60 protein-coding genes and 1 riboswitch (2 of these 61 running past the window's edge) are annotated in these 53,057 nt (G+C 73.0%); of the genes, 32 read left to right on the top strand and 28 right to left on the bottom strand.

Annotated elements, in window-relative coordinates; genetic code table 11:
• Positions 1–788 carry the 3' portion of an ABC transporter permease gene (locus ACFXMG_RS23080; RefSeq protein WP_383816086.1) on the top strand. The gene continues 451 nt to the left of window position 1, outside the view, so the window shows 788 of its 1,239 coding nt (coding positions 452–1,239); the start codon falls outside the window, past its left edge; its stop codon occupies positions 786–788.
• A 217-nt stretch (positions 789–1,005) separates the two neighbouring features.
• The gene (locus tag ACFXMG_RS23085) at positions 1,006–2,634 is read left to right on the top strand and encodes a sensor histidine kinase (protein WP_383815792.1); all 1,629 of its coding nucleotides are present in this window, start codon (positions 1,006–1,008) and stop codon (positions 2,632–2,634) included.
• Positions 2,635–2,680: 46 nt separating this feature from the next.
• On the opposite strand, the gene ACFXMG_RS23090 is transcribed toward ACFXMG_RS23085, so the two are convergent.
• Positions 2,681–3,376, bottom strand: a complete 696-nt coding sequence (locus tag ACFXMG_RS23090) for a response regulator transcription factor (RefSeq protein ID WP_383815790.1) — start codon at positions 3,374–3,376, stop codon at positions 2,681–2,683.
• 142 nt (positions 3,377–3,518) lie between these two features.
• Positions 3,519–3,734, bottom strand: a complete 216-nt coding sequence (locus ACFXMG_RS23095) for a DUF6243 family protein (RefSeq protein ID WP_383815788.1) — start codon at positions 3,732–3,734, stop codon at positions 3,519–3,521.
• A gap of 184 nt (positions 3,735–3,918) precedes the next feature.
• Between ACFXMG_RS23095 and ACFXMG_RS23100 the strand changes: the two genes are divergently transcribed.
• From ACFXMG_RS23100 to ACFXMG_RS23110, 3 genes are all read left to right on the top strand, one after another.
• Positions 3,919–4,572: a DUF6518 family protein gene (locus ACFXMG_RS23100; protein ID WP_383815785.1), complete on the top strand. Its 654-nt coding sequence runs from the start codon at positions 3,919–3,921 to the stop codon at positions 4,570–4,572.
• A 149-nt stretch (positions 4,573–4,721) separates the two neighbouring features.
• Positions 4,722–5,921 (top strand): PP2C family protein-serine/threonine phosphatase, encoded by a 1,200-nt coding sequence (locus ACFXMG_RS23105; protein ID WP_383815782.1) that lies wholly within the window; start codon positions 4,722–4,724, stop codon positions 5,919–5,921.
• Positions 5,922–6,070: 149 nt separating this feature from the next.
• Entirely contained in the window at positions 6,071–6,637 is a 567-nt protein-coding gene (locus tag ACFXMG_RS23110) for a DUF5994 family protein (RefSeq protein ID WP_383815781.1), read from the top strand.
• Between the two features lie 14 nt (positions 6,638–6,651).
• Here the strand turns inward: ACFXMG_RS23110 and ACFXMG_RS23115 are convergent, their stop codons facing one another.
• Entirely contained in the window at positions 6,652–8,424 is a 1,773-nt protein-coding gene (locus ACFXMG_RS23115) for a SulP family inorganic anion transporter (protein ID WP_383815778.1), read from the bottom strand.
• A 167-nt stretch (positions 8,425–8,591) separates the two neighbouring features.
• Here ACFXMG_RS23115 and ACFXMG_RS23120 point away from each other — a divergent pair, with 167 nt between their 5' ends.
• Positions 8,592–9,269 carry a GAP family protein gene (locus ACFXMG_RS23120; RefSeq protein WP_383815775.1) on the top strand — a complete coding sequence of 226 codons (678 nt, stop codon included), beginning with the start codon at positions 8,592–8,594 and terminating at the stop codon, positions 9,267–9,269.
• Between the two features lie 94 nt (positions 9,270–9,363).
• On the opposite strand, the gene ACFXMG_RS23125 is transcribed toward ACFXMG_RS23120, so the two are convergent.
• Positions 9,364–10,293 (bottom strand): aldo/keto reductase, encoded by a 930-nt coding sequence (locus ACFXMG_RS23125; protein WP_383815772.1) that lies wholly within the window; start codon positions 10,291–10,293, stop codon positions 9,364–9,366.
• 56 nt (positions 10,294–10,349) lie between these two features.
• Here ACFXMG_RS23125 and ACFXMG_RS23130 point away from each other — a divergent pair, with 56 nt between their 5' ends.
• The 3 genes from ACFXMG_RS23130 (at position 10,350) to ACFXMG_RS23140 (ending at position 12,802) form a co-directional block, all read left to right on the top strand.
• On the top strand, positions 10,350–11,033 hold the full coding sequence (locus tag ACFXMG_RS23130; RefSeq protein WP_383815769.1) for a DNA-binding response regulator: 684 nt from the start codon (positions 10,350–10,352) through the stop codon (positions 11,031–11,033).
• A 139-nt stretch (positions 11,034–11,172) separates the two neighbouring features.
• Positions 11,173–11,829, top strand: coding sequence for a glyoxalase (locus ACFXMG_RS23135; RefSeq protein WP_383815767.1), 657 nt, complete (start codon positions 11,173–11,175; stop codon positions 11,827–11,829).
• A gap of 76 nt (positions 11,830–11,905) precedes the next feature.
• On the top strand, positions 11,906–12,802 hold the full coding sequence (locus ACFXMG_RS23140; RefSeq protein ID WP_383816083.1) for an NAD-dependent epimerase/dehydratase family protein: 897 nt from the start codon (positions 11,906–11,908) through the stop codon (positions 12,800–12,802).
• A gap of 35 nt (positions 12,803–12,837) precedes the next feature.
• Here the strand turns inward: ACFXMG_RS23140 and ACFXMG_RS23145 are convergent, their stop codons facing one another.
• The 5 genes from ACFXMG_RS23145 to ACFXMG_RS23165 all read right to left on the bottom strand — a co-directional run bounded on the left by ACFXMG_RS23145 (position 12,838) and on the right by ACFXMG_RS23165 (position 15,233).
• A complete protein-coding gene (locus tag ACFXMG_RS23145) occupies positions 12,838–13,233 on the bottom strand; it encodes an iron chaperone (RefSeq protein ID WP_383816081.1) in 396 nt (131 codons plus the stop codon).
• Positions 13,234–13,470: 237 nt separating this feature from the next.
• Positions 13,471–13,953 carry a pyridoxamine 5'-phosphate oxidase family protein gene (locus ACFXMG_RS23150; protein ID WP_383815764.1) on the bottom strand — a complete coding sequence of 161 codons (483 nt, stop codon included), beginning with the start codon at positions 13,951–13,953 and terminating at the stop codon, positions 13,471–13,473.
• On the bottom strand, positions 13,950–14,192 hold the full coding sequence (locus ACFXMG_RS23155) for a hypothetical protein (RefSeq protein WP_383815762.1): 243 nt from the start codon (positions 14,190–14,192) through the stop codon (positions 13,950–13,952). The genes ACFXMG_RS23150 and ACFXMG_RS23155 overlap by 4 nt, the downstream gene beginning before the upstream one ends.
• Positions 14,193–14,213: 21 nt before the next feature.
• Complete coding sequence (locus tag ACFXMG_RS23160; protein ID WP_383815759.1) at positions 14,214–14,624, bottom strand: VOC family protein; 411 nt, start codon at positions 14,622–14,624, stop codon at positions 14,214–14,216.
• 81 nt (positions 14,625–14,705) lie between these two features.
• On the bottom strand, positions 14,706–15,233 hold the full coding sequence (locus ACFXMG_RS23165) for a hypothetical protein (RefSeq protein WP_383815756.1): 528 nt from the start codon (positions 15,231–15,233) through the stop codon (positions 14,706–14,708).
• A gap of 151 nt (positions 15,234–15,384) precedes the next feature.
• Between ACFXMG_RS23165 and ACFXMG_RS23170 the strand changes: the two genes are divergently transcribed.
• Complete coding sequence (locus ACFXMG_RS23170; protein WP_383815754.1) at positions 15,385–16,062, top strand: TetR/AcrR family transcriptional regulator; 678 nt, start codon at positions 15,385–15,387, stop codon at positions 16,060–16,062.
• Between the two features lie 2 nt (positions 16,063–16,064).
• Here the strand turns inward: ACFXMG_RS23170 and ACFXMG_RS23175 are convergent, their stop codons facing one another.
• Positions 16,065–17,384 (bottom strand): hypothetical protein, encoded by a 1,320-nt coding sequence (locus ACFXMG_RS23175; RefSeq protein ID WP_383815751.1) that lies wholly within the window; start codon positions 17,382–17,384, stop codon positions 16,065–16,067.
• Positions 17,385–17,534: 150 nt separating this feature from the next.
• Here ACFXMG_RS23175 and ACFXMG_RS23180 point away from each other — a divergent pair, with 150 nt between their 5' ends.
• Positions 17,535–18,512, top strand: coding sequence for a D-2-hydroxyacid dehydrogenase family protein (locus tag ACFXMG_RS23180; protein ID WP_383815749.1), 978 nt, complete (start codon positions 17,535–17,537; stop codon positions 18,510–18,512).
• 68 nt (positions 18,513–18,580) lie between these two features.
• Here ACFXMG_RS23180 and ACFXMG_RS23185 read toward each other — a convergent pair whose 3' ends face one another.
• Both ACFXMG_RS23185 and ACFXMG_RS23190 read right to left on the bottom strand, forming a co-directional pair.
• Positions 18,581–18,937 (bottom strand): GntR family transcriptional regulator, encoded by a 357-nt coding sequence (locus ACFXMG_RS23185; protein WP_383815747.1) that lies wholly within the window; start codon positions 18,935–18,937, stop codon positions 18,581–18,583.
• A 2-nt stretch (positions 18,938–18,939) separates the two neighbouring features.
• Entirely contained in the window at positions 18,940–19,914 is a 975-nt protein-coding gene (locus tag ACFXMG_RS23190; RefSeq protein ID WP_383815744.1) for a DUF1648 domain-containing protein, read from the bottom strand.
• A gap of 141 nt (positions 19,915–20,055) precedes the next feature.
• On the opposite strand from ACFXMG_RS23190, the gene ACFXMG_RS23195 reads away from it, so the two are divergent.
• Positions 20,056–21,030 carry a S8 family peptidase gene (locus tag ACFXMG_RS23195; protein ID WP_383815741.1) on the top strand — a complete coding sequence of 325 codons (975 nt, stop codon included), beginning with the start codon at positions 20,056–20,058 and terminating at the stop codon, positions 21,028–21,030.
• A gap of 436 nt (positions 21,031–21,466) precedes the next feature.
• Here ACFXMG_RS23195 and ACFXMG_RS23200 read toward each other — a convergent pair whose 3' ends face one another.
• A complete protein-coding gene (locus tag ACFXMG_RS23200) occupies positions 21,467–21,907 on the bottom strand; it encodes a MarR family winged helix-turn-helix transcriptional regulator (RefSeq protein ID WP_383815739.1) in 441 nt (146 codons plus the stop codon).
• Positions 21,908–21,999: 92 nt separating this feature from the next.
• Here ACFXMG_RS23200 and ACFXMG_RS23205 point away from each other — a divergent pair, with 92 nt between their 5' ends.
• Positions 22,000–22,347 carry a DoxX family protein gene (locus ACFXMG_RS23205; protein ID WP_383815737.1) on the top strand — a complete coding sequence of 116 codons (348 nt, stop codon included), beginning with the start codon at positions 22,000–22,002 and terminating at the stop codon, positions 22,345–22,347.
• Positions 22,348–22,456: 109 nt separating this feature from the next.
• Positions 22,457–24,058, top strand: coding sequence for a ribosomal protection-like ABC-F family protein (gene abc-f / locus ACFXMG_RS23210; protein WP_383815735.1), 1,602 nt, complete (start codon positions 22,457–22,459; stop codon positions 24,056–24,058).
• Positions 24,059–24,064: 6 nt separating this feature from the next.
• Here abc-f and cobN read toward each other — a convergent pair whose 3' ends face one another.
• Positions 24,065–27,709, bottom strand: coding sequence for a cobaltochelatase subunit CobN (cobN, locus tag ACFXMG_RS23215; RefSeq protein ID WP_383815732.1), 3,645 nt, complete (start codon positions 27,707–27,709; stop codon positions 24,065–24,067).
• 38 nt (positions 27,710–27,747) lie between these two features.
• Positions 27,748–27,884, bottom strand: a riboswitch (cobalamin riboswitch).
• Positions 27,885–27,963: 79 nt separating this feature from the next.
• Between cobN and ACFXMG_RS23220 the strand changes: the two genes are divergently transcribed.
• From ACFXMG_RS23220 to ACFXMG_RS23235, 4 genes are all read left to right on the top strand, one after another.
• On the top strand, positions 27,964–29,184 hold the full coding sequence (locus ACFXMG_RS23220) for a cobalamin biosynthesis protein CobG (RefSeq protein ID WP_383815731.1): 1,221 nt from the start codon (positions 27,964–27,966) through the stop codon (positions 29,182–29,184).
• Between the two features lie 13 nt (positions 29,185–29,197).
• Positions 29,198–29,833, top strand: coding sequence for a precorrin-8X methylmutase (locus ACFXMG_RS23225; RefSeq protein ID WP_383815729.1), 636 nt, complete (start codon positions 29,198–29,200; stop codon positions 29,831–29,833).
• Positions 29,830–31,326: a precorrin-2 C(20)-methyltransferase gene (locus tag ACFXMG_RS23230; RefSeq protein WP_383815727.1), complete on the top strand. Its 1,497-nt coding sequence runs from the start codon at positions 29,830–29,832 to the stop codon at positions 31,324–31,326. Before ACFXMG_RS23225 ends, ACFXMG_RS23230 begins: the two co-directional genes overlap by 4 nt.
• A gap of 127 nt (positions 31,327–31,453) precedes the next feature.
• Positions 31,454–32,899: a PA14 domain-containing protein gene (locus ACFXMG_RS23235; RefSeq protein ID WP_383815725.1), complete on the top strand. Its 1,446-nt coding sequence runs from the start codon at positions 31,454–31,456 to the stop codon at positions 32,897–32,899.
• A 39-nt stretch (positions 32,900–32,938) separates the two neighbouring features.
• Here ACFXMG_RS23235 and ACFXMG_RS23240 read toward each other — a convergent pair whose 3' ends face one another.
• Positions 32,939–34,543, bottom strand: coding sequence for a serine hydrolase (locus ACFXMG_RS23240; protein ID WP_383815723.1), 1,605 nt, complete (start codon positions 34,541–34,543; stop codon positions 32,939–32,941).
• 37 nt (positions 34,544–34,580) lie between these two features.
• Complete coding sequence (locus ACFXMG_RS23245) at positions 34,581–35,321, bottom strand: cobalt-precorrin-6A reductase (protein WP_383816078.1); 741 nt, start codon at positions 35,319–35,321, stop codon at positions 34,581–34,583.
• Positions 35,322–35,336: 15 nt separating this feature from the next.
• Between ACFXMG_RS23245 and ACFXMG_RS23250 the strand changes: the two genes are divergently transcribed.
• The gene (locus ACFXMG_RS23250; protein WP_383815720.1) at positions 35,337–36,467 is read left to right on the top strand and encodes a cobalt-precorrin-5B (C(1))-methyltransferase; all 1,131 of its coding nucleotides are present in this window, start codon (positions 35,337–35,339) and stop codon (positions 36,465–36,467) included.
• 25 nt (positions 36,468–36,492) lie between these two features.
• Here the strand turns inward: ACFXMG_RS23250 and ACFXMG_RS23255 are convergent, their stop codons facing one another.
• Positions 36,493–36,963 carry an NUDIX hydrolase gene (locus ACFXMG_RS23255; RefSeq protein ID WP_383815717.1) on the bottom strand — a complete coding sequence of 157 codons (471 nt, stop codon included), beginning with the start codon at positions 36,961–36,963 and terminating at the stop codon, positions 36,493–36,495.
• 2 nt (positions 36,964–36,965) lie between these two features.
• Complete coding sequence (locus tag ACFXMG_RS23260) at positions 36,966–37,712, bottom strand: helix-turn-helix domain-containing protein (protein WP_383815714.1); 747 nt, start codon at positions 37,710–37,712, stop codon at positions 36,966–36,968.
• A gap of 117 nt (positions 37,713–37,829) precedes the next feature.
• On the opposite strand from ACFXMG_RS23260, the gene ACFXMG_RS23265 reads away from it, so the two are divergent.
• The 6 genes from ACFXMG_RS23265 (at position 37,830) to ACFXMG_RS23290 (ending at position 41,281) form a co-directional block, all read left to right on the top strand.
• Positions 37,830–38,126, top strand: a complete 297-nt coding sequence (locus tag ACFXMG_RS23265) for a hypothetical protein (protein WP_383815712.1) — start codon at positions 37,830–37,832, stop codon at positions 38,124–38,126.
• Positions 38,126–38,455, top strand: a complete 330-nt coding sequence (locus ACFXMG_RS23270; RefSeq protein ID WP_383815710.1) for a hypothetical protein — start codon at positions 38,126–38,128, stop codon at positions 38,453–38,455. The genes ACFXMG_RS23265 and ACFXMG_RS23270 overlap by 1 nt, the downstream gene beginning before the upstream one ends.
• Positions 38,443–39,561 carry a radical SAM protein gene (locus tag ACFXMG_RS23275; RefSeq protein WP_383815707.1) on the top strand — a complete coding sequence of 373 codons (1,119 nt, stop codon included), beginning with the start codon at positions 38,443–38,445 and terminating at the stop codon, positions 39,559–39,561. Before ACFXMG_RS23270 ends, ACFXMG_RS23275 begins: the two co-directional genes overlap by 13 nt.
• Complete coding sequence (locus tag ACFXMG_RS23280; protein WP_383815705.1) at positions 39,558–39,695, top strand: hypothetical protein; 138 nt, start codon at positions 39,558–39,560, stop codon at positions 39,693–39,695. Before ACFXMG_RS23275 ends, ACFXMG_RS23280 begins: the two co-directional genes overlap by 4 nt.
• Before the next feature lie 88 nt (positions 39,696–39,783).
• On the top strand, positions 39,784–40,605 hold the full coding sequence (locus ACFXMG_RS23285; protein ID WP_383815702.1) for an aminoglycoside phosphotransferase: 822 nt from the start codon (positions 39,784–39,786) through the stop codon (positions 40,603–40,605).
• A gap of 121 nt (positions 40,606–40,726) precedes the next feature.
• Positions 40,727–41,281, top strand: a complete 555-nt coding sequence (locus tag ACFXMG_RS23290) for a GNAT family N-acetyltransferase (RefSeq protein WP_383815700.1) — start codon at positions 40,727–40,729, stop codon at positions 41,279–41,281.
• Between the two features lies 1 nt (position 41,282).
• Here ACFXMG_RS23290 and ACFXMG_RS23295 read toward each other — a convergent pair whose 3' ends face one another.
• From ACFXMG_RS23295 to ACFXMG_RS23310, 4 genes are all read right to left on the bottom strand, one after another.
• Positions 41,283–41,957 carry a nucleotidyl transferase AbiEii/AbiGii toxin family protein gene (locus ACFXMG_RS23295; protein WP_383815697.1) on the bottom strand — a complete coding sequence of 225 codons (675 nt, stop codon included), beginning with the start codon at positions 41,955–41,957 and terminating at the stop codon, positions 41,283–41,285.
• Positions 41,954–42,307 carry a transcriptional regulator gene (locus ACFXMG_RS23300; RefSeq protein WP_383815694.1) on the bottom strand — a complete coding sequence of 118 codons (354 nt, stop codon included), beginning with the start codon at positions 42,305–42,307 and terminating at the stop codon, positions 41,954–41,956. Before ACFXMG_RS23300 ends, ACFXMG_RS23295 begins: the two co-directional genes overlap by 4 nt.
• Positions 42,308–42,361: 54 nt before the next feature.
• On the bottom strand, positions 42,362–42,556 hold the full coding sequence (locus tag ACFXMG_RS23305; protein WP_383815692.1) for a hypothetical protein: 195 nt from the start codon (positions 42,554–42,556) through the stop codon (positions 42,362–42,364).
• Positions 42,557–42,636: 80 nt separating this feature from the next.
• The gene (locus ACFXMG_RS23310; RefSeq protein WP_383815690.1) at positions 42,637–42,915 is read right to left on the bottom strand and encodes a CopG family transcriptional regulator; all 279 of its coding nucleotides are present in this window, start codon (positions 42,913–42,915) and stop codon (positions 42,637–42,639) included.
• A 124-nt stretch (positions 42,916–43,039) separates the two neighbouring features.
• On the opposite strand from ACFXMG_RS23310, the gene ACFXMG_RS23315 reads away from it, so the two are divergent.
• Positions 43,040–43,114 (top strand): 50S ribosomal protein bL37, encoded by a 75-nt coding sequence (locus tag ACFXMG_RS23315; RefSeq protein ID WP_099895366.1) that lies wholly within the window; start codon positions 43,040–43,042, stop codon positions 43,112–43,114.
• Between the two features lie 96 nt (positions 43,115–43,210).
• Here the strand turns inward: ACFXMG_RS23315 and cobM are convergent, their stop codons facing one another.
• Both cobM and cbiE read right to left on the bottom strand, forming a co-directional pair.
• A complete protein-coding gene (cobM, locus tag ACFXMG_RS23320; protein ID WP_383815687.1) occupies positions 43,211–43,960 on the bottom strand; it encodes a precorrin-4 C(11)-methyltransferase in 750 nt (249 codons plus the stop codon).
• Positions 43,957–45,201 (bottom strand): precorrin-6y C5,15-methyltransferase (decarboxylating) subunit CbiE, encoded by a 1,245-nt coding sequence (gene cbiE, locus ACFXMG_RS23325; protein ID WP_383815685.1) that lies wholly within the window; start codon positions 45,199–45,201, stop codon positions 43,957–43,959. The genes cobM and cbiE overlap by 4 nt, the downstream gene beginning before the upstream one ends.
• 175 nt (positions 45,202–45,376) lie before the next feature.
• Between cbiE and ACFXMG_RS23330 the strand changes: the two genes are divergently transcribed.
• The 3 genes from ACFXMG_RS23330 (at position 45,377) to ACFXMG_RS23340 (ending at position 47,592) form a co-directional block, all read left to right on the top strand.
• Complete coding sequence (locus tag ACFXMG_RS23330) at positions 45,377–46,462, top strand: LLM class flavin-dependent oxidoreductase (protein WP_383815682.1); 1,086 nt, start codon at positions 45,377–45,379, stop codon at positions 46,460–46,462.
• A 5-nt stretch (positions 46,463–46,467) separates the two neighbouring features.
• The gene (locus tag ACFXMG_RS23335) at positions 46,468–47,091 is read left to right on the top strand and encodes an FMN reductase (protein WP_383815680.1); all 624 of its coding nucleotides are present in this window, start codon (positions 46,468–46,470) and stop codon (positions 47,089–47,091) included.
• Positions 47,092–47,154: 63 nt separating this feature from the next.
• Positions 47,155–47,592: a universal stress protein gene (locus ACFXMG_RS23340; protein ID WP_383815677.1), complete on the top strand. Its 438-nt coding sequence runs from the start codon at positions 47,155–47,157 to the stop codon at positions 47,590–47,592.
• A 741-nt stretch (positions 47,593–48,333) separates the two neighbouring features.
• Here the strand turns inward: ACFXMG_RS23340 and ACFXMG_RS23345 are convergent.
• The gene (locus tag ACFXMG_RS23345; protein WP_383814542.1) at positions 48,334–49,407 is read right to left on the bottom strand and encodes a MerR family transcriptional regulator; all 1,074 of its coding nucleotides are present in this window, start codon (positions 49,405–49,407) and stop codon (positions 48,334–48,336) included.
• 148 nt (positions 49,408–49,555) lie between these two features.
• On the opposite strand from ACFXMG_RS23345, the gene ACFXMG_RS23350 reads away from it, so the two are divergent.
• Complete coding sequence (locus ACFXMG_RS23350) at positions 49,556–49,927, top strand: VOC family protein (RefSeq protein WP_383814564.1); 372 nt, start codon at positions 49,556–49,558, stop codon at positions 49,925–49,927.
• Positions 49,928–49,945: 18 nt separating this feature from the next.
• Here ACFXMG_RS23350 and ACFXMG_RS23355 read toward each other — a convergent pair whose 3' ends face one another.
• The 3 genes from ACFXMG_RS23355 to ACFXMG_RS23365 form a co-directional block, all read right to left on the bottom strand.
• Positions 49,946–50,863, bottom strand: coding sequence for an ABC transporter permease (locus ACFXMG_RS23355; protein WP_383814540.1), 918 nt, complete (start codon positions 50,861–50,863; stop codon positions 49,946–49,948).
• Positions 50,860–51,828: an ATP-binding cassette domain-containing protein gene (locus ACFXMG_RS23360; RefSeq protein WP_383814539.1), complete on the bottom strand. Its 969-nt coding sequence runs from the start codon at positions 51,826–51,828 to the stop codon at positions 50,860–50,862. The genes ACFXMG_RS23355 and ACFXMG_RS23360 overlap by 4 nt, the downstream gene beginning before the upstream one ends.
• Before the next feature lie 170 nt (positions 51,829–51,998).
• Positions 51,999–52,403 (bottom strand): hypothetical protein, encoded by a 405-nt coding sequence (locus tag ACFXMG_RS23365; RefSeq protein ID WP_383814537.1) that lies wholly within the window; start codon positions 52,401–52,403, stop codon positions 51,999–52,001.
• A gap of 165 nt (positions 52,404–52,568) precedes the next feature.
• On the opposite strand from ACFXMG_RS23365, the gene ACFXMG_RS23370 reads away from it, so the two are divergent.
• Positions 52,569–53,048, top strand: a complete 480-nt coding sequence (locus ACFXMG_RS23370; protein ID WP_383814535.1) for a hypothetical protein — start codon at positions 52,569–52,571, stop codon at positions 53,046–53,048.
• 1 nt (position 53,049) lies between these two features.
• Positions 53,050–53,057, top strand: partial view of a hypothetical protein gene (locus ACFXMG_RS23375; protein WP_383814533.1) — the 5' end (the start) only. The gene runs 475 nt beyond the window's last position; only the first 8 of its 483 coding nucleotides appear in the window; it begins with the start codon at positions 53,050–53,052; its stop codon lies off the right edge, out of view.

Raw genomic sequence — 53,057 nt, forward strand, 5'->3', positions numbered from 1 at the left:
TCCCGGCCGTCGGCGGCCGCGTGCGCAAGGGCCGCTGGCTGGACGCCTCGACGGAGAAGTACCCGGCCGTCGTTCTCGGCGCGACCGCCGCCCAGCGGCTCGACGTCTACACCCCCGGCACCCGGGTCTGGCTCGGTGGCCGCTGGTTCTCGCTGGTGGGCGTCCTCGATCGGGTGCAGCTCGCGCCGGAGCTCGACAGCGCCGCGCTGGTCGGCTGGCCTGCGGCCAGGACGTACCTCCGCTTCGACGGGCATCCGTCGACCGTCTACGTCCGGGCGGAGGACAGCCAGGTCACGTCGGTACGGGCGGTGCTCCCGGCCACGGCCAACCCGGCGAAGCCCGGCGAGGTACAGATCTCCCGGCCCTCCGACGCGCTCGCCGCCCGGGAGGCGACCCGGTCGGCGCTCACCGGCCTGCTGCTCGGCCTCGGCGGCGTCGCGCTCCTGGTCGGCGGGGTCGGCGTCGGCAACACCATGGTCATCTCGGTCCTGGAACGCCGGCCGGAGATCGGCCTGCGCCGGGCCCTGGGAGCCACGAAGGGCCAGATCCGCTCCCAGTTCGTGACGGAATCCCTGCTGCTGTCACTGATCGGCGGCCTCGGCGGAACCGTGCTCGGGACACTGATCACCGCCGGGTACGCCTTCAGCCGGGACTGGCCGACAGTCGTCCCGGCCTGGGCAAGCGCGGCCGGCATCGGCTCGACCCTCCTCATCGGCATGATCGCCGGCCTCTACCCGGCGGTCCGCGCCAGCAGACTGTCCCCGACCGAGGCCCTGACCGGCACATGAACCGGCCGCGGTTTTCGGCGATCGTCCGATGAAAGTCCGGGATAAATCCTTCCCCTGTCGACGGGCAATTTCCCGCGCCCGGGAGACCGAAAGTGAGTTGAGGGAAAAGCAGCCACTTCAGAGGCGCAATTTCTGTTTCCGTATTTCGTCCGGGAAACCCGATCGAAGGAGTCCCGTTGAGTGCACGCCTCGCGAAGTCCGGGGTGGGAGGTACGTGATGAGCTTTCGGTTTCGGGTGCTCGGTCTGCTGATGCTGATCGCCTTGACCGCCACGGCCGCCACGGCCTGGCTGACCTTGAAAGAGGCCAACCGGCAAGTGCGGGAGACCGTCGCCGCCGGTCAGCAGGAGCTCTCTCTGGTCACCGGCGAGCTCCGCGCCTACGGCTTCGCGCATGGCACCTGGGACGAGGTCGGGCCGACCGTCATGGCGCTGTCGGAGGAGACCGGGCAGCGTGTCCGGGTCTCCACCGAGACCGGCGTCCTGCTCGCCGACTCCGACACCCTCGCGGGCCGTGAGCCGCGCCCCCAGGGCAGCCAGCCCCCGGTTCTGGTCGACCCGCGGCCGGTACTGCGCTTCGACGAGCGCCTGGTGCCGAGCGCCGCCGCGAAGCTGACCGTGGTGGCGATCGCCGACTACCGCGCGGCAGCGGCCGATGCGGCCTGTCTGACCCGGGCCGGGGAGAAGGTGACGGTCCGCACCGACACCCTGGGCATCCCCGTGGTCGTCGCCGACACCCGGCCCGCCCCGTGCACGAAGCCTGAACCCACCCGGGATCCGCAGCGAGCCCGGGATCTGGCCTCGGCCAAGGCGTGCGAGCCCCTCCGGTCGCTCGCCCCCTGCCTCCAGCAGGTCTTCAACGAGCGCACCGCCTCCGTCGCCCCGCCCCGCCTCGAAGTGCGCCTCGGGTACCAGGACGAGTCACCGCCCACGATCGCGGCCGCCCCCACCGTCGCCGTCGCCGTCGGGGTCGCGCTCGCCGCGATCCTCGGGGCGCTGCTGCTGAGCCGGGCCGTGCTGCGACCCGTGCGGGCCATGACGCTCGCCGCCGAGGGGCTCGGCGAGGGGGATCTGGAGCGGCGCGTTCCGGTCTCGGGGCGGGACGAGATCGCCCAGCTGGGCAGGGCGTTCAACCGCATGGCCGACTCCATCCAGGCCGGTGAGGATCGCCAGCGCCGCCTCACCGGTGACATCGCGCACGAGCTGCGTACCCCGCTCGCCAATCTCCGCGGCTATCTGGAGGCCCTGAGGGACGGGATCGTCGAGCCGACGCCCGAACTCCTCGACTCGCTCCACGAGGAGACGCTGCTCCAGCAGCGGATCGTGGACGACCTCCAGGACCTCGCGCTCGCCGAGGCCGGCGCCCTCACCTACCACCGCTCCGAGGTCGACCTGCGGGACCTCCTCGAAGCCGCCCGCACCGCGCACCGCGCCCAGGCCGGGACGGCGGGCGTGACGCTGGAGGTGGAGGCCCCGCACCCGGTGTACGTGACCGCCGACGCGGACCGGCTCCGCCAGGTCATCGGCAACCTCGTCGGCAACGCGCTGCGGGCCACCCCGGCCGGCGGGCGCGTGACGCTGGCCCTCGCCCCGCACGGCGAGCCGGCCGTCGTCGAAGTGCGGGACACCGGCAAGGGGATTCCGGCCGACCACCTGCCGCATCTCTTCGACCGCTTCTGGAGGGCGGACGCGTCACGGGGGCGGGCGACCGGCGGCAGTGGCCTCGGCCTGTCGATCGCCCGGCAGATCGTGACCGACCACCAGGGCACCATCGACGTGGCGAGCACGGTCGGGGTGGGCACGACGTTCACCATCGTCCTGGGCGCGCGCCCAGCCCCGGTCCTCTGAACGGCGGCGGCCCGAAGCCGCCCAGGCCCCGACGCTTCGAAGCCGCTCAGGTGCCGTCCGCGAGTCGGTAGCCCCGTCCGTACACCGTCTCCAGCAGCCTCCGGCTCCCCGGCACCTCCAGCTTCCGCCGCAGGTTCATCACGTGCGCGTCGACCGTCCGCTCCAGCACCTCCTGATCGAAACCGAAGACCCGCTCGATGATCTGGGCCCGGGTGAAGACCCGTCCGGGCTCGCGGGCCAGCGACTCCAGGATGGAGAATTCCTTCGAGGTCAGCGCCACCGGCCGGCCCGCGACCCGGACCTCGAACCGCGCGGTGTCCAGCTCCACCTCTCCGACCCGCAGCAGCGTCGCCCCGCCCGGCGCCGACTTCCTGGCCCGCCGCAGCAGCGCCCGTACCCGCGCGGTCAGCTCACGCGGGCTGTAGGGCTTGGTGAGGTAGTCGTCCGCGCCGAGGTCGAGCCCGAGGAGCATGTCCTCCTCGGTCGTGCGGGCAGTGAGCAGCAGGATGGGGACGTCCTCGGTACCCGGCTCGGTTCTCAGGATGCGGCACACGTCGAGTCCGTCGACGTACGGCAGCATCACGTCGAGCACGATCAGATCGGGCCGGATCGACCGCGCCTTCTCCAACGCGGCGCGGCCGTCGGCCACGACCTGAACCACATTGCCCTCTCGTTCCAGATAAATCCGGATCAGCCGAGACTGTTTCTCGTCATCCTCGGCGACCAGAATCCGAGCACTCAACTCTTCTCCCCCAGCGAGACCCTGTGAATTCCAGCACCGTAATACAGAACGGCCCGAGAATTCCCGCCATCCGCTCCACGACGAAGCCCCAGGTCGACGACCTGGGGCTTTGTCGTTGTCCGTGCGTCAGCTCTGGGGGGCGTCAGTTCTGGGAGGTGTCGTCGCCCGGCTGGGTGGTGCCCTCGGGGGTGGCGGTCTTCTCGCGCATCTTGCGGAGCAGTTCGGCCTTGCGGTCGGCGGCGCCCTGGCGGTCCTGGTTGCGGTGGGGGCCGTTGTTCTGGCGTTCGGCGCGGGACTGCTTCTTGCGCTGGCCGCCGCCCTGGCCTACGGGGTTGTTGATGTTCTTGCTGTCGGTCATGGGGTCTCCCGGTCATGGGGCTGGAGTGATCTGCGGACGGGTGCCGGAACGAGTACCGGGTGAGGCCCCAGCTTATGGCGCGGCTCCGCCGGCGGGTTCCGCCGCTCGCCGGGCACGTACACACCGCGTGTATACCTTGCATGTATAGTTGCGCGGCGTCCGCAGCTCGACCATGGAGGCGACCATGAGCACCACCCCCGGCACCCTGGCGCCCCCGGAGACGGCGGTCGCTCCCCGCTCCTGGGGAGTTTCCGTCGCGATGGCGACGGGCGCGGGGCTCGCGCTGGGGGTGCTCACCAACCTGGCGCAGGGGTGGCTGCCGTACCCGTGGGGGCAGATCGCGAATTCCGGGGCCGTCTGGTCCTGCGTCGCGTTCGCCGCCGGTGCGGTGCTCTTCCGCCGGGCCGCTCCTCGGCAGGCGGCGCTCGGCGGTCTCGGTGCGGAGGTCGCGCTGGTGATCGGCTATTACGGGTACGCCGAGTGGGGCCGCGACGGAATGGGCAGCCTGGTCTTCCCGCTCCTCTGGCTCGGCCTGGCCTGCGTGGCGGGGCCGCTGTTCGGCGTCGCCGGGCACTGGCTGGGCAGGCCGCGCGACACCTGGCGCCGCGTCGTCGGGATCGCCGCCCTCGCGGGCGTCTTCGGCATGGAGGCCATCCAGTACGCCTGGGTCCTCCACTACGCCCCCCAGGCATGGACCTGCCTCGCGATCCTGCTCCTCGTTCCTCTGCTCCTCGGCCGCTCCCCCAGGGAACGCCTGCTCGCCCTCGCCGCCGCCGTCCCTTCCGGGCTCCTCGCCTACGTGATCATCCACCTGCCCGTGGACGCGCTCAGCGGCTGACCGGGGGCGGTCCGCGGGGCCTTGCCGGGCGCCGTCGTCCGGGTACGGGACCGCCTCGGTGGTGGGCTGCCGCTTCGGGGCGCATGGTGGTGGCGTATGCACCTGGCCGGTGGCGCAGGCGTCGCCCTGCGGAAGCGGAAGGGAGCGGGATGACCGTCGGATCGTCCGGGGGGTCCGATCGCTCGGAGAGTTTTGGGGAGGGGCTGCTGGGCGGGCTGCTGGACCGGGCGCATGAGCTGCCGCCTCATCTGGTCGGGCCCGTGCTGGCCGGTGCGGTGGCGCGGCTGGGGGGACGGGATCCGCAGATCCTGCTCCAGGACTACGGGCAGCAGCGGCTGGTGCCGCTGCCGGGCGAGGGGCTGGCGGGCGGCGCGCCGGAGCCCATCGACGGGTCCGAGGCCGGGCGGTGTTTCCTCACCTCGCGCCCGGTCGAACGGGTGCGGGCCGACGGGGTGCGGGTTCTGGTGCCGTTGCGGGACGGGGGGTACCAGGCGGGTGTGATGGGCGTGACCCTGGACGCCGTCGACGACGACGACCGGCGCCTGCTGCGCCGGATCGCCGCGCTGATCGCCGACATGATGCAGACCAAGAACGGCCACACCGACCTCTTCTTCCGCACCCGCCGCAGCGAACCCATGAGCGTCGCCGCCGAGATCCAGTGGTCGCTGCTGCCGCCCCTGTCGATGGAGACGCCGCGCGTCACCCTCGCCGGCGTCCTGGAGCCCGCCTACGACGTGGCCGGCGACAGCTTCGACTACGCCCTGAACGGGGACACCTTCCACGTCGCCATGATCGACGCCATGGGGCACGGCCTGGACGCGGCCACGATGGCGACCGTGGCCATCGGCGCGTACCGGCACGCCCGCCGGATCAGCATCGAACTCTCCGAGATCTATCTCTTCATGGACCGGGCCATCGCCGAGCAGTTCGCGCCCGACCACTTCGTGACCGCGCAGATGATGCGGCTGGACACGAGCACCGGACGCCTCCAGTGGGTCAACGCCGGACACCCCGCGCCCATGCTGATCCGCCGGCACCGCGTCGTCGGCCGCCTGGACAGCCCCACCACCCTGCCCGTCGGCTTCGGCGGAGCCCAGCCGCAGGTCAGCGACGTGACGCTCGAACCAGGGGATCGTTTCCTCTGCTTCACCGACGGGCTGATCGAGGAACACGAGAGCGGGCAGGAGGAGTTCGGCGAGGACCAGCTGATCGACCGGGTGAACCAGCTGGAGAAGGCCGACCGGCCGGTCCGCGCGGTGGCGCGGGACCTCTCCCACACCCTCAAGCGGGCCCGCGGCGACGCCACTTCGGACGATGCCACGCTCGTCCTCGTCGAGTGGCGGGGGTGAGGGGGGTAGCGACCCCTTGTCCGGGGGTGCGGCGGAGTACGCTGAAAGTACCGGGAGTACCTCGTACACCCGCTTCCCGCGGACGTCGTTTCCGGCGATGCACGACACTGGGCCGTCCTCCAGGGCGGCCCGGAGACGGGTTCGCGATCATGGCCACGGCCCTGGCGCCCACGCTTCCCGTACGCCTGTCGCTGACGCCTCCGAGCACCCCCGCCGGGCCTCTGGACGGCGCCTGGTGGCCTCGTACGCGTGACCTCGCCGCCGAGCTTCCGCCCCTGGTCGACGCGCTGGAGGGGCGTTTCGGACGCATCACGCGCGTCATGGTGAACCCCGCGCGCTGGCCCGTCGTCCCGCACAAGGTCGCCGTCGCGCTCGCCGGGACCGCCGCCCACGGCACGCACACCGTGCACGTCGGCTGGTTCGCCGAGCAGGACGCCGACAAGATGATCCTTCTCTCGTACGCCGTCGGGCGCTGCGACCTGCTGGTGGTCCCGCCCGGGACCGAACCCGCCGCGGCAAGGCGCCTCATGACCGCCGCCGCCCGCCCCGGCGGTGAGCTGGCCGCCGGCGCCCTGCTGGCCGACGAGGCCGCGGCCGGCGAGGACGCCTGGGAGACCGACGGCGGGGCCGCTCCGCCGCCCGTACGGCACCCGGTCGTCGGCGCCCGGATGATCCCCCTGCCGGGGCGCCCGCGCAGGAACCTCTGGAAGCGCTGATCCGGAGGCCCTGATCACGGGGCAGAGTGCGTGCGGTGGGCTTCGGTCAGGGCCTGGTCCAGGGAGCCGAGGAGGGTGGGGGTGGCCGGGACGATGCCGCCCTCGCCCAGGCGGGCGGCCACGCCCGAGCGGTTCAGGAGGCGTACGAGGGAGGGCTGGACGCCGCAGAGGATGAGGCGGGCGCCCTGCGCGGCCAGCTTGGCGGCGTACCTGTCGAGGAGTTTGAGCATGGCTGAGGACGGGACGTCGGGCAGGGCGCGGACCACCAGGATCAGGGTCGCGCCACGGGCACCGGTGGGGTCCGGTAGCTGGCTCTCGATGCGGGGCAGTTCCGCGAAGAAGGACGAGCCCGCGTAGTCGAGGACGGTGACCGTGCCGGGGGTGAGGGCGGGGGGCGGCTCGGCGATCTCCCAGGGGCCGTCGCGGCCGTCGCGGCCGCCGTGGCCGGCCTGGCCGTCGCGGCCGTCGTGGCCGTCCTGGCCGTCCTGGCCGTCGTGAAGGTCGTGACCGTCGTCAGTCCGGACGAGGGCGATCAGGCGGGCCTGGCGGGCGGCCTGTGCGCAGAACAGGAGGAGGGAGAGGACCGCGCCCAGGACGATCGCCTGCTGGAGGGGGAGTTGGGTGGTGGCGAGGAAGGTGAGGACCATCGCGCCGGCCGACATCCACGACGTGCGGAACACCAGGGCGATGTCGTGGCGCTTGCCCCAGATCAGCTCGCCGCCGACGACGAGGATCAGGCCGCCGATCACCGGCATCGGGATGCGTTCGGCGAGCGGCGCGCACACGAGGACGACCAGGGCCAGGAAGACGCCCGAGACGACGCCCGCCCAGCGCGTGCGGGCGCCCGCCGAGACGGCGACGCCCGTGCGGGACATCGAGCCGCCCGAGGGCAGCGCCTGGAAGAAGCCGGCGGCGAGGTTGGCGTAGCCCTGGGAGCGGAAGTCGCCGTTCATGTCGGAGCGCGAGCCGTCCGGGTTGGGCATGGACGGGGCGATGCCCGCCGCCTGCGCGAGGGCGACCAGCGCGACCGAGACCGCGCCCCAGGCGAGGTCGGGGGCGGCGGAGAGGTCGGGGGCGGTGAAGGACGGCAGGGCCGACGGGATCGAGGCGATGTCCCGTACGAGCTCCACGTCCGTGGAGAGGAGCGCGACCGCCGCGCTCACCGCCACCATCGCGATCAGCAGCGCCACCGGTTCCAGGCGCTTCACCGCGCGGGCCAGGGCCCAGACGGCGATCGTGGCCAGGGCGGTGAGGGTCGCCGCGCCCTTCCAGTCGGCGATGTGCCAGAGCCAGTCGCCCAGTTGGTAGAGCTTGTTGTGGCCCTGCGGCTCGTAGCCGGTCGCGTCCTTCAGGACGCCGATGATGATCTGGAGCGCGATGCCGGTGGAGAAGCCGGTCATCACGGCGTTCGAGACGAAGCTCATCACCGCGCCGAGCCGCAGCGCGCCCATCAGCAGCATCACCGCACCGACCATGACGGTCAGGAGCGCGACGTTGCCCGCGTCCTTCGGGTCGAGCCCGGCGTCGGACAGCACGCTCTGCGAGGTGAGGGCGATGGCGCTGGTCAGGGTGGTGACCATGAGGACCGTACGGGAGGTCAGCGAGCCGACGATCGCGGGGACCACGCCCGCGTAGAGACCCGCGACCGGGTTGAAGCCGGCGATCGCCGCGTACGCCATCCCCTCCGGGATCGAGAACAGGCCGGTGACGGCGCCCGAGCTGACGTCCGAGGCGGTCGGACGCCCGAGTCCCTTCAGCCGCACCCGTTCCCTCAGCCGCACCCGCACCCCGCGCCCCTCTCTCCGGGCTCTCCCGTCCCTTTGATCACCGAGCCTGGCGGCGCGGGGCGCGGCGCACGAGCCGGGATCGGCCGTACGGGTGAGGGCGGGAGGCGGAGGAAGGGGTGGTGTGGGAGATTCGTGGTGATTTGTTCCGTATCCGGGAGGGGTGGCACATGGGTGACGCGATCGGGCAGATGCTGACCTCGGCCCTCGGCATCGCCATCAGTCCACTGCCGCTGATCGCGGTCATCCTGATGCTGGCGACGCCCAAGGGCCGGGCGAACGGGGTGGCCTTCACCCTGGGCTGGGTCCTCTCCGTGGCCGCCGTGGTGACCGTCGTCGTCCTCGCCGGCTCCGGCGCGGACGCCTCCGGTGACGACGGGCCCGCCGCCTGGGCCCTCTGGCTCAAGCTGGCCCTCGGCGTGCTCTTCCTCCTCCTGGCCGCGAAGCAGTGGCGGGACCGCCCGCGCGAGGGGCAGGAGGCCGGGATGCCGGGCTGGATGAAGGCGATCGACACCTTCACGCCCGGCAAGGCGGCGGGGCTGGCCGCCGCGCTGGTGATCGCCAACCCCAAGAACCTCGTCCTCGCGGTCGGCGGCGCCGTCTCCGTCGCGAGCTCCACGGCCACGGCCGGCGGGAAGACCGTCGCCGCCGTACTCATGGTCCTGATCGCCTCCCTCTGCACCCTGCTGCCGCTCGGCGTCTACCTCGCCGGCGGGGAGAAGGCCGTCGGCGTCCTCGGTGGCTGGAAGGCGTGGATGAGCCGCCACAACACCGCGATCATGACGACCCTGCTGCTCGTCCTGGGCGTGAAGTACATCGGCGATGCCATCAGTGGGCTGACCACGTAGGGCGGCGATTGCGCAGGGCGGCGTTTACGTAGAGCGGCGATTGCGTAGGACGGCGTTTACGTAGGACGGCGTTCACGTAGGGCGTGCACGTCGCTCATCGGGTGGCCGGGAGGGTGTTCAGTTCCGTCAGGGACTCCGCGTCCAGGTGGAGGGTGGCCGCCGCGGTGTTCTCCTCCACGTGGGCGACCGAGGAGGTGCCGGGGATCGGGAGGACGACCGGCGAGGCGGCCATCGTCCAGGCGAGCTTGACCTGGGCCGGGGTGGCTCCGTGCCGGGCGGCGATACGGGCGAGGGCCTCGGCCGGCTCGGGGCGGCCCAGGGTCTCCAGGGAGAAGAAGGGGACGAAGGCGATGCCCTGGCGGGTGCAGGCGTCGAGGACCTCCGGGTGGGGGCGGTGGTGAAGGCCGTACATGTTCTGCACGGCCGCCACCGGGGCGATGCGCTGCGCGCGGGCGAGCGGGGCGGTGGTGGTGTTGCTCAGGCCGAGGTGCCGGATCAGGCCCTCCTCGCGGAGGGCGGCGAGGGCGCCGAAGCGGTCTTCCGCGGAGGCGCCGTCCGCCTCGTCGTCCGCCTCGTCACCCTCCTCTTCGCCCTCCTCGCCGCCCTCCTCTTCGTGCAGGCGCAGGTAGACGAGGTCGAGGTGGTCCCGGCCGAGTTCCCTCAGGGTGCGGTGGACGCCCTCGACGAGGGCGCGGGGGCCGGCCGGGGCGCCCCAGCTTCCGTCGGGGTGGCGGACCGGTCCGACCTTGGCCGCCAGGACCAGGTCCTCGGGGTACGGGTGCAGGGTGCGGCGGATCAGGGCGTTGGCCGAGAGTCCGCCGTGGAAGTAGAACCAGGCGGTGTCTATGTGGTTCACGCCGAGCTCGACGGCCCGCCGCAGGACGGCCGCCGATGTCTCCGGGTCGTTCGCCAGGCCCCGGAGGGTGCTCGCCGGGAGGCGCATGGCGCCGAATCCCATGCGGGCGACGGGCAGTTCGCCGCCGAGGAGGAAGGGGGAGCCCGGGTTCTCAAAGGGTGCGCTCATGCCTCCGATCCTCGGGATCTTCCCCAACGAGGGCCAACGGGTGGCAGTTTGGTGCCATGACGACGGACGGCATCGTGACGCTACGGGGAGAGGCCGAGCTGGTACGGCGGGCAGGCGCCCTTTTCGGCAGCGCGCGACGGGAGTTCCTCTGCGCCGCCGAGGAGCCCGGGACGTGGTCGGCGGCGGCGGAAGCGGCCGGGGCGCCGCTTGAGTGTGCGCGCCGCGATCCCGTACCGGGCCTCGTCGTACGGAAGTTGTACGGCCCCGATGTCTTCCGAGCCCCCGGAGGAGGGGAGTTGCTCGCGCGGCTCGCCCGTGCGGGTGCGGAGGTACGCATCTCCCCCGCCGCCCCGGCCCACGAGGCGATCGTCGTCGACCGGCGCCTCGCTGTGCTGGCGGGGCCGCGATCCGCCGCCGGAGGAGACCGTACGTACAGCGTCGTGCGGGAGCCGGGCGTCGTGGGCGGGGTCCGCGCGCTGTTCGAGACGGCGTGGGAGTCCGCCACGGAGCTCGCCGCGTACCACCGCGCCCCCTTCCCCCGCCTCGGCGAGGCGGATCGCGCCGTGCTCAGGTCCCTCGCGGCCGGCCACACCGACGAGACGGCCTCCCGCCTCCTCGGCGTCTCCCTCCGCACCTACCGGCGCCGGGTCGCCACCCTCATGACCGCCCTCGACGCCCGCTCCCGCTTCCAGGCCGGCCTGCGCGCCCGCGAGCTCCTCGGGCAGCGCCCGTACACCTGACGCCCACCGACCCCCGCCCACCGACCCCCGCCCACCGCCCGACGCCCGTCTGCCGCCCGTCTGCCGCCCGTCTGCCGCCCGCGGGGTCGGTCAGGATCGGAGAAGCGGGGGTGCGGGGGGCGGATCTAGCGTGTTCCGCATGACCTCACTGACGCAGATCACGCTCGAAGTCGCCGACCTGGACGCCGCCGAGAGCTTCTACGCCGCCTCCGGGTTCGGCGCGCACGTGCGGCTGCGGGCCGCTGCCGCGGAGGCACCGTCGGAGGGGTTCCGCGGCTTCGCGGTCTCGCTGACGGTGCCGCGCCCGGCCGACGTACGGGCCCTCGTCGACGCGGCGGCCGCGGCCGGCGCGAGCGTGCTCAAGGCCGCCGCGAAGTCCTTCTGGGGGTACGGCGGCGTCGTGCGCGCCCCGGACGGGACGATCTGGAAGGTCGCCTCCTCCGAGAAGAAGGACAAGGGCCCCGCCACCGGCCGGATCGACCGCGTCGTTCTCCTCCTCGGCGCGACGGACGTGGCCGCCACCCGGGAGTTCTACGTCGCGCGGGGCCTCACCGTGGCGCGGAGCTTCGGCCGCAAGTACGTCGAGTTCGCGGGCGCCGAGGGGTCGCCGACGCTCGCCCTGTACGGCCGCCGGGCCCTCGCCAAGGACGTCGGCGTCCCGGCCGACGGCGGCGGCGCGCACCGCCTCGCCCTCGTCGGCGGTACGGCCGCCCCGTTCAGCGACCCGGACGGCTTCGCCTGGGAGCCGGAGCGGGCGGCGGCGACGGCGGCGGCGACAGCGACGGCGAGCTACTGACAAGACGCTTGTGCTCCAGGTGTCACATCCGGAGGGCCTGTCCGGTCTTCCGTATGGAGACACCTGGAGGTTGACCATGAGGATCCTGCTCGCCGGCGCGACCGGCGCCATCGGACGTCCGCTCACCCGCGCCCTGATCCGGGGCGGGCACGAGGTGCTGGCCCTCGCCCGTTCGGAGGGTTCGGCGGAGACGGTACGCGCTCTGGGCGCGACGCCCGTCCGGGCGGACGCGCTCGACCGGGAGGGCCTGCTGCGGGCGCTGGACGGGAGGTCCGCCGACGCGGTGGTCCACCAGCTGACCGCGCTCAAGGCGCCCCGGCTGCGGCTCACCGCGGACGACCCCAGCAACGTCCTGCGGGAGCGCGGCACCGCTCACCTCCTGGAGGCGGCGGGGGTGCTCGGGGCGGGCCGGTTCGTCACGCAGTCGCTGGTCCTGGGCTACGGCTACCGCGACCACGGCGGCCGGCCGCTCACCGAGGAGGACCCGTTCGGCGTCCTGAACGGCACGGTCGCGGACCACGTGGTCACCGGCCTCGTCGAGGCGGAGGGCCGGCTCTTCGCCGCGGAGCACGTGGCGGGCACGGCGCTGCGGTACGGCGTCTTCTACGGACCCGGCACCTGGTTCGACCCCACGCCCGGGACCCGGCCATTCCCGGTTCCTCGGGGCGGCGGCGGCACGATGTCGTGGGTCCACGTCGAGGACGCCGCCGAGGCGACCGTCGCCGCGCTGGAGCGGGGCCGCGCGGGCGAGGCGTACAACATCGTCGACGACCGGCCCTCCACCTGGGGCGAGCTGGCCGCCGCCCGCGGCTCCCGGCTCCGCGTCCCCGGCCGCCTGCTCCGCCTGGCCGTCCCCTACCTCGGCGCCCTCATGCTCGACACCCACCTCCGCGCCTCGCACGCGAAGGCCACCCGCGACCTCGCCTGGACACCCCGGTACGGGGACCACAGGGAGGGCATGCGGGCGGCCTGAGCCATATCCCGGACCGGGGCCCGCGTCAGGCCGCGTCAGGCGGCGGTGGCGCGGGCGATGAGGGCCTCGATGCGGGCCTCGACCTCGGGGGTGAGGGTGGTGAGCGCGAAGGAGGTGGGCCACATGTCGCCGTCGTCGAGGGTGGCGGGGTCGTTGAAGCCGAGGGTGGCGTAGCGGGCCTTGAACTTGGCCGCGCTCTGGAAGAAGAAGAGGACCTTGCCGTCCTGGGCGTAGGCGGGCATGCCGTACCAGGTCTTGGGGGTGAGGCCGGGCGCGACCTTCTTCACCAGGGCGTGGACGCCCTCGGCGAGCGCGCGGTCCTCGCCCGCCATCTCGGCGATCTTCGCGAGGAGGTCGGCCTCGCCGTCGGCGGCCTTGGCGCGGCTGCCCCGCGCCTTGCCGGCCTTGAGCTCCTTCGCCCGCTCCTTCATCGCCTCCCGCTCGTCGTCCGTGAATCCGTCGTAGGACTTGGCGGGCTTGGTGCTCTTCGTGGTCGCGGCGGGCTTGGTGGTCTTGGCGGGCGTAGCAGGCTCGGCAGACTTCGCGAGCTTGCTGGTCTTGGCGGTCATGGTGGTCGCGCTTCCCCTCGTCGTTCCCGTCTTTCCCGGTGCTGTTCCCAGGCTAGGTTTCGGCCGGTCGGGGTGCTTCTCCGAAACTGACCGGGCCGCTCAGGAGAGCCAGGCGCCGTCGCGCATCAGGGTGCGGCCGTCCAGTTCGTCGGCCTCGCGCCAGGCGTGCACGCGGTGCGGCCTGATCAGGAAGTACTGGTACGGCCGGGTGAGTTCGCGCGGGTCGAAGCCGGTCTTCTCCGCGAACGCGTCGCCCGTGCCGGCGGGGAGATCGGCGAGGTCCACGGGCTCGGCAGTGCCGTCGATCATCACGACGTCGCGGGTGGGTCCGAGGGCCAGCCTGACCCGGCCGTCGGCCAGGAGGTTGCGGGCGGTGCGGGAGGCGCGCGGGGTGGAGATCAGGACGGTGGTGCCGTCCCAGAGGAAGGAGAGCGGGACGAGGTGGCCCTGGCTGGCCACCCACAGGTCCACGTCCGTCTCCAGCCGGGCCAGGGTGTCCTTGAGACGCTCCTCGCGGGACCTCGGCGCGGGCGGCGCGGGTGGGGTGGGCGGGGTGGGCTGGGTGGCTGGCGTGGGCGTCATGCTGCGCTTCCCTGGGTGGTGCGGAGGGTGGTGACATAGGCGTACGGGGTGGTCTCGTACGCCCGGGTGAACGTGCGGTGCAGCGTCTCGGCGGTCAGGCCCGCCTCCCGGGCCAGGCGCGGGACGTCCAGCGGGCGGGTGTACTCGCGGTCGATGCGGTCGCGGACCCGGCGCAGGACTCTCAGCGCCTGGAGCCGTACCGCCTCCGTGCGGGCCGCGGCCCATGCGGGCTGGCACATGTCGGTCCCCCCCCCTGGGGTTCAGCGCAGTTCCTGGATGCGGATCAGGTTGCCCGCCGGGTCGCGGAAGGCGCAGTCGCGGACGCCGTACGGCTGCTGGGTCGGCTCCTGGACGACCTCGGTGTCTCCGGCGGTGACCTTCTCGAAGACGGCGTCGAGGTCGGGGGTGGCGAGGAGGATCCAGCCGTACGTGCCCTTGGCCATCATCTCCGTGATGGTGCGGCGCTCGTCCTCCGTGATGCCCGGGTCGACGGCCGGCGGGGCGAGCAGGATCGAGGTGCCGGGCTGTCCCGAGGGGCCGACGGTGATCCAGCGCATCCGGCCCTGGCCGACGTCGCTGCGGACCTCGAAGCCGAGGACGTCGCGGAAGAAGGCGAGGGAGGCGTCGGGGTCCTCGTGCGGGAGGACGGTCGTGTGAATCGTGATGTCCATACGGATCAAGGTAGTTGGCGGGGTGCGCCCGCGCTTCTCGAATCCTGACCGGGTGGGAGGGCCTGGGACTCGTCCGGTGCGTCAGAGGAACGTGACCGCCGTGACCGCGAGGGCCGAGCCGGCGAAGACGAAGGCGTGCCGCGCGTTCTGGAGGACGCGGGTCCAGGACGGGAAGGCGCCCTCGGCCGCCTTGAGGAAGGCGGGGACGTCGATCTTGGCCAGCTCGGGGTCGCCCTTGCGGCGGAACGCGGCGGTGACGGACTTCGCGGCGCCGAGCTGGCTCTGGAGGATCGCGAGGTTCGCGAGGAAGGCGATCGAGGAGAAGACCCAGGTCAGGGTGGTGCCCCAGGAGTTGCCCGCGAGATTGAGGGCGGCGACGGCGAGGTTGACGGCGGCGAAGGCGCCGGGCGCCCACCACTCGTGCCCGCTCGCGTCGAAGCGGAGCCCGTTCTCGTCCAGGACCTCGGGGCGGACGCCCTGCCCGCGCAGTTCGGTGACGGCGGCGGCCTTGGCGGCGGGGCCGAAGCGGTGGCGGAGGAGGGGGATGCTGAGGAAGGCGAGGGCGACGGCGATCTGGGCGACGGCGGCGGCGGTGGCAACCGGGTTCATGGCGGTCCTCGTTCTCTGTTTCGGGGCAGTCCACGACTTGTACTTAGTTCAAGTGGTGGCGATGCCAGAACCATAGAGCCAGAGTTGAACTAAGTGCAAGAGTCTTCTTGAACTAAGTGCAACAGAGCGCCCGGTGACCTATCGTGAACCCATGCCCCGCCCTGCCCTCACCCGCGACCAGATCGTCTCCACCGCCGTCGAACTCCTCGACGAGGACGGCCTGGAAGGACTCAACATGCGCGCCCTCGGGCAGCGCCTGAACTCCGCCGCCACCGCCGTCTACTGGCACGTGAAGAACAAGGACGACCTGGTCGCCCTCGCCGGCGACCGCGTCTGGGACGAGATCCGGCTGCCCGACACCGACGCGATCGGCTGGCGCGCCGCCGCCACCGCCATGGCCACCGACCTGCTCGCCGTCTTCACCCGCCACCCGTGGCTCGTGCAGGCCCTCGCCACGCACCTCTTCCACGGCGAGGCCAAGGCCCGGCACGACGACCACAGCCTCGCCGTCTACGAGACCGCGGGCTTCGCCGGCGCCGAGGCCGACCGGGCGGCCGCCGCCGTGTTCACGTACGTCCTCGGCAACGCGTCCGGCGCCTCCGCCACCGCCGCCCTCACCCGCCGCATCCAGCGCGAGGGCCGGGATCCCGAGGAGGTCTTCGCCGCCACGATGAAGGAGGCGGCCGAGGCGGCCTCCCGGTTCCCGCGGCTCAGGAGCCGTATCGACGCGATGGACGCGGCCGCCGCCGCGTACGCCGAGGCGCCCGAGGACACCTTCGCGTACGGGCTCGACGCCCTCCTCGACGGCCTCGCCGCCCGCCTGCCCTAGCCCTACACGGGTACTCCGGTGTCCTCCGGCTTCGCCCCTTCCTCCGGTTCCGGTTCCGCCAGGAAGGCCGTCACCGCCAGGGCGAAGAGGAGGGCCAGGGCGAGGCCGATCACGACCCAGCCGGTCGGGTGCGGCCAGAGGACGAAGGCCAGCGCCGCGCCCGCGACCAGGATCCACACGATCCAGGTGCGGAAGCGGCGGACGAAGGGCCCGACCGGGCCCAGCCGCATCCCCGCCCGGTCCGCCGTCGACCGGGTCGCCGTGATGCCCGAGCGCCACAGCCCGCGCACGAGGACGGCCGGGCGGCTCGGCCCGGACAGCCAGGCGGCCAGCGCGACGAGCACGCCGAGCACCGCGCACACCCGGACCGAGGTGCGCAGGAAGCGGATCAGGGTGTCGTAGACGGAGCCGGCGGCCGCCGGGGAGACCGAGGCGGGCAGGGCGTTCAGATAGACGGTACGGAAGACGGTGAGCGCGATCCCGAGGACCAGGGCCGCCACGGCGAAGCCCAGGGCCCCGGCGACCAGCGCCCGGCGGCGGCGCACCGCGAGCAGCACGCCGCCCGCCACGCACAGGACCGCGATCACCGGCAGCCAGAAGCCCATGGTCTGGAGCAGCGCGAAGCCGGTCTTCGCCTTCCCGATGTCGTCGGAGCGCAGGACGGTGAAGTCGGTGTGCAGCTCGGGGATGTTGCCGGCAACGGTGAGGCCCGCGTCGACGAGACGTTCCTTCACCCGGTCGATGACGGGCGCGAGGTCGATCGTCACCGCGTCCGTCTCGATCTTCACCGCCCCGTCCTCGTCGCCCGTCAGGGCCCGGTCGAGGGAGGTGTGGATGGCACGGTTGGCGTCGGTCCAGACGGTCTCGAAGGCCGGGGAGGCGACGACGTCCTGCGCCCGGTCCTGGACGAAGCTGGCGACCGCGCCCTCCAGGGAGCCGCCGAGCTTTCCGAGCGCCTTCTCCACGAGCGGCCGCTGGTCGGGGGCGACGCCCTCCAGGAGGGACTGGAGGTCGATGTGCTCCATGACGGCGCCGGTCACCCGGGTCGCGACCGCCGCCTGCACGTCCGGGTCGGAGGCGAGCGGGGTCACCGTCTGCACGTAGCGGTCGGTGTCGCCCAGGATGTCCGCGGTCCAGGCGGCCACCAGGCCCAGCGGCACGAGCACGCAGCCGATGACCACGAGGAGCGCGGAGAAGAAGGAGCGGAGGCGGTGGTGCTCGCGGGCCCACTTCGCCCCCTGTCCCGATCCGGCTTCCAGGGCCGCCACCCGGGCCCGCAGCATGGTGAGTTCGTCGTCGGTCCCGCCACCAGGTACTCCCATGGGGCCACTGTGGGGGCGGGGCACGGAACCGGCTCCCGGGACGACTCCGAACGGGTGATCCCCTCCGGCGGCGGCCGGCCGGAGAGGACCGGCAGGCGGGTACGGACGGGTGCCGACGGGTGCCGGGGCGGGGTGCGCGATCATGCCGGTATGACTCCGCTGCCGCTGCCGCGCTGTGCCGTGCTCGACGACCACCAGGGCGCCGCCCTCTCCTCCGCCGACTGGAGCCCGCTCCACGGCCGGGTGGAGGTACGCGTCCTCCGCGAACACCTGGCGGACCGGGACGCGCTGGTGGAGGCCGTCGGGGACTGCGAGATCCTGGTCGTCATGCGCGAGCGGACGCCGCTCGACGCCGCCCTGATCGACCGGCTGCCCCGGCTGCGGCTCGTCGTCACCTCGGGGATGCGCAACGCCTCCATCGACCTGGCCGCCTGCCGGGAGCGCGGGATCACCGTCTGCGGCACGGCCAGCGGCTCCGAGCCGCCCGCCGAGCTCACCTGGGCGCTGATCCTGGGGCTCGTCCGGCACGTCACGACCGAGGCCGCGGCGCTGCGCGCGGGCGGCCCCTGGCAGTCGACGGTCGGCGGCGACCTGGCCGGCCGCACCCTGGGCCTGCTCGGCCTGGGGAAGATCGGCGGCCGGGTCGCCGCCGTCGGCCGCGCCTTCGGCATGGACGTCCTCGCCTGGAGCCCGCACCTGACGGAGGAGCGGGTCGCCGCGCACGGGGACGGCGTACGGCTGGCGCGGAGCAAGGCCGAGGTGTTCGCGGAGAGCGACGTCGTCTCGCTGCACCTGGTGCTCTCCGACCGGACCCGGGGCATCGTCGGCGAGCCGGAACTGCGGGCGATGCGGCCGGGGGCGTACCTCGTGAACACCTCGCGGGCCGGGCTCGTGGACGGTACGGCGCTGCTGCGGGCGCTGCGCGAGCGGTGGTTCGCCGGGGCGGGGCTCGACGTGTACGAGACCGAGCCGCTGCCGGCCGGCGATCCGCTGCGTACCCTCCCGAACGTCCTCGCCCTCCCCCACCTCGGATACGTCTCCGAGGCCAACTACGCCCGCTACTTCGGGCAGGCGGTGGAGGGCATCGAGGCGTACCTGGCGGGCGCGCCGGTCCGCGTCCTGGGGTAGGGGGAGGGGCTACCGGGGTCGGGACTACCAGGGTCGGGTCGGGACTACCAGGGTCGGTCGGGTCGGGGCTACTGGAGTCCGGCGCGGGCCAGGTCGAGGAACTCCTCGTCGGTGAGGCCCAGTTCGCGGGCCTCGGCGGCGGCCTCGCGGAGCCGGGTGACGAGGCGGGCGCGGTCGGGGGCGGTGGCGCCGGGGACGATGAGGGCGCCGCGGCCGCGCCGGAGTTCGATGAGGCCCTCCTCGCGGAGCCGCTGGTAGCCGCGCAGGACGGTGTGGACGTTGACGCCGAGAGAGTCGGCGAGCTCGCGGGCGGCCGGGAGCCGCTCGCCGGGCACGGCGGTGCCGTCGGCGAGGGCGCCGCGGACGCAGGCGGCGATCTGGTCGCCGAGCGGGACGGCGGAGGCGGGGTCGACACGGAAGAGCACGGTCAGAGCCTTCCACGCCGCTCGACGAGGGTGTTGAGGAGGGCGGCGGCGGTCCGGGCGTCGGGCACGGTGGCGGCGAACTCGCGCCCGTTCGCGCGCCGGACGACCAGCGCCTCGCCGGAGCGGAGGATCACTCCGGTGCGGTGGGCGCGGACCCGGTAGCCCCAGCCGCCGAACTCGCGCAGGGCGTCCACGTCCCGGACGTCGGCGCCGGCGATGTCGGCGAGCGGCACGTGGACGCGGGGCCGGGGGACGAGCGTGGAGCGGACGGTGAGGCCGTGCCGGTCGACGTTGACGCGGACCCGTGCGAGGGCGAGACCCGGGAGGCCGATGGGGATCGTGACGAGGAGCAGCTGCCACGGTCCGAGGAGGGCGGCGACGGCGCCTCCGGCGAGGAGGAGCAGGCCGAGCGCGGTGAGCGGGCCGGAGGCGGTCGCGCGGGACCAGCCGGCGACCTCGCCGGCGCCGAGGTCGAGGCGGGGCGCGTCGTGGTCGACGCCCCCGCCGTCCCGGTCGCTCGCGGGGTCCTCGGGCGGGGTGAGCCGGGAGAGGGCGTGTCCGGCGAGGGCGAGGACGCCTCCGACGGCCGCCGCGACGGCGAGGTTCGAGAACGGCGAGACGACGCGGGCGGGGTCGGCCACGTCGACGTTGTCGCCGACGACGAGGCAGAGCAGCGCGCCGACGAGACCGGCCGTCAGCCAGGCGCCCCACAGCGCGTCGCGCCGCACGAAGGCGGTCCAGCCGGCGCCGAGGGTGAGCAGCAGCGCGGTACCGGCGACGGCGAAGGCGGTGCGGCCGGTGAAGCCGTCGGCCTCGCCGCCGAAGGAGAAGTGGGTGGCGAGCGGGTCGGGCAGCCGGTCGGACCGGACGGCGAAGAGTGCCAGGTAGACGGCGACGGCGAGGACGAAGGGGAGCGCGGCGAGCGCGCGCAGGCGGAGCGGGACGCGGAGTGCGGCGGAGTGCGGAGCAGTGGTCATGAAAACCTCCCTTGTTCGCACTCTACTAGAACAATGCGGGTTTCGGCGGGCTGCCGTCCTTGTTGCCTCCGGATGCGGGGCCGCATCCGGAGTTGTTGACTAGGTCAAATACTGACGAATGCCGTCGATTGGGGAGTCTTCATGCGCCGTCGGTCCGCCGCCGCCCTCACCGCCCTCGCCACCCTCACCGCCGCCCTCGCGACCGGCTGCGGCAGCGACGACGACAAGCCCGACCCGATGCGGAGTCAGCAGTGGGCGCTGGACGCCCTGAAGCTGCCCGACGCGTGGGGCACGGCCAAGGGCGACGACACGGTCATCGCCGTCGTCGACACCGGAGTCGACCCCGACCACCCCGACCTCAAGGGACGGCTCGTCGACGGCTACGACTTCGTGGACGGCGACGACGAGCCGAAGGACCTCAACGGGCACGGCACGCACGTCTCCGGCATCGCCGCGGCGCACACCGAGAACGGCGTCGGGATCGCGGGCGGCGCGCCCGGCGCGAAGATCATGCCGGTACGGGTGCTGGGCGCGGACGGCAGCGGCAGCGACGCGAACATCACGAAGGGGATCGTCTGGGCCGCGCAGCACGGCGCGGACGTCATCAACCTCTCCCTCGGCGAGTCCGGCCTGATGGCCCGGCTGCTCAAGGGCGGTGTCCTCAACGAGGCGATCTCGGTGGCCAACGGCAAGGGGGCGGTCGTGGTCGCCGCGGCCGGCAACGACTCGACCGTGCTCCAGCCGTACGAGGTGGACACCCCGGTCCTCGTCGTCAACGCGGCCGACCAGAACGGGCAGCCGGCCTCCTTCACCAACTTCGGCGCGCAGAACGCGGTGGCGGCGCCCGGGGTCGACATCCTCTCCACCCTGCCGACCTACACGGCGAAGGAGACCCTCAAGAACACCACCGGCTACGGCAAGCTCTCCGGCACCTCCATGGCCTCCCCCTACGTCTCCGCCGTAGCCGCCCTCCTCCACCAACAGGGCCTGAACCCCACCCAGATCATGCAGACGATCCGAGACACGGCAAGCAACCCCACGAACAACCTGAAACTGGGCCTGGGCAACGTCAACGCAACAGCAGCGGCAAAGTCAGCCGCCGCAACCAAGAACTAACGTGCGGCCCACCACCCACGGGACAGCACCCTCCGCCGCACCCCCGCGCGTGCGGGACGGCACCCTTCCGCCGCACCCCCGCGGGTGCCCACGCCCCCAGGCCGGCGCCCCGGGCCGCACCCACCCCCGCGCGTGCCCGCACCCACGGGACGGCGCCCTTCGCCGCACCTCCGCGTGCCCGCGCCCACGGGACGGCGCCCTCCCCGCTGCACCTCCGTGTGGGCATGCGTCCCGCTAGGGGCGGGACGGGTGGGCACACGGGACGGCGCCCCCTGCCGGGCCTAGGCTTTCCGCGCCTGAACCCGCACCCGTAGCGCGGTGCGCTTGTGGTGCGGGTCAGGGACGCGTGCGGAGGCACCCGCAGAGGGTGCCGTTCCGTTGTGCCCACCCGTTCCGCCCTAGCGGAACGTATGCCCACAACGAAACGGCAGCAGCGTTACTCGCCGCACTCGTGGGACCCCGGGTCGACCACCACGCGGTCCAGGAGGCCCCGTAGCAGGGCCTGTTCCGGCTGGGTGAGGTTCGCGAAGAGCTCGCGCTCCGCCTCCGCCACCGCCTCATCGACCCGCTCCAGAAGCGCCGACCCCGCAGGGGTCATCTCGACGATGTGGCGCCGCCGATCCGCGGGATCCCGCCGCCGCTCCGCCAACCCCCCCGCCTCCAACTCGTTGAGTATCGCGACCAGCTGACTGGGGTCGACCTCCATCGCCGCCGCCAGCTCCCGCTGACTCATCGGCGCCGCCGCCAGCCGCATCAGCGTCATCGCGTTGCGCGGATGCAGCCCGGCGACACCGAGGGCGGAGCGGATGCGCACGCTCGTCAGCTCTCCGCGGAAGGAGAGGAGGAAACCGAGCCGGTCGGTCGGAAGGGCTGCCATGCCGTCCACCGTAACAACAACTCCATTGTGGAGCGAGATAAATCGTTGTTACTCTTCAACGGTTGTCGTCCCCAGACCGTTGGAGCTCCACCATGTTCATCGCCTACGCCGCCCTCGCCGTCCTCCTCGCCCTCGCCATGTCCGCCTCCGCGTTCATGGCCATCACCCGCAACCCCGCCGTCGCGGGGACCATGACGAAGCTGGGGGTGCCGGACGCCTGGATGCCCTGGCTCGGCGCGGCGAAGGCCGCCGGCGCGCTCGGCCTGCTCGCCGGACTCGCCGTCCCGGCCCTCGGCGCGGCCGCCGCTCTCGGTCTGGTCCTCTACTTCATCGGCGCCCTGATCACCCACCTCCGGGCGAAGGACTACGAGCTGGCGCCGGTCCTGGTCCTCACCGTCCTCCCGGCGGCCGCACTGGTGCTGCGCATAGCCAGCTCCTAGACCTTTACCCGCGAGACGAGACGCACCGTCTTGCGATCTCCCCCCACATCCCCTACCGTCTACTCAACGAGACGCCCCGTCTCGCCTCCCCGACGGCAGGAGACCGCCCTTGTTCCGTGCACAACTCACCGAGGTCACCAAGCGCTACGACGACCGGTACGTCCACCACCGGACCGTCCTCGACCGCGTCTCCCTCACCGTCCGGCCCGGCGAGCGCCTCGGCGTCGTCGGGGACAACGGCTCCGGGAAGTCCACCCTGCTCCGGCTCCTCGCCGGCCTCGAGACCGCCGACAACGGCACCGTGGCCGTCGACGCCCCCGGCGGCCTCGGCCACCTCGCCCAGACCCTCGACCTCCCCGCGACCGCGACCGTCGGCGACGCCGTCGACCACGCGCTCGCGGAGATCCGGGAGCTGGAGCGGGAGATCCGCGAGGCGGAGCGCGCCCTCACCCCCGCCGGGCTCGACCGGTACGCGTCCCTGCTCGCCGCCTACGAGGCGCGCGGCGGCGCCGGGGCCGACCGGCGCGTGGCGACCGTGCTGCGCCGCCTCGGCGAGACCGCGCCGCCCGGCCGGGACCGGCCGCTCGGCACCCTCTCCGGCGGACAGCGGGCCCGGCTCGCGCTCGCCGGCGTCCTCGCCGCCGACCCCGAGCTGCTGCTGCTCGACGAGCCGACGAACGACCTCGACGACGAGGCCGTCGCCTGGCTGGAGGAGCGGCTGCGCACCCACCGGGGCACCGTCGTGGCCGTCTCCCACGACCGCGCCTTCCTCGACCGGGTCGCCACCTCCGTCCTGGAGGTCGACGAGGACCGGCACACGCTGCGCCGCTACGGCGACGGCTACGCGGGCTACCTCGCCGGGCGCGCGGCCGAACGGGCCCGCAGGGCGCGGGAGTACGAGGAGTGGAAGGAGGAACTGGCCCGCCATCGGGCCCTCGCGGACAGCGCCATCGACCGCTTCACGGCCATCCCGCGCAAGGCCCCCGCCGCGTTCAGCGGGGCCGGCGCCTTCCGGGCCCGGTCACGGGCGCACGGGGCGATGAGCAGGATCCGCGCCGCCCGCGAGCGGCTGGCCCGGCTCACCGAGCACCCGGTGCCGCCGCCGCCCGAGCCGCTGCGCTTCCGCGCGGACCTGGCGGAGGCGGGCGAGGGCGCGGCCGTGGAGCTGACCGGGGCCGGGATCGAGGGCCGCCTCGCGCCGGTCACCCTGCGCATGGAACCGGGCGAGCGGCTGCTCGTCACCGGGCCCAACGGCGCCGGGAAGACGACCCTGCTCAGGGTCCTGGCGGGTGAACTCGCCCCGGACGCGGGCACCGTGAGGGCTCCGCGCCGGGTCGGACTGCTCCGTCAGGACACGGCCCCGCCCACCGATCCCCGTACGGTCGGCGAAGCCTTCGGCGCGGGCCGGGAGGACGAGCTGCTCTCGCTCGGGCTGTTCGCCGCCCGGGACCTGGGGACCCCGGTCCGCCTGCTGTCGACGGGCCAGCGCCGCAAGCTGGAGCTGGCCCGCCTGGTGACCGCCCCGGCCGACCTGCTGCTCCTCGACGAGCCGACCAACCACCTGGCACCGGCCCTCGTGGAGGAGATCGAGGCCGCCCTCGCGACCTACCGGGGCACTCTCGTCATCGTCAGCCACGACCGCCGGCTCCGCGCGCGCTTCCCGGGCCGACGCCTCGAACTGGCCCCGGCCCAGGCCCTCGTGAACAGCTAGCCGCGATTAGTCGTCGGAACCCTCCAGGTCGCCCTCCGTCTCCAGGAACACCTGGCGCAGGGCGGCCAGGGTCTCCGGGTCCGGCTTCTCCCACATGCCGCGCGACTCGGCCTCCAGGAGGCGCTCCGCGATGCCGTGCAGGGCCCAGGGGTTGGCCTCCTTGAGGAACGCCTGGTTCGTCTCGTCGAGGACGTACTCCTGGGTGAGCTTGTCGTACATCCAGTCGGCGACGACCCCGGTCGTGGCGTCGTAACCGAAGAGGTAGTCGACGGTCGCGGCCAGCTCGAACGCGCCCTTGTAGCCGTGGCGGCGCATCGCCTCGATCCAGCGCGGGTTGACCACCCGCGCCCGGAAGACCCGGGAGGTCTCCTCCACCAGGGTCCGGGTGCGGACGGTCTCCGGGCGGGTCGAGTCGCCGATGTACGCCTCGGGGGCGGTGCCGCGCAGCGCGCGGACGGTCGCCACCATGCCGCCGTGGTACTGGAAGTAGTCGTCCGAGTCGGCGATGTCGTGCTCGCGGGTGTCGGTGTTCTTCGCCGCCACCGCGATCCGCTTGTACGCGGTCTCCATCTCGGCGCGCGCCGGGCGTCCTTCGAGCCCGCGCCCGTACGCGTACCCGCCCCACACCGTGTACACCTCGGCGAGGTCGGCGTCGGTGCGCCAGTCCCGCGAGTCGATCAGCTGGAGGATGCCCGCGCCGTAGGTGCCGGGGCGGGAGCCGAAGATGCGGGTGGTGGCGCGGCGCTCGTCGCCGTGCTCGGCGAGGTCGGCCTGGGCGTGGGCGCGGACGTAGTTGTCCTCCGCGGGCTCGTCGAGCCCCGCGACCAGCCGGACGGCGTCGTCGAGGAGGCCGATGACGTGCGGGAACGCGTCCCGGAAGAAGCCGGAGATGCGCAGGGTGACGTCGACGCGCGGGCGGCCGAGCTCCGCGACCGGGATCGGCTCCAGGCCGTTGACGCGGCGGGACGCCTCGTCCCACAGCGGGCGGACGCCGAGCAGGGCGAGCGCCTCGGCGACGTCGTCGCCGGCGGTGCGCATGGCGCTGGTGCCCCACAGGGAGAGGCCGACGGAGGTGGGCCACTCTCCCCCACCCTCCGGGCGGGGGGACCCCCAGTTGTCGGTGCGGTACCGCTCCAGGAGGGAGTCGGCGAGCGCCTGGCCGGTCTCCCAGGCGAGCCGGGACGGCACGGCCTTCGGGTCGACGGAGTAGAAGTTCCGGCCGGTCGGCAGCACGTTGACCAGACCGCGCAGCGGCGAGCCGGACGGGCCGGCCGGGACGAAGCCGCCGTTCAGGGCGTGCACGGCGTGGCCCAGCTCGTCCGTGGTGGCGGCGAGGCGCGGCACGACCTGCTCGCAGGCGAAGCGCAGCACCGCGTGCACGTCCGGGCCGTGCGCGGCGGCCACGGTCGCGACCGCGTCGACGGACCAGCCGGCGGCCTCCATCGCCTCGACCAGCTCGCGGGCCTTCGCCTCCGCCTCGTCGGCGGTGGTGCGGGTCGCGGCCGACTCGTCCAGGCCGAGGGCCTCGCGCAGGCCGGGCAGGGCCTGGGTGCCGCCCCAGATCTGGCGGGCGCGGAGGATGGACAGGACCAGGTTGACCCGGGCCTCGCCCTCCGGGGCGCCGCCGAGGACGTGCAGGCCGTCGCGGATCTGGGCGTCCTTGACCTCGCACAGCCAGCCGTCGACGTGCAGCAGGAAGTCGTCGAAGCCGTCGTCGTCGGGCCGCTCCGCCAGGCCGAGGTCGTGGTCGAGCTTGGCGGCCTGGATCAGGGTCCAGATCTGGGCGCGGATCGCGGGCAGCTTCGCCGGGTCCATCGAGGAGATCTGCGCGTACTCGTCGAGGAGCTGCTCCAGGCGCGCGATGTCGCCGTACGAGTCGGCGCGGGCCATCGGCGGCACCAGGTGGTCGACGAGGGTGGCGTGGACGCGGCGCTTGGCCTGGGTGCCCTCGCCCGGGTCGTTGACGAGGAACGGGTAGACCAGCGGCAGGTCGCCGAGGGCCGCGTCGGGGCCGCAGGCGGCGGACAGGCCGGCGTTCTTGCCGGGCAGCCACTCCAGGTTGCCGTGCTTGCCCAGGTGCACCATCGCGTCGGCGCCGAAGCCGCCGTCCTCCGCGCGGGCCGCGATCCAGCGGTAGGCGGCCAGGTAGTGGTGGGAGGGCGGCAGGTCGGGGTCGTGGTAGATCGCGATCGGGTTCTCGCCGAAGCCGCGCGGCGGCTGGATGAGCACGAGGAGGTTCCCGCGCCGCAGGGCCGCGAGGACGATGTCGCCCTCGGGGTTGCGGGACCGGTCGAGGAACATCTCGCCGGGCGCCGGGCCCCAGTGCTCCTCCACCTGCTCGCGCAGCTCGGCGGGCAGCTCGGCGTACCAGCGCTTGTAGTCGGCGGCCGGGATGCGGACCGGGTTCTTCGCCAGCTGCTCCTCGGTGAGCCAGTCCTGGTCGTGGCCGCCGGCCTCGATGAGGGCGTAGATCAGCTCGTCGCCGTCGCCGGAGACGAGGCCCGGCAGGTCCGCCTCGGGGCCGAAGTCGTAGCCCTCGGCGATCAGGCGGCGCAGCAGGGAGACGGCGGAGGCGGGGGTGTCGAGGCCGACCGCGTTGCCGATGCGGGAGTGCTTGGTGGGGTACGCGGAGAGGACGAGCGCGAGCCTCTTCTCGGCGTTCGGGATGTGCCGGAGGCGGGCGTGGCGGACGGCGATGCCGGCGACGCGGGCGGCGCGCTCGGCGTCGGCGACGTACGCGGGCAGCCCGTCGGCGTCGATCTCCTTGAAGGAGAACGGGACGGTGATGAGCCGCCCGTCGAACTCGGGGACGGCGACCTGGCTGGCTGCGTCCAGCGGCGACAGGCCCTCGTCGTTCTCGTCCCAGGCGGAGCGCGAGCCGGTCAGGCAGAGCGCCTGGAGCACCGGCACGTCGAGCGCGGCGAGCGCGCCCGCGTCCCACGCCTCCTCGTCGCCGCCCGCCTGCGCGGCGGCGGGCTTGGTGCCGCCGGCGGCGAGGACGGTGGTGACGATGGCGTCGGCTCCGCGCAGGACGGCGAGCAGCTCCTCCTCGGGGGCCCGCAGGGAGGCCACGTACAGCGGCAGCGCGCGGGCCCCGGCGTCCTCGATGGCGTCGCAGAGGGCGCCGACGAAGGCGGTGTTCCCGCTCATGTGGTGGGCGCGGTAGTAGAGCACCGCGATGACCGGTCCGGTCCCGTTCCGCTCGGCGCGGTCGAGGGGGCCCCAGGTGGGGGCGGCGGCCGGTGCCTCGAAGCCGTGGCCGGTGAGCAGCACGGTGTCGGAGAGGAAGCGGGCCAGCTGCTCCAGGTTGCCGGGTCCGCCGTGGGCGAGGTAGGCGTGCGCCTCGGTGGCGACGCCGATCGGCACGGTGGAGGCGGCCATCAGCTGGGCGTCGGGTGCCTGTTCGCCGCTGAGCACGACGACCGGCTTTCCGCTCGCGAGGAGCGTGTCGAGCCCCTCCTGCCAGGAGCGGACCCCGCCGAGCAGCCGGACGACGACGAGCTCGACCCCGTCGAGGAGCCCGGTCAGGTCACCCAGCGGAAGCCGGGAGGGATTGGCGAAGCGGTACGCGACCGGCCCTTCGGGCGCGGCAGCGTTCGCCGCGCGGGCACTGAGCAGGTCGGTGTCGGAGTGCGACAGCAGCAGGAGCATGGCGAGGCTCAGGCCCTTCCTCGGGGTTGTCCGCGCCCCGGGTGGTCGTATGGACGGCGGGAGTTCCTGACTCACCCGAACCGTCCCCGGTACGGGCTCACAGTGGCGGGACCGCGCCGGATTCTCACCGGGCTTCCTCCCCGGGGTCCTGGGACCCCATGCCGATCTGCATAGTAGATCGTGCGGTCGGCGCGCCGGAGGGGGCCGGAGAGTCGGCCGGATCACACCCGGTGGTCGTCCGGTTCCCCGTGGGTATGCTCGCCGCCATGCCGCCGACCCCACCCACGACGCCCGAACCGGGCGAACCCCGCATACGGGACCGTGGCGACGCGTGCCCCGGGGCGCTGCGTCTGCATGGCGCCGATGACGGGTTCCTGGCTCGACTCCGGCTGCCCGGGGGGCGGTTGACGGCGCGTCAGGTGGAGGTGCTGGCGGGGGCCGCCGCGTCTCTGGGGGACGGGCGGGTCAGTGTGACCTCGCGGGGGAACGCGGAGCTGCGGGGGCTCGGGGAGGGGTGCGGGGCGGAGCTGGCCGCGGTGCTCGGGGCGGCGGGGCTGCTGCCGTCCCCGACGCACGAGCGGGTCCGCAACATCGTGGCCTCGCCCGCCGCCGGGCTCGACGGACTCGGCCACGCGGACGTGCAGTTGTGGGTGCGGGAGCTGGACGCGGCCCTCTGCGCGGAGCCCCGCGCGGCGGGCCTCTCCGGGCGTTTCCTCTTCGTCCTCGACGACGGGCGCGGCGATGTGACCGGCCTCGGCGGCGATGTGACCTTGATCGCAGCACCGGACGGCGCCGCGCTCCTGACGGCGGGCTCCCGGACCTTCCGGCTGTCCGCCGCCGACGCCGTCCCCGCCGCCCTCGCCTGCGCCCTCGCCTTCCTCGACGCGGCCGCCGGCACCGGCGCGTGGCGCCCGCGCGAGCTTCCCGCCGGGCTGCTTCCGGAGTGGGGCGGCGCCCTGGCCAGGGCGGGGATCACCGCGGAGCCCGTACCGTCCCTTCCTTCCCCTTCGGCGCTCCCGCCCGCACCCGGTCCGCTCGGCGGCCACGCACTGCATGTCCTCGCCCCCCTCGGCCGGCTCACCGCCGCCCAGCTGCGGGCCCTCGCCGAGGGCGCCGACGAGGTGCGCCTCACGCCCTGGCGCGGCGCCGTCGTCGTCGGGGCGGGCGCCGGGCGGCTCCCCGCCCTGGAGGCGCACGGCCTGATCACCCGGCCCGACGCCCCCGGCACCGGCGTCACCGCCTGCACCGGGACGCCCGGCTGCGCCAAGTCCCTCGCCGACGTGCGGGCGGACGCGGCGCGCGCGCCCGGCGGGCCGCTGCCCGTGCACTACTCCGGGTGCGAACGCCGCTGCGGACACCCGCACGGCACCTGGATCGAGGTCACCGCCCGGGACCCCGACACGTATCTGCTGGACGGCGCCCCCGTCCCCCGTACCGCCCTGGCCGAAGCCGTGGCGGCGGCCCGTACGAGATGAGTGAGAGCTGAGGATGTACGAGTACGAGAAAGACGGCGCCGAGATCTACCGCCGCTCCTTCGCCACGATCCGCGCCGAGGCGGACCTCGCGGGGCTGCCCGACGACGTCGCCACCGTCGCCGTGCGCATGATCCACGCCTGCGGCATGACCGACCTCGTGCGGGACATCGCCCACTCCCCGGACGTCGTCTCCCGCGCCCGCGCCGCGCTCCGGGCCGGCGCCCCCATCCTCTGCGACGCCCAGATGGTCGCCTCCGGCGTCACCCGCAAGCGGCTGCCCGCCGACAACGACGTGCTGTGCGCGCTCTCCGACCCGGCCGTACCCGCCCTCGCCGCCGAGCTCGGCACCACCCGCTCCGCCGCCGCCCTCGAACTGTGGCGGGACCGCCTCGAAGGCTCCGTCGTCGCCATCGGCAACGCCCCCACCGCGCTCTTCCACCTCCTGGAGATGATCGCGAAGGGCGCGCCGAAGCCCGCCGCCGTCCTCGGCATCCCGGTCGGCTTCATCGGCGCCGCCGAGTCCAAGGACGCCCTCGCCGCCAACGACCTCGGCCTCGACTACCTCGTGGTCCGCGGCCGGCGCGGCGGCAGCGCCATGACCGCCGCCGCCCTCAACGCCCTCGCGCACGAACCGGAGATCCAGGCATGAGCGCCCCCGCCACCGGCAAGCTGTACGGCGTCGGGCTCGGCCCCGGCGACCCGGACCTCCTCACCCTCGCCGCCGTGAAGGCCATCGCCGAGGCCGACGTCATCGCCTACCACTCGGCACGGCACGGCCGCTCGATAGCCCGCTCCATCGCCGCGCCCCACCTGCGCGAGGACCACGTCGAGGAGCGGCTGATGTACCCGCTCACCGTCGAGACCACCGACCACCCCGGCGGCTACCGGGGCGCCCTCGACGACTTCTACGAGGAGGCCGCGGCCCGGCTCGCCGCCCACCTCGACGCGGGCCGCACGGTCGCCGTCCTCGCCGAGGGCGACCCGCTCTTCTACGGCTCCTACCAGCACATGCACAAGCGGCTCGCGGACCGGTACGACACCACCGTCATCCCCGGCGTCACCTCCGTCAGCGCCGCCGCCGCGCGGCTCGGCGAGCCGCTGTGCGAGGCGGAGGAGGTCCTCACGATCATCCCCGGCACCCTGCCGGAGGACGAGCTGACGGCCCGCCTCGCGGGCACGGACTCGGCGGTCGTGATGAAGCTCGGCCGCACCTTCCCGACGGTGAAGCGGGCCCTGGAGCGGGCGGGCCGGCTGGACGACGCCCGGTACGTGGAGCGGGCGTTCATGGCGGGCGAGCGGACGGAGCGGCTCGCGGACGTCGACCCGTCGACCGTCCCCTACTTCTCGGTCGCCGTCCTCCCCTCCCGTATCGATCAGGAGAATCCCGTACGGGAGACGGGCGAGGTCACCGTCGTCGGCACCGGCCCCGCCGGGGCACCCTGGCTGACCCCCGAGTCGCGCGGCGCCCTCGTCAACGCCGACGTGCTCGTCGGCTACACCACCTACCTCGACCGGGTGCCGGTGCTGCGCCCCGGCCAGATCCGGCACGGCTCCGACAACAAGGTCGAGTCGGAGCGCGCCGAGTTCGCCCTCGACCTGGCCCGGCGCGGGCACAAGGTCGCGGTCGTCTCCGGCGGCGACCCGGGCGTCTTCGCCATGGCCACCGCCGTCCTGGAGGTCGCCTGCGAGCCGGAGTACGCGGACGTGCCCGTACGGGTCCTCCCGGGGGTGACCGCCGCCAACGCGGCCGCCGCCGCGGCGGGCGCCCCGCTCGGCCACGACTACGCGACGATCTCGCTCTCCGACCGGCTCAAGCCCTGGGACGTCATCGCGGACCGCCTCCGCGCCGCCGCCGGGGCCGACCTCGTCCTCGCCCTCTACAACCCCGGGTCGAAGTCCCGCACCCACCAGGTGGCCGCCGCCCGCGACCTCCTCCTGGAACTCCGCTCCCCCGACACCCCCGTGGTCGTCGCCCGCGACGTCGGCGGCCCGGAGCAGTCGGTGCGTGTCCTGACCCTGAAGACCCTGGACCCCTCCGAGGTCGACATGCGGACCCTGCTGCTCATCGGCTCCTCGCAGACCAGGGCGGTCGACCGGGGCGACGGGCGCACGATCACGTGGACGCCGCGGCGGTACGGCTGAGGGGGCGCGTAGGGAGAGGTTGGTGGGGGGAGGGGGCAACCCTCCCCCCACCTCGTGGGTCACACAGGCGTTCGCCGTTCGATCTGCTTCTGCCTCCTCCCTCCAGGTCCGGAAAGGGCCCCTCCCTGTGCTGACCCGCCCTGTGCTGACTCGTCACCGCCTCTGCGCGCTGGCCACCACCGCCGCGCTCGCCGCCTCCGGCGGCCTGCTCACCGCCACCCCGGCCGCCGCGGCCGTCACCTGCGCGTCCCCCCTGTGGAAGGCGGAGTACTTCGCCAACACCACCCTCACCGGCACCCCGAAGCTGACCGCCTGCGACGCCGCGATCGCCGAGAACTACGGCCTCGGCGACCCGGCGGGCGTCACCCTGCCCAGGGACAACTTCTCCGTCCGCTGGACGCTCACCCGCGACTTCGGCTCCGGCGGCCCCTTCTCGTTCGCCGCCGAGACGCAGGACGGCATCCGCGTCTACCTCGACGGCGTCCGCAGGATCGACCTCTGGAAGAACGTCACCGTCAACCAGCGGAAGACGGTCAACCTCACCGTCCCCGCCGGCCGCCACACCCTCCGCGTCGACCACGTCGCCTGGACGGGCACGGCGAACGTCAGGTTCGCCTACGCGCCCCTCACCACCGCCACCGCCGACAAGGTCCGCCCGCTGGCACCCGCCGGCGCCACCGCCGTCTACGACCGCGCGCTCAACAGGACCACGCTGAAGTGGGCGGCGAACAAGGAGATGGACCTCGCCGGCTACCGCGTCTACCGGCGCCTCAGCACCTCCGCCACCTGGGCGAAGGTCAGCGGCGCCACCGCGCTCGTCACCGCCCGCGCGCACGTCGACTCCCCGCCGCCGACCGGCCAGACGTACGTGTACGAGCTCCGCGCCGTCGACCGGGCCGGCAACGAGTCCCCCGGCGGCGCCGACCTGACGGTCGTCTCCGCGGACCGGACCCCGACCGCCGCCCCGGCCGGCGTGACCGCGACCGACGGCGCCACCGGCGTCGTCCTGGCCTGGCGGCCGGTCGCGGGCGCGGCGAAGTACACCGTCCACCGGCAGCGCACCGGCACCACCACCCCCGCCACCCAGGTCGCGTCCGGCGTCACCGCCACCACCTGGACGGACCGCACCGCCGCCGAGCGGACCCGCTACACCTACTGGGTCTCGGCCGTCGACCCCGCGGGCAACGCCTCGGCCCGCACCGCCGTCACCGCCACCCACGACGACCACACCGCCCCCGCCCCGGTCGCCGGCCTCAAGGCGACCCCGCGCGAGGACGGCGTCCTCCTGGAGTGGACGCCCAACCCCGAGTCCGACGTCAAGCTGTACGAGGTCTACAAGGCCGTGGAGATGGAGGACGGCGCGGGCGACCTCGTCTGGGTCGCCCACCACGTCGAGTACCTGACGTCCGCCGCCTCGTCCTACCTCCACGAGAGCGCGCCGGACGGCGAGCACGTGCTGTACGGCGTGGTCGCCATCGACACCGCGAACAACCGGATCTCCTTCGACGACCCGGGTCTGGACTGGGTCGAGGTCACCGAGCTGAGCGAACTCGACATCCCGAGCGACAGCTGACGTCTGGGGGCTGACACCCGGGGGCGTACTCCCGGGGGCTTACTCCCGGGTGAAGGTGCCCAGGCCCTCGCCGTTCAGGTACTCAACGGTGAAGGTCTTTCCGTCTCCGGTGAAGGTGACTCCGGTGCGGCCGACGGCGTTCTCGCCGCGTGTCTCGAAGCTGAAGACGTCGCCGTCGTAGTGGGTGAGGCGGTACGCCTGGGGTTCCGGCCCCAGGCGGAGGGTCAGCGCGCCGTCCTCACCGGCCACGACCTCCGCGCGCCCGTAGTAGTCGCTCGTGTACGTGCCCGCGTACGCGTCGGCGTCCTGCGCGGGCTCGGCGCCGGACGGCGGGCGGGCGTAGTCGGTGTCCGAGCGGCCCTCGTCCTCCTGCGCCTGGTAGACCGCGTCGACCAGCGGGATCCAGTCACGGCTGATCTTCCCGGTCTCGGCGATGTCGAAAAAGTCGAGGGCGACGGCGTCGGCGACGCCGACCGGCGCGGTGTTGGTGAGGACGACGATGCCGAGCTGCTCGCCGGGCAGCATCGTCACGTTGGTGTGCGCGCCTTCGGCGAAGGCGCCCGTGTGGGAGAGGCGGAGCCGGCCGGCGTCGTCGTAACTCACGTTCCAGCCGAGGCCGTAGAAGCCGGTGCGGGCGGCCGGGGCGCTCGGCGGGTTCGAGACCGCCTCGGGCCAGTGGGTGCGTTCCAGGGCGTCGGCGGCGATGATCCGCTTGCCGTCGAGTTCGCCGTTCGCGAGCTGGAGCCGCAGCCAGAGCGCCATGTCGCGGGCGGTGGAGCTGACCCCGCCGGCCGGGGACTGCGCGTCCGGGTCGCGGACGAACTCCGGCTTCCACACGCCCTCGCCTTCGCCACCGCCGCCGGTCTTTACATGGCCCCAGGCCCGGTCCTTCGCCTTCTCGAAGTCCTCGAAGCGGGAACTGGTCGAGTCCATGCCGGCCGGCTCGTAGAGGACGTCCTCGGCCAGCTTCTCCCACGGCACGCCCTTCTCGTCGGCGACGGCCTGCGCGGCCGCCGTCAGGCCGAAGTTGGTGTAGGCGTAGCTCGCGCGGAACGGCGCCAGGGGCTCGTACCGCAGGTGGGAGAGGATGTACCGCCGGTCGTAGCCGAGGTCTTCGAGCAGGTCGCCGGCGTGGTCGGGCAGCCCGCTGCGGTGCGAGAAGAGGTCGGCGACGGTCACGTGATCGGTGACCCACGGGTCCTTGAGGCGGAAGCCCGGCACGTGCGGCGCGACGGGCTGCGACCAGCCGTCGACGCCGACGGCGCCGGCGACGACCGTGGAGGCGATCGGCTTCGAGACGGAGGCGAGCTGGAAGACGGTGTCGGCGTCGACGGCGGCGCTCTCGCCCGCCTTCCGCACGCCGTACCCCTTCAGGTGCAGCACCTTCCCGTCGTGGACGACGGCGACGGCCACGCCCGGCACGCCGGTGCGCTTCATCGCCGCCTCGACCACCCCGTCGAGCCGGTCGACGGCCCGCCGCACATCGGCGGCGCCGAGCTCGGGCGGGGGCTGATTCGGCGGAGGCGTCGGCGCGGGCGTGGGCGTGGGGCTCGGGGCGAGCGCGGTGGCGCCGAGAAGCGCCGCCAGCCCGGTCGCGACAAGCCAGCGAAAGGTAGCCGAGCGAACGGTAGCCACGCCTTCCATTGAACGCCGGACGGGGTGGTCTGTCGCGCGGACAGCCCTACGCCAGGCCGCCCCGTACCCACCCGGCCGCCTCCTCAGACGTCGCCACCGTCGGTACGCCCTCCGGGACAGGCGGCCGCCGGACGACGATCACCGGGATCCCCGCCTCGCGGGCGGCGGCGAGCTTCGGGGCGGTCGCGGCGGCGCCGGAGTCCTTCGTGACCAGCACGTCGATCCGGTGACGCGCCATCAGCTCCCGCTCGCCCTCCAGCGTGAACGGCCCCCGGTCCAGCAGGACTTCGAGACGGGCGGGTACGGGTCCCTCCGGGGCGTCCACCGACCGTACGAGGAACCACTCCGGCCGTTCCGCGAACACGGCCAGCCCCATCCGGCCGGTGGTCAGGAACACCCGGTCACCGATCCCGCCGAGCGCACCAAGTGCCGCGGCAGCCTCCTCCAGGGAGCCCACGTCACGCCAGTCGTCCCCGTCGCCCGGGACCCAGCCGGGGCGGCGCAGCGCCAGCAGGGGAACATGGGCGGTGGCGGCCGCCCGGGCCGCGTTGAAGCTGATCCGCTCGGCGAAGGGATGGGTGGCGTCGATGACCGCGTCCACGGCGTGCTCCCGCACCCACGCCGCGAGCCCCTCGGCCCCGCCGAACCCGCCGACCCGCACCTCCCCGGCCGGCAGCCGGGGCGCGGCGACCCGCCCCGCGAGGGAGCTGGTCACCCGCACCTCGCCGGCGAGCAGCCCCGCCAGGACGCGGGCCTCGGTCGTCCCTCCGAGAATGAGTACGTGCAGCATAGGAGCCTCTTCGTGAGTACCGGCGGCGGGCGCGAGGCCCAACTCAAGCACACGGGTCTGCGGCCCGGCTGGACGACCGGTGCCTGTGCGACGGCCGCGACGACCGCCGCGTACACGGCGCTGCTCACCGGCGATTTCCCGGACCCGGTGACGATCACGCTGCCGAAGGGCCAGACCCCGTCCTTCGCCCTGACGGCGGAGTCCCTGACGGGTTCGGGAACCGCCAGGGCGGCGATGGCGGCGGTGGTGAAGGACGCGGGCGACGACCCGGACGTCACGCACGGCGCGGTGATCCGCTCGACGGTACGCCTCCTGCCGCCCGGCTCCGGCGTCGTGTTCCGCGCGGGCGAGGGCGTCGGCACGGTCACCCTCCCCGGCCTGCCCCTGGAGGTCGGGGAACCGGCGATCAACCCGGTCCCGCGCCAGATGATGCGGGACCACGTGGCGAGGGTCGCGGCGGCGCACGGCGCGCCGGGCGACGTCGAGGTCACGATCTCCGTCGACGACGGCGCGGAGATCGCCCGCTCCACGTGGAACCCCCGCATCGGCATCCTCGGCGGCCTGTCGGTCCTCGGCACGACCGGCATCGTCGTCCCGTACTCCTGCTCGGCCTGGATCGACTCCATCCGCCGAGGCGTCGACGTGGCCCGCGCGGGCGGCCTCACCCACGTCGCCGGCTGCACGGGCTCCACCTCGGAACGCACGGTCACCCAGCTCTACGACCTCCCGGACATCGCCCTCCTCGACATGGGCGACTTCGCGGGCGCGGTCCTCAAATACATCCGCCGCCACCCGGTAGCCCGCCTCACGATCTGCGGCGGCTTCGCCAAACTCTCCAAACTGGCCGCCGGCCACCTGGACCTCCACTCGGCCCGCTCCCAGGTGGACAAAACCTTCCTGGCCGACCTGGCCCGCACGGCCGGCGCGCCCGACGCCCTGGCGAAGGAGATCGCCGCCGCCAACACGGGCCTGGCCGCCCTCCGCCTCTGCGAAGCCGCCGCCGTCCCCCTGGGCGACCTGGTAGCCACCACAGCCCGAGACGAAGCCCTGGCGGTCCTGCGCGGCGCCCCGGTCACGGTAGACGTCATCGCCATCGACCGAGCGGGCACCGTAGTCGGCCGCTCGACGCCGGCAGGCCCGTAACCCCATCGAAAGACCGAAAACAGGGTCAGCCGAGATAAGGCTGCTCGCGGCGCTCCAGGAAGTGGCTGATCCTGAGCCGCTGCGTGGGGTGCATCGGAAGTCGGTCCAGTTCGCCCGGAGGAACGAACCGCAGCTCCGTCGACTCGTCGGAGATCACCGGTTCTCCGCCGACGATCCGCGCGGTGAAGCAGACATTGAACTGCCGGCGCACCTCGCCATCCGTGTAGGCGATGATGTGCCTCGGATCGGTGTACGTGCCCACCAGCCCCGTGATCTCCACGTCCAAGCCGGTCTCTTCCTTGACCTCGCGGACAGCCGTGCCGGGAAGCGACTCGGTGAGATCCATACCCCCGCCGGGCAGGGCCCACAGACCGTTGTCACGCCGCCGCTGAAGCAGGATGCACCCCCGCTCGTCGGTGACGACAGCCGAAGCCGCGACGACCATCCTGTTCGGCTCGGGCGCGTTCGGCTCGTCGTAGTACTCGGTCCGCGCCATACTCACCCCTCGTCCCGCACGGGCGTCGCCGCGGACCACACCGCGTCGAAGCTCCCGGCATACGTGTCGAACATCCCGCCTTCACCGCTTCGCCGAAGATGCCACACCGGCGCCCCGTACGCGTTGACGCCCCAGACGTGGGCATTGACCAGCAACTGATCGTCGGCGCGGTAGAGCGAGTTGTAGAGCGTCGTGCCGTGGGTCCGGACATCGATGCCGGGCACGTCGATCAGGGGCCGGTAGTGCATGAGCGCCAGTCGGCAGCGGGACTCGATGCCGTGGCCGAACCTCTCCTCCTGACCGCGCGCCCGGACGTTCTCGCTCTCGGCATCGCCCACCGCGATCCGGACCGAACAGCCCTCTGCGGCCCGCTCCTTCAAGAGCTCGTCGAGACGGGGATACGCCTCGTGCAGAAAGACGGCGGCGTACACCAGCACGTCGATGCGCTCGCGCGCCTGGGCCAGCATGTCGACGAACGCTGACACGGGGACGTTCGCCCTCTGTTCGTAGAGCGTCACGAGTTCCGGGCTGATCGCTCGCGCCGCGCGCGCCTGCCGAAGTGCCGGCCAGAGTGCGTGCACGTCTTCTCCTAGGGTCTCTGCCGCCCGCATGGCTGTGACACGGCGTGGCGTACGGCCGAGATTGACCCATCGCTCCACAGATTTGGGGTCTACGTCGACCTTTTCCGCGAAGGTGGCGTACGTCCAGCCTCCGTCCGCCATAACGGCACGAAGCCTCTCGTTCGGCATGAGTCTCCCCCTGATTCTTGGGACGGCACCAGGGACGTTCTACCTGACGCGGGACGTCCCGAAGTGGGGTTCGGTGGAGGTTCCGACGTCCTCGTGAACGGCAGCATGCTCATGCGCATGGCGAGCAAGCAGCAGGCCGGCCCCGAAATCGGTGAACTGGCCAAGGACCAGAGGACCGGACGCATCGGCAGTGTCGTGGGCGAGATCGGCGCACCCTTCCTCGACAGACACGACGTACGGATGACGTTGCGGGTCTCCCGCGACTCCGGGCAGACGTGGGGGCCTCGTACAGAGGTACGGGTGGGCGAGGACCCGGTGGTTCCGGAGAACCCGGGCCGCTACCCGCCGTGCGTCTGCCCCCGGTGCGCAACGCGGGAACGGAATGCCGTCGCAACCTTCCGGATGGTGTCGTGATGCGGTGCGCGCACTGGCGCCGGGTGCCCCTCGACCTGGCAAGGGAAGCACAGGAGAAGTCAGCCGCCCCTTACATCGACAAGGCGGTGCAGTGCCAACTGTCCACGCACGACGACGGTGAGCACTTCGGTCTCCTCACCGACGCCGACGCGTACGGGACCGCGCTGTGGCTCCGCTGGCGCGGTCCGCACGAGACGGAACTCGTCGTGCTGCCGGACTGCCCGGTGGCCGGCCCTGAGCCCGACGGCGAGGGCTGCTGTCTGTTCGCCGACCACACCAACCAGCACACCTGGGAAGACGCCCTGGAGGAGGTCGCGTGCACCAGCTGATCGCGAGCCCGTACAACGGAACGTTCCTGATCGCCCGCCCCGGCTCCAAAGGCGGAATGCGCATCCCCCGGGCGCTGTACGAAGAACTGGCTTCGACCGCCGAGAGCAGCCGTCCTCTGCCGGTCTGGCTCATCGACCACGCCCGCACCGCCTGGGGCGTGGACCTGGCGGGCGCGGTGATGCGGGACGCCGTTCTCGTACGCCGCGATACCGGCCTCGGGTACGGCCGGGCCACGTACGAGATCAACAAGGGCTGCAACTTCAACTGCGAGCACTGCTACCTCGCCGAGCGGAAGTTCGAGGGACTGCCCTGGCCGGACAAGGTCCGGCTCCTGCACCTGCTGCGGGATGCCGGGGTGCTGTGGCTCCAGTTCACGGGCGGCGAGCCGCTGATCGACCGGGACTTCATGAAGGCGTACGCGCTCGCCCACCGCTCCGGGATGCTGGTCGAGATCCTGACCAACGGCTCCCGGCTCCACCGCCCCGAGATCACCGGCCTCCTGCGCGACCTGCCGCCGCACAAGGTGACCGTCTCCCTCTACGGGGCGACCCCCGACAGCTTCGACTCGCTCACCCGCAGGCCGGGAGCGTTCGATCTCGTCGAGAAGGGGCTCGTCGCGGCGCGCGAGGCCGGCATCGCACTGGAACTGGCACTGATCATCACCCGGCACAACGCCCACGAGCTGGATGCCATGCGGGCCCTCGCCAAGCGGTACGGGGCAGGCCGCCAGGAGTACGGGACCATCTCCCCGACGTACACGGGCACACCCGAGCCCCTGGCCGCGCAGGCCCCCGGATTCCTGGACAAGAGCAGCGTATTCAAGGGCTGCCCCGCAGGCCACACCTTCTTCCACGTCGACCCGCACGGCCTCGCGACCATGTGCAAGGTCGGTCGCGAGAACCCCGTCGACCTCATGACCGAGGGCCTGGACGGACTCCTCCGTCTGCCCGGCATCGCCGATGCCCAGATGCTTCGCACCGGTGGCTGCGGTGGCTGTCGGCTCTCCGGCACCTGCCGGGTCTGCCGACCGCTCGCCAAGGCGTACCAGGAGGCGAAGGCACCACTCGACACCTATTGCCGACACGGAAGCGAGGAAACGCGATGACCACTGTCATGGTGGAGATCGGACCCAGGCCACCGGCCCCGCAGGAACCCGAGGGAGTCGTCCTCCTGGACGACCTGGAGGTGCTGACGGAGGGCGCCGTCCCCGGCTGCAACGACGACAACCCGTACCGGTAGACGACCGGCCGCACAGATCCGCGGGGGCTCCGGACCGTTCTTCCGTCCGGAGCCCCCGCACCACTACCCCGTGGAAGAGTGAAGCCCCATGGCGACCACCCGCATCGGCCTCGACAAGCTGCCGCCCGCCGCCCGTGCCGCCGTCGAGGAGCACACCGGCCCTCTCCTCACCGTCGAGGAAGCGGCTGAGGGGTTCAACAGCGAGATCGCGGCCCGGGTCACCTCCGCCACAGGCACCTGGCACATCAAGGGCCTGCGCACCGACCACCCTCGCGCCTGGACCCAGTGCCGGGAAGCCGCCGTCGCCCCCTTCCTCACCGGCCTGGCCCCCGCTCTCCGCTGGCGTGTCGAGACCGCCGACTGGGACCTCCTCGGCTTCCAAGCCCTCACCGGTCACCACGCCGACTACGCCCCCGGCTCCCCCGACCTCCCCGAAGTCGTCGCCCTCCTGGGCCGCCTCGGCGAGACCCCATGCCCCGGCATCGACCTGCGCCACGCCGAACAGCGCCTGGAGCGCTACGCCGCCCGCCCGGACGACCTCCGCTTCTTCGCCGGGGCGCACCTCCTCCACACCGACCTGAACAACACCAACGTCCTCGTCGACGACCACGCTCCGCAGGGCGACCGGGCCCGCCTGGTCGACTGGGCGTGGGCGACACGTGGAGCGGCCTGGCTCGACGCCGGCTACTGGGTCATCTGGCTCATCGCCTCCGGCCACACCCCCACGTCGGCCGAGCACCGGGCCGCCGGGATCCCCTCCTGGCACGCCGCCCCCGCCGAGGGCATCACCGCCTTCGCCGCCGCCAACGCCAACGTCTGGGCCGAGATCAGCACCGCCGCCCCCGACCCGTGGACGCTCCGCCTCGCCCATGCCGCCACTGCCTGGCACGCGCACCGCAGTGCCGGTTGAGCCGGACTCGGCGCACCTGGCGCTCGCCGATGCCCACCTCCGTGCGCCGGCGGGCCGGCCTCGCGTCGGCGGCCGGGGAAAAGTCCACGACAGGCGGCGGGGCTCGGCGGAGAATCGGTGGATGGCCGACTTCTCGTACAAGCCGACTCTCACCGGGGATCTCGTGGTTCTCCGTCCGGTGACGGAGGACGATGTCCCTGCCCTGCTGCCGATGTTCGACGACCCTGAGGTGGCTCGGCTGACCGGTTCGCATGCCCGCTTCGACGAGCCGGGGCTTCGCGGGTGGTACGGCTCCCGGGGGGAGCAGCCGGACCGCTTGGACCTGGCGGTGGTGGAGCGGGCCAGCGGGCGGGTGGTCGGGGAGGTGGTGCTCAACGAGTGGGATCCGGGGAACGAGAGCTGTGCGTTTCGGATCTGCTTCGTCCCCGACGGGGTCGGCCGGGGGCTCGGGACGGAGGCGACGCGGCTGATCGTCGCGTACGCCTTCGAGGAGTTGGGGCTGTACCGGGTGTGGCTGGAGGTGTACGCGTTCAATCCGCGGGCTCGGCGGGCCTATGAGAAGGCCGGGTTCACGGCGGAGGGGGTGCTGCGGGGGGCGCTGCTGTGGGAGGGGGAGCGGGTGGACGCGACGGTGATGGCGGTGCTGGCGCCGGAGTGGGGGGCGGCGCGGGGCTGAGTCAGGCGTCGTCCTCCGGCGGGGCGCCTTCTAGGAGGCGTTCTGCGATGTCGTCGGCCCAGCGCTGGGCCCAGGCGCGGAGTTCGTGGATGCGGGTCTCGTCCAGGCCGTGGGCGGTGAACTCGGTGTCGTCGATCCACTCCGCGCCGGCGAGCTTCGTCTGGAGTTCCTCCAGGTCGAAGGCGTCCCGGGCGTGCTGTCGGCCCAGTTCCTCCAGCTCTTCGGGGCTCCAGCGGTCGGCGGCTGCGCGGACGTCGATGAGGTCGCGGGCCATGCCCCGGTCCGCGAGGGCGCGGACCTTCGTGCCGACGACGTCGCGGAGGGAGAGGAGGAGGCCGAACTCTCTGGTCTCGGGAGGGCCGCACAGGACCTCCTTGAGGATGTCGACCTCGCAGCTCTCACCGGTGGCGGGGTCGGTGACGATGAGGCGGGCGGAGAGCGGGTCGGTCTCGATCGTCCGCACCTGCCATCCCCGCGTCTCCAGCTCCGTCCGCAGGTGGGCGGCGATCTCCGCCATCGGGCGGGGGTTCTCGGTGGCCACGTCGAGATCCTGGCTCAGCCGGTCCACGAGGCCGTGCGCCTGGACGGCGTAGCCGCCGGTCAGGACGAGCGGATACTCGGTGCCCGCCGCGAGGACGTCGTCGAGGAGGCGGCGGTGCAGCTCGGTGAGGTTCACCCCGCGCGCCCGGCGACGGCCACCGGGGCCAGTTCGTGGAAGGCGTCCTCCCAGACCACCCGCAGGTCCTTGCTGACCAGGGTGCGCAGGACGGGCCACATCTCGACGAGGAGGTCCCGGTTGAGGTGCCGGACGAGGTCCTCGCGGCCGCCCTCGGCGAGCACCGTGCGGTAGCAGCTCATCCGCAGCCGGGGCCGGTCGAGGTCGTACTCCGTCAGGCCGGACCAGGCCAGGTGCAGGGGAAGCCGGACCCGTCCGTGCCCGGGTCCGCGCAGTGCGGACAGGTCGGTGGGGAGCCGTCGTGCGTACCGTTCGCGCCGTACCTCGGAGACGGTCGTCTCATGTGCCATGCCCGATTATCCCCACACCCGCCCGCCCCGGTGGCAACTCGTACCTCGACGGCCTCAGACCAGCTTCTCCAGGTCGTCGGGGTCGGAGGCATCGATGGCGTACTCGTGCCCGTGCAGTCCCGCGTCGGCGAGGAGCCGACGGGCCTGGCGGGCTTCGTCCTTGCCGATGTCCGCCACTCGGACGCGGGAGAGCACCCAGTCCCAGCGCCGCTCGGTCGTCCGGCCGTCATACGCCAGGCGAACCGACATCGCGCGATCGCCCCGCACCGCGAGCGACAGTGCCTCACTGTCCAGGACGAAGGACCGGAGTGGCCGGTCCGCCCGTGGCGTCACGCGGCCTCATCCGCGTGCGCCTCGCGGGCCTGCCGACGGCGTTCGTGTTCGGCGTCGAGTTCTTCCAGCTCGGTGCGTGCGGCGGCCCGCTCGACGTCAGTGATGGGGCCGTACTCCTCCTCCAGCCAGCCGACCAGTTCCCGCAGCCGGTCACGGTCGCGCCGCATCCGCAGCGCCTCCGCGACGTACGCCGAGAGGCCGTGCTCGGCCGCCTCGGCGCGGACCTCCTCCAGGAGGTCCTCCGGGATCGTCACCGTCACCTTTTTCGTCGCCATACTTATGACCGTATTCCCCACACCCAGTGCCGTACGTGACGTCCGCCGTTTCCGACCCGGATGCGGTACGGCGTGCCCGAACCTAGGCTTACCCCCACAAAACCCCCGCGAGAGAGGGAGTCCGATGGCGAAGCGTGGCAACAAGAAGCGGGCGCGCAAGAAGAAGAAGGCGAATCACGGCAAGCGGCCCAACGCCTGAGCCGTGCTCTGCGCCGTGTGAGCTGTCGTAGGCCCCGGGGATCGGACTTCCCGGGGCCTCGCCGTGCGTCAGCAGGAGTGCGTCAGCAGGTGTGCGTCAGCAGGTGTGGCGGTCTCGGGTGGGGTCGTAGAGGTGGCTGTCCCGGAATTCAGAGGCGGCGAGGGTGCGGCCGACGATGATGACGGCGGTCTTGGTGATGCCGGCCGCCTTCACCTGGTCGGCGATGTCCTCCAGGGTGCCGCGCAGGACGAGCTCGTCGGGGCGGCTGGCCATGGCGACGACGGCGGCGGGGCAGTCGGCGCCGTAGTGGGGGACGAGTTCGGAGACGATGCGGTCGGTGTAGCGGGCGCCGAGGTGCAGGACGAGCAGGGCGCCGCTGCGGCCGAGGGTGGCGAGGTCCTCGCCCTCCGGCATGGGGGTGGCCTGCTGGGCGATGCGGGTGAGGATGACGGTCTGGCCGACGGTGGGGACGGTGAGTTCCCGCTTGAGGGCGGCGGCCGCCGCGGCGAAGGCCGGGACGCCGGGCACGACCTCGTACGGGATGCCCGCCGCGTCGAGCCGGCGCATCTGCTCGGCCATGGCGCTGAAGACGGACGGGTCGCCGGAGTGGAGGCGGGCGACGTCCTGGCCCGCCTCGTGCGCGGCGGTGATCTCCGCGACGATCTCGTCCAGGTGCATCTTCGCCGTGTCGACGAGCTTCGCGTCCGCCGGGCACTCGGCGAGCAGCTCGCGGGGGACGAGGGAACCGGCGTAGAGGCAGACGCCGCACTTCGCGAGGGTCCGCGCGCCGCGCACGGTGATGAGGTCGGCCGCGCCGGGGCCCGCGCCGATGAAGTAGACGGTCATCGCTCTTCAGAACCTTTCGTTACGGACCACTGGGTCACGGGCATGGCCGTGCGCCAGCCGGTGAAGCCGCCGACGGGGACGGCGGCGGAGACCGCGAGCCGGATCAGTTCGCCGCCGTGGCGGCGGTACCGGTCGGCGAGCAGCGCCTCGGATTCGAGCGTCACGGTGTTGGCGACGAGCCGGCCGCCGTCCGGGAGCGCGTCCCAGCAGGCGTCGAGCAGCCCGGGGACGGTGAGCCCGCCGCCGATGAAGACCGCGTCGGGCGCGGGCAGGCCGGCCAGCGCGTCGGGTGCGGGTCCGGTGACGACGCGGAGGGCCGGTACGCCGAGGGCCGCGGCGTTTCGGGTGATCCGCGCGGCCCGTTCGGGCGACCTCTCGACGGCGATCGCCCGGCAGTCGCGGTGGGCCCGCATCCACTCGACGCCGATGGAGCCGGAGCCGCCGCCGACGTCCCAGAGGAGTTCCCCGGGGGCGGGCGCGAGCGCGGCGAGCGTCGCGGCGCGGACGTACCGCTTGGTGAGCTGCCCGTCGTGCTCGTACGCCTCGTCGGGCAGGCCGGGCGTAGCGCCGAGCCGCAGCGTGCCGGGATCGCGTACGCAGTCGAGCGCGAGGACGTGGAGGGCGTCGGTCCGGGCGTGCGGCCAGTCGGCGGCCGTCGCGTCGAGGAGGCGCTCGGCGGGCCCGGCGAGCTGTTCGAGGACCCGGATCCGGGTGCCGCCCCACCCGGCCCCGCGCAGCAGCTCCGCGACCCGCGCGGGCGTCTCAGGCCCCTCGCCGAGGAGGAGGAGCCGGCGCCCGGGGTGCAGGGCGGCGCGGAGCGCGTCCAGCGGCCGGGCGACGAGGGAGACCGTCTCGACGGCCTCCAGCGGCCAGCCGAGGCGCGCGCAGGCGTACGAGACGGAGGACGGGTGCGGGTGGACGCGGAGCCGGTCGGCCCCGACGGTCTCCGCGAGGGTGCGGGCGATGCCGTAGAAGGAGGGGTCCCCGCTGGCGAGGACGGCGATCGCGCGCCCCTCGTGAGCGGCGAGGAGCCCGGGCACGGCCGGGCGGAGCGGGGACGGCCAGGCGATCCGCTCGCCCGGGCAGTCCGCCCCGGGCAGGAGGTCCAGCTGGCGGGGGCCGCCGAGGAGGACGTCGGCGGCGCGCAGCACGCGGCGGGCGGCCTCGGGGAGCCCGTCCCAGCCGTCCGCGCCGATTCCGACGACCGATATCGGGGCGGTCGGGGCGTTCGCAGCGTTCACGTCCGGGACTTTACGTGAGATCCGCAGGTCGGCGGCGTGTGGCGGCCCTCACTCGGACGGGCGGCCATGGAGCGTACGGGGAATACAGGGGTGGGTGGCACCGTTGGACCTGGTGATTTAAGCTTCAACTACTTCTTCCTTCACTCCTTCCACCGGAACGCGAGAGGTGACCACGATGCAGTTCGGGATCTTCACCGTCGGCGACGTGACGACCGACCCCACCACCGGCCGCACCCCCACCGAGCACGAGCGCATCAAGAACACGGTCGCCATCGCGCTCAAGGCGGAGGAGGTCGGGCTCGACGTCTTCGCGACCGGCGAGCACCACAACCCGCCGTTCGTCCCGTCCTCCCCGACGACCCTCCTCGGGCACATCGCCGCCCGGACCGAGAACCTGATCCTGTCCACGTCCACGACCCTCATCACCACCAACGACCCGGTGAAGATCGCCGAGGACTACGCGACCCTCCAGCACCTCGCCGACGGGCGCGTCGACCTGATGATGGGGCGCGGCAACACCGGCCCGGTCTACCCGTGGTTCGGGCAGGACATCCGCCAGGGCATCCCACTCGCCATCGAGAACTACGCGCTCCTCCACAAGCTGTGGAGGGAGGACGTGGTCGACTGGGAGGGCCGGTTCCGCACCGCGCTCCAGGGCTTCACGTCCACCCCGCGCCCGCTCGACGGCGTCCCGCCGTTCGTCTGGCACGGCTCGATCCGCTCCCCGGAGATCGCCGAGCAGGCCGCGTACTACGGCGACGGCTTCTTCGCGAACCACATCTTCTGGCCCAAGCAGCACACCGAGAAGATGGTCCGGCTCTACCGGCAGCGGTACGCGCACTACGGCCACGGCACGGAGGAGCAGGCGATCGTCGGCCTCGGCGGCCAGGTCTTCCTGCGGAAGAACTCGCAGGACGCGGTACGGGAGTTCCGCCCGTACTTCGACAACGCGCCGGTCTACGGCCACGGGCCCTCCCTGGAGGAGTTCAGCAGCCAGACGCCGCTGACGGTCGGCTCGCCGCAGGAGGTCATCGAGCGCACGCTGTCCTTCCGCGAGTACGTCGGCGACTACCAGCGCCAGCTCTTCCTCGTCGACCACGCCGGGCTGCCGCTGAAGACCGTCCTGGAGCAGCTCGACCTCCTCGGCGAGGAGGTCGTCCCCGTCCTCCGCAAGGAGTTCGCGAACCTCCGCCCGGCCGGCGTCCCGGCCACGGCGCCGCTCCACCCCGCCGTTCAGGTCCAGCAGAAGAAGGAGGCGTGACCCCCATGCGTACGCTCAAGCTGGTCGCCGTCTCGGCCGGCCTCAGCAGCCCCTCCTCCACCCGGCTCCTCGCCGACCGCCTCGTCCAGGCGACCCGTTACCGGCTCGCCGAGCAGGAGTACGCGGTCGAGGTCGAGGTCGTCGAACTGCGGGACCTCGCCGTGGACATCGCGAAGAACCTCGTCACCGGCTTCCCGTCGGAGGCGCTGGGGAAGGCGATCGACGCGGTGACCGGGGCGGACGGTGTGATCGCGGTGACGCCCGTCTTCACCGCGTCCTACAGCGGCCTGTTCAAGTCCTTCTTCGACCTGGTCGACCCGGCGGCCCTCACCGGTACGCCGGTCCTCCTCGGCGCGACCGGCGGCACCGCCCGCCACTCGCTGGTCCTCGACCACGCCCTCCGCCCCCTCTTCTCCTACCTGAGGGCCCGGATCTCCTCGACCGCCGTCTACGCGGCGTCGGAGGACTGGGGCACGGGGGGCGACGAGTACACGGAGGGCTTGCCGGCGCGGATCAGGAGGGCGGGAGAGGAGTTCGCGATGCTGATGATGTCGGAGCTTGCCGCTGAGGAGACGGAAGAGGAGATCGTCCCCTTCGAGAAGCAGTTGGCTGACCTCAGGATGGATTGACCGTTTTGTTAGGTTGGTGGGGTACGTATCGGTAAGTATCCCGACGGCGAACGGAGGTCGGCGATGGCCGGCGGCAGGATCGTGGTGGGCGTGGACGGCTCGGAACCGTCCCTGAAGGCGCTGAAGTGGGCGGCCGCGCAGGCCGCGCTCACCGGGGACACGCTTCACGCGGTGATCAGCTGGGAGTACCCGGCGTCCTGGGCGACGCTGATGCCCGGCGTACCCCCGGAGTTCGACCCCGAGCGGCTCGCGAAGCAGATCCTCGACCAGTCGCTGGAGCAGGCGCTGGCGCCCGAGGTGGCGGCGGGGGTCACGCGGACGGTGGTCGGGGGCAATGCGGCGCAGGCGCTGGTGGATCAGGCGAAGGGGGCGGAGTTGCTGGTGGTGGGTGACCGTGGCTACAGCGGTTTCAAGGCCGCAGTCCTAGGCTCCGTCTCCTCCAACGTCACCCAACACGCCCCCTGCCCCGTAGTAGTAGTCCGATCCGAACCCACCCAGTAACCCACCTGCGCGGCGCCCGTTCCGCTAGGGCGGCGCCCACCCGGCGCGGCCGCCGCTCCGTTGCGGACACCCGTTCCGCTGGGCCGGTGCCCACCCCCGCGCCCGGGCCGGCGCGGCTGCCGCTGCCGTTGCGTTGTGGGCAATCGTTCCGCTGGGGCGGAACGGGTGGGCACAACGGAACGGCACCCTTCGCGGGTGCCTCCGCTCCCGTTGCCTGGACCCGCACCAGTACCGCGCCGTACATCCGGTGCGGGTTCAGGCGCGGAAAGCCTAGGCCCGGCAAGGGGCGCCGTCCCGTGTGCCCACCCGTCCCGCCCCTAGCGGGACGCATGCCCACACGGAGGTGCAGCGAAGGGCGCCGTCCCGTGGGCGCGGGCACGCGGAGGTGCGGCGAAGGGCGCCGACCTGCGGGCGCGGGCACGCGCGGGGGAGGGTGCGGCCCGGGACGCCGTCCCGTGGGCGCGGGCACGCGCGGGGGTGCAGCGAAGGGCGCCGTCCCGCGGGGCGCGGGCACACGCGGGGATGAGTGCGGCGGAGGGCGCCGGCCCGTGGGCGCAGGGGCGCAGGCACACGCTGGGGTGCAGCGAAGGGCGCCGTCCTGCGGGCGCGCGGGCACACGCGGGGGTGGGTGCGGCGGAGGGCGCCGGCCCGTGGGCGCGGGCACCGCGCGGGGTGCGACTTAGGGCGCCGTCCCGCGAGGGTGCGGGCCGGGGCCTCGTTCAGCTGCCCGCTCAGGGGGCGTTAGGCGGGGGTGAGGTCTGTTACCGCTAGGGACAGGTTGTCGGGGGCGCCTGCCGCTTCCGCTGCCTTCAGGAGGGCCGCCGCGGCCAGCGACGGGGTCGGTGCCGTGAGGGCCTTCAGGAGGGCCACCCCCGGGACCACCGTCGAGAGGCCGTCCGTGCAGAGGAGGAGGCGGTCGCCGGGGCGGAGTTCGTGGACCGTCAGGGTCGGGTCCACTGGCCCACCCCCACCCTCCAGCGCCTTCAGCAGCAGCGCCCGATCCGGCCGCTCCGCCGCCTCCCCCGCCTCCAGCTCCCCCGCGTCGACGAGCGCCTGCACCACCGTGTCGTCGCGCGTGAGCTGCCGCAGCCGGCCTTCGCGCAGCAGGTACGCCCGCGAGTCCCCGACGTGGGCGACGACGAGCCGGGTGCCGGCGAGCAGCGCCGCGGTGAGCGTCGTACCGGAACCGTCCAGGCCCGCGACCGCCGCGCCCGCCGCGCGGAACCCGTCCTCCAGGGCGTTCAGCCCGTCCCCCGCCCGCCCCTGCAAAGGCACGGTCACCGCCGCGATCGCCGCGACCGCCGCCTCCGCGGCCCGCCCGCCCTCGGGGCCGTACCCGTCCGCGACAGCGACGATCCGCGGCGCCACGTGCACCGCGTCCTGCTGGAGGTCGCGTACGAGCCCCCGGTCGAGCAGTCCCGTCCCGGCCAGTACGTAAGAAGCCTCGTCCGTCATCTCTGTCCCGCTTCCCTTCACGCGCTCCACCAGGGAGGCCGCCAGGCCCCGCCGCGCCGCGGTCTCGGCCTCGACCGAGGCCCAGTACGCGCGGATCGCGCGCGCCGCCTCCGCCGGGTCCTCCGCGTGCAGCGCGCACACCCGCCCGACGTCCGCGAGCGGCATGTCGATCCGCCGCAGCCAGGCGATCAGCCGGGCCCGCTCGGTCTGCGTGTCCGCGTAGTAGCGGTAGCCGCTGTACGGGTCGACGCGGTCGGGCCGCAGCAGGCCGAGTTCGTCGTAGCGGCGCAGCGCCTTCGCGGAGAGCCCGGTGGCGCGGGCGAAGTCGCCGATGGTGAGCGCGATCGGTGTACGTCCCATGGCCCCTGCCCCCTTCCCTGGACCGGGCCCTTCGCCCGGCACCGCCGATGCTGGGCCTTCCCGGCGGGGGAAGGTCAACCGGTCACGGAGAGCCACACTCCACCGTGCGAAGGCACGCCCGCCAGCGGAGGATGCCTCCATGGACACCCTGCACATCAAACTCGAACTCATCGGCGTCCCGGTCACCGACGTCGACCGCGCCAAAGCCTTCTACGAGCAGGTCGGCTTCCACACGGACAACGACGTGACCGTCAGCGACGACATCCGCTTCGTGCAGATGACCCCGCCGGGCTCGGCGTGCTCCATCGCCTTCGGGAAGGGGATCACGGAGATGGCGCCGGGCTCCCTCGACAACATGCAGGTCGTCGTCGACGACATCGAGCGCGCCCACGCCGAACTCACCGCGCGCGGCATCGAGGTCGGCGCGATCGACGACCAGCCGTGGGGTTCGTTCGTGTACTTCGCGGACCCGGACGGCAACCGCTGGGCGGTCCAGCAGAAGACCCCCCGGGGCCAGTAGGCGACCGACGAGCAAGCCCTACTTCCGGTTGTACAGCCGCATCGTCACCGCGCCGAACACGACCACGAAGACCGCCGACCACCCCAGCGACCAGGCGATGTCCGCCGCCGGCCAGTTGCCGGCCATCAACTCGCGTACCGCCGTCGCCAGATGGGTCACCGGGCTGTTGTTCACGAACGCCTGGAGCCAGCCCGGCATGGTCCGCGGGTCGACGAAGACGTTGGAGAGGAAGGTCAGCGGGAAGATCACCATCATGCTGACGCCCATGACGGACTTCTCGCTGCGCAGCAGCAGTCCGAACATCGTCCAGATCCACGAGAAGGCGAACGAGAAGACCACCAGCAGCGCCACCCCGAGCAGCACGCCCACCAGCCCGCCGTCCGGCCGGTAGCCGATGACGAGGCCGACGCTCAGCATCACGGCGGAGGCGATCAGATAGCGCACGACGTCGCCGAGGAGATAGCCGACCATCGGCGCGGGCCGCCAGATCGGCAGCGTACGGAACCGGTCGAAGACGCCCTTCTCGATGTCGGTGTTGACCGAGACGCCGGTGTACATCGTGATCATCACGACCGACATCACCAGGATGCCGGGCAGCAGGAACTGGATGTACGCCGAGGCCGAACCGGCCAGCGCGCCCCCGAAGAGGTACGTGTACATCAGCACCATCATGATCGGGAACGCCGTCACGTCGAACAGCTGCTCCGGCACGTGCTTGATCTTCAGCATGGCCCGCCAGCCGAAGGTGAGCGACGCGGAGAGCGCGCTGGGCCGGGGCGGCCGGCTCTGCCCGACGAGCAGGGCGGCGAGTTCGTCGGCCCGTGGCGCGACGAGGTCGCCGCCGGTGTCGGTCGGGGAGGTGGCGGAGGTGGCAGATGTGGCGGACGCGTCCAACGACGTGTCGGAGGACGTGGTGGACGTGGTGTCGGACGTCATGCGGCCGACCCCTTCCGGTCGGTGAGGGCGAGGAAGACCTCGTCGAGACTGGGCTGGCCCAGGGCGAAGTTGTCGACCGTGATCCCGGCGCGGGCCAGTTCGGAGAGCGCGCGGGCGGCCTGTTCCGCGGCGCCGAGGTCGGTGCCGTGGCCGTTGACGGTGGCGGTGAGCGCGACCGGGTCGGGGTCGAGCTGGACGGCGGCGTTCAGGGCCGTGGTGAGCACCCGCTCGGCCTCAGGACGCTGCTCCGCGTCCCGGAGCCGTACGTGCACGGAGCCCGAGCCCACCGACGCCTTCAGCTCGCCCTTCGTGCCCTCCGCGATCACCTTGCCATGGTCGATGACGGCGATCCGGGAGGCGAGCTGGTCGGCCTCGTCGAGGTACTGGGTGGTGAGCAGGACGGTCGTGCCCTGGTCGACGACGGCCCGCACGATGTCCCAGACCTGGTTGCGGCTGCGCGGGTCGAGACCGGTGGTCGGCTCGTCGAGGAAGAGCAGGTCGGGGGTGTTGAGGATGGACGCGGCGATGTCGATACGGCGCCGCATGCCGCCCGAGTAGTTCTTGACCTGCCGGTCGGCGGCCCCCTCAAGGCCGAACGCGTCCAGCAACTGCGCGGACCGCTCGCGGGCGGCGGGGCGGCCGTGGCCGAGGAGACGGGCGAGGAGGACGAGGTTCTCGGTGCCGGTGAGGTCCTCGTCGACGGAGGCGTACTGCCCGGTGAGGCTCACCCTGCCCCGTACGGTGTCGGCCTCGGCGACGACGTCGTGCCCGAACACCCGGGCATGGCCGGCGTCCGGGCGCAGCAGGGTGGCGAGCATCTTCACGGCCGTGGTCTTGCCGGCGCCGTTGGGCCCGAGCAGTCCGTACACGGTGCCGGCCGGCACGCGCAGATCGACCCCGTCGACGGCCCGGTTCCGCCCGAAGAGCTTCACGAGCCCCTCGGTCTCGACAGCCACGCCACTCATACCGATGCCTCCTCCTGGTGCCTCCCCCGCCGGACCACACCCTCCAGTCTGCTGCGGGAGCGGCGCGCGTGCAGTCCGGCGGAGACACCACGGTCAGGACGCAACGGTGATCAGCACGGATCCGCAGCGATCAACAGGGATCGGCAGTGATCAGCAGACTGCGCACGTGATCAGTACGGAGCGGGGTGCCCCGTCGCGTCCTCGTGCGTGTAGAAGAGGTAGAACATGCCCGCTCCCACCGCGCCCCCGACCGCCAGCCCGAGCCCGCTCGACGAGAACACGCTCGCGCCGGAGAGGCTGTAGAGGAAGCCGACCGCTCCGCCGATGACCACGGCCCACGCCACGGCGCGCGCCTCGCGCGGGAGCGTGTGCCCGTAGGTGTGCAGGGCCCACAGGGCGCCGGCGAGGACGATCGCGGAGACGAGGCCGAGCCAGAGCTGGCCCCAGGTGAGCGCCCCGCCGTGCCGGGAGACGGTCGCGGCCCAGAGGCCGTAGAGGATGCCGATGACGGCCGGCAGGACGGCGCCGTGCAGGTCCACGGAACGCCGTGCGGGTACGGCTGCGTGTGCGGCCATGGCAGGAGCTCCTTCGTGTCGCCCCCCTGTCGCCCCCCTGCTGCTGCACCCTCCAGGGCACACCCGCCGGGGGCGTCCCGCAAGTGGATCAGCCTCGGCCCCGGGCCTCACCCGTTCGGCGCAGCCAGAAGGTCGAAATCGCACGAATGATCCCACGATGGGCCCATGAGCCAGAACACCACACCCCCGCGCCCGGAGTCCGCCCCCTCGAACCCCTCCACCCCTTCCTCCCCCCGACCGCACAAGTCGTCGAACTCGGAGGCGTGGGCCTCCGGCGGGACGCTCTTCGCCGGTGTCCTCATGCTGGTCACCGGCTTCATGGACGTCTTCCAGGGCATCGCCGGAATCGCCGAGGACGACGTCTACACCCGGGTCGGCGACTACGTCTTCAAGTTCGACCTCAGCACCTGGGGCTGGATCCACCTGATCCTCGGCATCGTCGTCGCGATCGCCGGTTACGGGATCCTCAAGGGCGCCGAGTGGGGCCGCGTCGCCGGCATCTCCCTGGCGTCCCTCAACCTCCTCGCGCAGTTCCTCTTCCTGCCCTACCAGCCGTGGTGGGCGCTCTTCTCGATGGCCATCTCGGTCTTCGTGATCTGGGCCCTGGCCACGGACGACGCGTACGGCCCCGGCGAGCGGTACTGAGATGGGCCC

The organism is Streptomyces sp. NPDC059201, assembly GCF_042754585.1.
GTDB lineage: Bacteria > Actinomycetota > Actinomycetes > Streptomycetales > Streptomycetaceae > Streptomyces.

What these genes read in the sequence shown, in the direction of transcription:
- ACFXMG_RS23160 (WP_383815759.1), bottom strand. Translation starts at nt 14,624, where the DNA reads ATGGACATCACGATTCACACGACCGTCCTCCCGCACGAGGACCCCGAC.
- ACFXMG_RS23260 (WP_383815714.1), bottom strand. Translation starts at nt 37,712, where the DNA reads ATGCCGAACGAGAGGCTTCGTGCCGTTATGGCGGACGGAGGCTGGACG.
- ACFXMG_RS23100 (WP_383815785.1), top strand. Translation starts at nt 3,919, where the DNA reads ATGAGCACCACCCCCGGCACCCTGGCGCCCCCGGAGACGGCGGTCGCT.
- ACFXMG_RS23145 (WP_383816081.1), bottom strand. Translation starts at nt 13,233, where the DNA reads ATGAAGGAGCGGGCGAAGGAGCTCAAGGCCGGCAAGGCGCGGGGCAGC.
- ACFXMG_RS23125 (WP_383815772.1), bottom strand. Translation starts at nt 10,293, where the DNA reads ATGAGCGCACCCTTTGAGAACCCGGGCTCCCCCTTCCTCCTCGGCGGC.
- ACFXMG_RS23230 (WP_383815727.1), top strand. Translation starts at nt 29,830, where the DNA reads ATGAGCGCCCCCGCCACCGGCAAGCTGTACGGCGTCGGGCTCGGCCCC.
- ACFXMG_RS23310 (WP_383815690.1), bottom strand. Translation starts at nt 42,915, where the DNA reads ATGGCGACGAAAAAGGTGACGGTGACGATCCCGGAGGACCTCCTGGAG.
- ACFXMG_RS23180 (WP_383815749.1), top strand. Translation starts at nt 17,535, where the DNA reads ATGACTCCGCTGCCGCTGCCGCGCTGTGCCGTGCTCGACGACCACCAG.
- ACFXMG_RS23175 (WP_383815751.1), bottom strand. Translation starts at nt 17,384, where the DNA reads ATGGGAGTACCTGGTGGCGGGACCGACGACGAACTCACCATGCTGCGG.
- ACFXMG_RS23345 (WP_383814542.1), bottom strand. Translation starts at nt 49,407, where the DNA reads ATGGGACGTACACCGATCGCGCTCACCATCGGCGACTTCGCCCGCGCC.
- ACFXMG_RS23120 (WP_383815775.1), top strand. Translation starts at nt 8,592, where the DNA reads ATGGGTGACGCGATCGGGCAGATGCTGACCTCGGCCCTCGGCATCGCC.
- ACFXMG_RS23330 (WP_383815682.1), top strand. Translation starts at nt 45,377, where the DNA reads ATGCAGTTCGGGATCTTCACCGTCGGCGACGTGACGACCGACCCCACC.
- ACFXMG_RS23340 (WP_383815677.1), top strand. Translation starts at nt 47,155, where the DNA reads ATGGCCGGCGGCAGGATCGTGGTGGGCGTGGACGGCTCGGAACCGTCC.
- ACFXMG_RS23225 (WP_383815729.1), top strand. Translation starts at nt 29,198, where the DNA reads ATGTACGAGTACGAGAAAGACGGCGCCGAGATCTACCGCCGCTCCTTC.
- ACFXMG_RS23155 (WP_383815762.1), bottom strand. Translation starts at nt 14,192, where the DNA reads ATGTGCCAGCCCGCATGGGCCGCGGCCCGCACGGAGGCGGTACGGCTC.
- ACFXMG_RS23190 (WP_383815744.1), bottom strand. Translation starts at nt 19,914, where the DNA reads ATGACCACTGCTCCGCACTCCGCCGCACTCCGCGTCCCGCTCCGCCTG.
- ACFXMG_RS23285 (WP_383815702.1), top strand. Translation starts at nt 39,784, where the DNA reads ATGGCGACCACCCGCATCGGCCTCGACAAGCTGCCGCCCGCCGCCCGT.
- cobM (WP_383815687.1), bottom strand. Translation starts at nt 43,960, where the DNA reads ATGACCGTCTACTTCATCGGCGCGGGCCCCGGCGCGGCCGACCTCATC.
- ACFXMG_RS23290 (WP_383815700.1), top strand. Translation starts at nt 40,727, where the DNA reads ATGGCCGACTTCTCGTACAAGCCGACTCTCACCGGGGATCTCGTGGTT.
- ACFXMG_RS23360 (WP_383814539.1), bottom strand. Translation starts at nt 51,828, where the DNA reads ATGAGTGGCGTGGCTGTCGAGACCGAGGGGCTCGTGAAGCTCTTCGGG.
- ACFXMG_RS23085 (WP_383815792.1), top strand. Translation starts at nt 1,006, where the DNA reads ATGAGCTTTCGGTTTCGGGTGCTCGGTCTGCTGATGCTGATCGCCTTG.
- ACFXMG_RS23205 (WP_383815737.1), top strand. Translation starts at nt 22,000, where the DNA reads ATGTTCATCGCCTACGCCGCCCTCGCCGTCCTCCTCGCCCTCGCCATG.
- ACFXMG_RS23195 (WP_383815741.1), top strand. Translation starts at nt 20,056, where the DNA reads ATGCGCCGTCGGTCCGCCGCCGCCCTCACCGCCCTCGCCACCCTCACC.
- ACFXMG_RS23265 (WP_383815712.1), top strand. Translation starts at nt 37,830, where the DNA reads ATGGCGAGCAAGCAGCAGGCCGGCCCCGAAATCGGTGAACTGGCCAAG.
- ACFXMG_RS23165 (WP_383815756.1), bottom strand. Translation starts at nt 15,233, where the DNA reads ATGAACCCGGTTGCCACCGCCGCCGCCGTCGCCCAGATCGCCGTCGCC.
- ACFXMG_RS23140 (WP_383816083.1), top strand. Translation starts at nt 11,906, where the DNA reads ATGAGGATCCTGCTCGCCGGCGCGACCGGCGCCATCGGACGTCCGCTC.
- ACFXMG_RS23305 (WP_383815692.1), bottom strand. Translation starts at nt 42,556, where the DNA reads ATGTCGGTTCGCCTGGCGTATGACGGCCGGACGACCGAGCGGCGCTGG.
- ACFXMG_RS23150 (WP_383815764.1), bottom strand. Translation starts at nt 13,953, where the DNA reads ATGACGCCCACGCCAGCCACCCAGCCCACCCCGCCCACCCCACCCGCG.
- ACFXMG_RS23355 (WP_383814540.1), bottom strand. Translation starts at nt 50,863, where the DNA reads ATGACGTCCGACACCACGTCCACCACGTCCTCCGACACGTCGTTGGAC.
- ACFXMG_RS23220 (WP_383815731.1), top strand. Translation starts at nt 27,964, where the DNA reads ATGCTCGCCGCCATGCCGCCGACCCCACCCACGACGCCCGAACCGGGC.
- ACFXMG_RS23300 (WP_383815694.1), bottom strand. Translation starts at nt 42,307, where the DNA reads ATGGCACATGAGACGACCGTCTCCGAGGTACGGCGCGAACGGTACGCA.
- ACFXMG_RS23170 (WP_383815754.1), top strand. Translation starts at nt 15,385, where the DNA reads ATGCCCCGCCCTGCCCTCACCCGCGACCAGATCGTCTCCACCGCCGTC.
- ACFXMG_RS23135 (WP_383815767.1), top strand. Translation starts at nt 11,173, where the DNA reads ATGACCTCACTGACGCAGATCACGCTCGAAGTCGCCGACCTGGACGCC.
- ACFXMG_RS23095 (WP_383815788.1), bottom strand. Translation starts at nt 3,734, where the DNA reads ATGACCGACAGCAAGAACATCAACAACCCCGTAGGCCAGGGCGGCGGC.
- ACFXMG_RS23200 (WP_383815739.1), bottom strand. Translation starts at nt 21,907, where the DNA reads ATGGCAGCCCTTCCGACCGACCGGCTCGGTTTCCTCCTCTCCTTCCGC.
- ACFXMG_RS23240 (WP_383815723.1), bottom strand. Translation starts at nt 34,543, where the DNA reads ATGGAAGGCGTGGCTACCGTTCGCTCGGCTACCTTTCGCTGGCTTGTC.
- ACFXMG_RS23130 (WP_383815769.1), top strand. Translation starts at nt 10,350, where the DNA reads ATGACGACGGACGGCATCGTGACGCTACGGGGAGAGGCCGAGCTGGTA.
- ACFXMG_RS23270 (WP_383815710.1), top strand. Translation starts at nt 38,126, where the DNA reads ATGCGGTGCGCGCACTGGCGCCGGGTGCCCCTCGACCTGGCAAGGGAA.
- ACFXMG_RS23335 (WP_383815680.1), top strand. Translation starts at nt 46,468, where the DNA reads ATGCGTACGCTCAAGCTGGTCGCCGTCTCGGCCGGCCTCAGCAGCCCC.
- ACFXMG_RS23365 (WP_383814537.1), bottom strand. Translation starts at nt 52,403, where the DNA reads ATGGCCGCACACGCAGCCGTACCCGCACGGCGTTCCGTGGACCTGCAC.
- ACFXMG_RS23110 (WP_383815781.1), top strand. Translation starts at nt 6,071, where the DNA reads ATGGCCACGGCCCTGGCGCCCACGCTTCCCGTACGCCTGTCGCTGACG.
- ACFXMG_RS23370 (WP_383814535.1), top strand. Translation starts at nt 52,569, where the DNA reads ATGAGCCAGAACACCACACCCCCGCGCCCGGAGTCCGCCCCCTCGAAC.
- cobN (WP_383815732.1), bottom strand. Translation starts at nt 27,709, where the DNA reads ATGCTCCTGCTGCTGTCGCACTCCGACACCGACCTGCTCAGTGCCCGC.
- ACFXMG_RS23280 (WP_383815705.1), top strand. Translation starts at nt 39,558, where the DNA reads ATGACCACTGTCATGGTGGAGATCGGACCCAGGCCACCGGCCCCGCAG.
- ACFXMG_RS23105 (WP_383815782.1), top strand. Translation starts at nt 4,722, where the DNA reads ATGACCGTCGGATCGTCCGGGGGGTCCGATCGCTCGGAGAGTTTTGGG.
- ACFXMG_RS23255 (WP_383815717.1), bottom strand. Translation starts at nt 36,963, where the DNA reads ATGGCGCGGACCGAGTACTACGACGAGCCGAACGCGCCCGAGCCGAAC.